Origin of the sequence: Pseudomonas sp. URMO17WK12:I6, assembly GCF_003253625.1 — a bacterium.
GTDB lineage: Bacteria > Pseudomonadota > Gammaproteobacteria > Pseudomonadales > Pseudomonadaceae > Aquipseudomonas.
Window position 1 is genome coordinate 1 of the sequence record NZ_QKYZ01000005.1, and the last position, 57,671, is coordinate 57,671.

A 57,671-nucleotide genomic window follows, 5' to 3' on the forward strand; every position below is an offset into this window, starting at 1 on the left:
TGCCCAGATGGTGAAATTGGTAGACACGCCAGCTTCAGGTGCTGGTGACCGCAAGGTCGTGGAAGTTCGAGTCTTCTTCTGGGCACCAATTCAAATTCAAGGTCACGATCTTGAATTTCACAAAAACCCGCGAAAGCGGGTTTTTGCATTTCTGGCCTTTGAAGCCATAGCCGCCCTTTGTGGCGAGGGAGCTTGCTCCCGCTGGGCTGCGAAGCGGCCCCCTCATTCTTTCAGTCAAACCTTATTGCCCGGTTTTGCGACTGCTCCGCAGCCGAACGGGAGCAAGCTCCCTCGCCACAAAGATCCGCACCAGCCCCTCTAGCAAAACCCTCACCCGCCCTGCAAGGCGCACTTGAGAAGCAATATCGTTTATCATTGCTTCAAGTTTTTGCAATGCGACAGTGAGGAACCCTGCGAATGATGCTTCGAAATACCCTGCGCCGCGGCCTGACCATCACCCTCCTCGGCCTGACACTCGCCACGCCCCTCACCCAAGCCGCCGATCCGGTTTCCCTGACACTCTATAACGGTCAACACAAGGAAGTCGGCGACGCCGTCGCCAAAGCCTTCGAAGCCAAGACCGGGATTCACGTCAATGTGCGCAAGGGCAGCAGCAACCAGCTCGCCAGCCAGATCGCCGAAGAAGGCGATCGCTCCCCCGCCGATGTGATCTACACCGAAGAATCGCCACCGCTGAACAAGCTCGGCGAACAAGGCCTGCTGGCGAAAGCCGATGCCGCCACACTTGAAGTTCTGCCCAAGGACTACGTTGCCGGCAACGGCACCTGGATCGGCATCACCGCGCGGGTCCGGGTCGTCGCCTTCAACCCTAAACTGATCGACGAAAAAGACCTGCCCAAGTCCGTGATGGAATTCTCCGATCCAAAATGGCAAGGCAAGGTCGGCTTCGTGCCTAGCAGCGGCGCCTTCCAGGAACAGGCCGTGGCGATTATCAAGGTCCACGGGATGGACGCCGCCGAAGAATGGCTGACCGGCCTGCGTGCGTTCGGCAAAACCTACAGCAACAACATGGTTGCACTGAAAGCCGTGGAAAATGGCGAAGTCGCCACCGTGCTGGTGAACAACTATTACTGGTTCGCCTTGCAGCGTGAAAAAGGCCAACTCGATTCGAAACTGCATTACTTCACCGGTGGCGACGTCGGCGGACTGATCACCGTTTCCAGCGCTGGCGTACTGAAATCCAGCAAACATCCAAAAGAAGCCCAGCAATTGCTCGCCTACATGGCCAGCGAAGAAGGTCAGCGCGTGATCACCCAGACCACCGCTGAATACCCACTGCACAAGGGCATGGAATCGGATCGCGGTCTCAAGCCGTTCAGCGAACTGCAAGCGCCGAACGTCACGCCAGCCGATCTCGGCAACGCCGAAGAAGCCCTGGACCTGGAACGTGACGTTGGCTTGAACTGATGAGCGCCTCGTTATCCGCCCCCGCTTCGCATGGGGGTTACATGCCAAGGCGCAAGCGGCCGTCGATCTGGCTACTGCTACCGGTTCTGCTGCTGGTGGTACTCAGCCTGTTGCCGCTGGCCTATGTCGGCCTCAAAACCTGGCAAGCCGGCTGGGCCGAGGCACTGCATCTGCTGTGGCGGCCCTACGTGTTTGGCCTGCTGCGCAATACCCTGGCGCTGATGCTGGGCGTCACATTGGCCTGCGGTGTGATTGGCTTGTCACTCGCCTGGCTGCTGGAGCGCAGCAATCTGCCGGGACGGCGGTTATGGGGCGTGATCCTGTGCCTGCCGTTCGCGGTGCCGGCATTTGTCAGCAGCTTCACCTGGGTTTCCCTGAGTGCTCACTTCGAAGGGCTGGGCGGGGCGATTCTGGTGATGACGCTGTCCAAGTACCCGCTGATCTTTCTGCCGGTCGCGGCAACGCTGCGCAATCTCGACCCCTCTCTTGAAGAGTCTGCCCGCACCCTGGGGCAGAATCGTTGGGGTGTATTCTTCAAAATCACCCTGCCCCTGCTCTGGCCATCACTGCTGGCCGGTTCACTGTTGATTGCGCTGCACATGCTGGTGGAGTTCGGCGCGCTGTCGATCATCGGCCTGCAAACCTTTACCACGGCGATCTATCAGCAGTTCGAACTGGAATTCAGCAACGCCAATGCAGCGATGCTTTCTGCGGTGTTGCTGGCGCTGTGCCTGGTGCTGCTATGGCTTGAGTTACGCGTGCGCGGCAAAGGCCGTCACGTACGCACCGGCCAGGGCGCTGCGCGGCATGCGGAGCAGGTTCGCCTCGGGCCGTGGACGGCTGTGGGACAACTTTACTGCTTGCTGCTGGCGATCATCGGCAGCGGCATTCCACTGGGAATGCTGGCGTACTGGTTGATGGTGGGTTCGTCGGCAGCGTTCCCGGTGGCCGCGATCAGCGAGGCATTGCTCTCGTCGCTGGCGCTGTCGCTCGGCGGCGCTGCGCTGTGCCTGGTGCTGGCGGTGCCGGTGGGGTTGCTGGTGGTGCGCCATAAAGGCCGACTGGCAATCTGGGCCGAGCGCTTGCCGTATCTGCTGCATGCACTGCCGGGATTGGTGATTGCGCTGACCCTGGTGTATTTCGCCCTGCATTATGTGCCAGTGCTGTACCAGACCTCGGCGTTGCTGCTGATTGCCTATGCGCTGTTGTTTCTGCCACTGGCGCAGGCACCGATTCGTACAGCCCTGAACAAGGCTGCGCCGCAACTGGAAGAGGCCGCACGCACGCTGGGGGCGTCGTCTTTCAGCGCGTTTTGTCGGGTGACCCTGCCCATCATCTTTCCCGCCCTGGGCGCAGCGTTTGCGCTGGTGTTTCTGGATGCGATGAAGGAACTGACGGCGACGCTGCTGCTGAGCCCGACCGGGCTCAATACGCTGGCGACGGAAGTCTGGGCGCATACCGCGAATGTGGAGTTCGCGGCGGCGGCGCCTTATGCGGCGTTGTTGATTGTGGTGTCGGGGTTGCCTGTGTATCTGCTGACGACGCGGATGTATTTGAGTCGTTGAAAAGCTTCGCGGGCAAGCCTCGCTCCTACAAGGATTACGTAGCCCTTGTAGGAGCGAGGCTTGCCCGCGAAGGCACCAGACCTGCGAACGAGAAACCTAAGCCCTGAACTGCCCCAGGCTCGCCTTCAGCTGCGCCGCCAACCCATCCAGCACCTTGCCGCTGGCCGTGGTCTCCACCACCGCCTGAGCTGCTTTCTCAGCTTGAGCATGGATGGTCTCAACCCGCCCACGCACAGCCTGCGCACCTTGCGCCTGATGCGCCGCGGCCTGGGTCGCCAGGCCGATCGCCGCATGCACCTGCTCGACCGACGCCTGCACCGACTGTTGCAACCGCGCGCTATCGCGCAACACCAGCAGACCTTCGCTGGCCTGACGCCCAGCCTGCCCGATTGCCGCGACGGCCTCACGCGCGCCCTGCTGCAGTGCAACGATGTGCGCCTGAATGTCACCGGTGGAGCTCTGGGTCTTGCTCGCCAGAGCCCGCACCTCGTCCGCCACCACAGCAAACCCGCGACCGGTCTCGCCGGCACGCGCCGCTTCAATCGCCGCATTCAGTGCCAGCAAGTTGGTTTGTTCGGCGATTCCGTGAATCACCGTCAGCACCACTTCAATCTGCTCACTCTGTTGCGCCAGGCGCTCGATGACTTTCGCGCCGGTGTCGACCTGTCCGGCCAATGCCTCGATGAGACTACCGACCTTCGCCGAAGTCCGGGTGTTCTCATCCGTGGCCTGACGAATGCCCACCACCTGCTGCAAAGCGGCCTGCATGGCGTGGCTTTCAGACTGGGCCTCGTCAGCCATTTGCGACAACGCGCGCAGGCTTTCGGCCACTTCATCGCGCTGCATGCCAGCCGCCGCATCGGCACCAGCATTACGCAAAGTCATGGCGCCGATTTCCACACCGGTACGCTGGGCCACATCACCCGCCTCACGCACGATCGGCTGTAATTTATCCACAAAGCGATTGACCGCCGAGGCCATGTCGCCGATCTCGTCCTGGCTGTTGATCTGCACGCGCTTGGTCAGGTCGCCCTCGCCTGCCGCCAAGTCATCCATCGCGACAATGAGCATTTTCAGGCGATTGACCACTCGACGCCCCAGCACCACCGCCAGTAACAGCAGCACACCGAAACCCACCACCGCCAGGCCCATGCCGATGCGCCAGCGCAAAGCCCCTGCGGCTTCCTGTACAGCGCCCGTGGTGTTGGCTTTCATTTCAGAAGCAGTGGACTGCGCCGATTGCAGACGTCCGCGCATCGCCGTTGCGCTGTCGGCCGCCGCACCTTTGAGGCTGTCACCCACCAATTGATCGCTGCTGGCGATCAGCGCCGAGAAGCGCTTATCCAGCGCCGCCAGATCGGTTTCCACAGAGGCAGTTGAGACCCCCATCAAGACTTTGCCGATTTCCACGCCATTGGGACTGATCGAGGCTTCGAGGTAGTAGACCGACGGATCGCTCTTCGCTGCGTCCAGCACCTTGTCCAACGCCCGCTCGCCCTGGCCTTTCTCCAGAAGCGCCTTGTTGATCGCGTTCTCCCGGTTGAGATAGCGCGTCAGGTGCTGGCCCGTGGCGTCGTCATAGACCACGAACAACACGTTGGGATTGCGCTGGGCGCGGCGAGCGAATTCGGACAGGGTGGGAATGTCGCTGTCCCACATGGCGCGGGGTGCGACCGACGCCAGAAGTTGCGCCATGTCATTGGCCGAGTCCTTCAGGTCCTTCTCCAGCGTCGTACGCAGTTGAGCCTGCTCGTCTTTCAAACGTGAAGACAGCCCAGCGGTCAGGCGCTGACGGGTATTGCTGGACAGGTTATCCAGGCTCGACGTGACTTCACGCCCCGCCTGCTCCAGCTCACCGGAGAGCTTTTGGCTATCGGAGCCCAAGCGCACGCCCAGATCGGTTTCCAGCGCAGTCACCGTGCTCCGGGTCAGAGCGACAGCCACCAGCACCTGCACCAAAAGGGCGATACCAAGGGTAACGAACACGGGCCGCAACAAACGGCTTTGTAACAGTGAGAGAACGGCCGACACAGGAAATCCCTCTACTCTAACGCCATTAAATTGATGGCATTCTGAAGGCAATATTCACAGCAAAGGTCATGCCGTCCAACAGGCATAAACGACAAAGGCCCCGATTAAGGGGCCTTTGTGTTTTACATCAACGACTTATTAAGCGAACGGGTGACGCAGAACGATAGTTTCGTTGCGGTCCGGGCCCGTCGAAATAATGTCGATCGGCGCGCCGACCAACTCTTCGATGCGCTTGATGTAGTTGCGCGCAGCCTGAGGCAGCTCCTCCAGGGTCTTGGCACCCAGGGTCGACTCGCTCCAGCCCGGCATCTGCTCGTACACCGGCTCCAGGCCGATGTAGCTGTCGGCGTCGGTCGGTGCGTCGATCACTGCACCATCTTCGTTCTTGTAGCCTACGCAGATGTTGATGGTTTCCAGGCCGTCCAGCACGTCCAGCTTGGTCAGGCACAGGCCCGAGATGCTGTTCACATCGATAGCGCGACGCAGGATCACGGCATCGAACCAGCCGCAACGACGGGCACGGCCAGTGGTGGCGCCGAACTCGTGGCCACGCTTGGCCAGGAACGCACCAACGTCGTCGAACAGCTCAGTCGGGAACGGACCGGAGCCGACGCGCGTGGTGTAAGCCTTGGTGATGCCGAGGATGTAGTCCAGGAACATCGGACCAACACCCGAACCGGTGGCGATGCCGCCAGCGGTGGTGTTGGAGCTGGTGACGTACGGGTAGGTGCCGTGGTCGATGTCCAGCAGTGAGCCCTGGGCGCCTTCGAACATGATGTCCTTGCCGGCACGACGCAGGTTGTGCAGCTCTGCGGTGACGTCGAGCATCATCGGCTTGAGCAGCTCGGCGTATTCCATGCACTCGTCGAGTGTCTTCTGGAAGTCGATCGCTGGCTCTTTGTAGTAATTGACCAGTACGAAGTTGTGGTAATCCAGCAACTCGCCCAGCTTGGCGGCGAAACGCTCACGATGGAACAGATCACCGATGCGCAGACCGCGACGGGCAACCTTGTCTTCGTAAGCCGGGCCGATGCCGCGACCGGTGGTGCCGATCTTCAGCTCGCCACGGGCCTTTTCACGGGCCTGGTCCAGTGCTACGTGGTAGGACAGGATCAGCGGGCAGGACGGGCTGATACGCAGGCGCTCGCGCACCGGTACGCCTTTCTCTTCCAGCTTGTTGATTTCCCGCAGCAGGGCGTCGGGTGCAACCACCACGCCGTTACCGATCAGGCACTGCACGCCTTCGCGCAGCACGCCAGACGGGATCAGGTGCAAGACGGTTTTTTCGCCGTCGATCACCAGAGTGTGACCAGCGTTGTGGCCACCTTGGTAGCGCACTACGGCGGCAGCATGTTCGGTCAGCAGATCAACGATCTTGCCTTTGCCCTCATCACCCCATTGGGTGCCCAGGACTACGACATTCTTACCCATAACACTTGTCCTCATTCGCGCAAACTTGGTGCCGGCGGCGGCCGGCAGGAAAACTCAAGAAGCCAGTGGCGATACTTGCCAAAGCCCGTTCTGCTGAATCAATTGCCGGTCGCAGTCCGCTTCACGGGCGGCGGCCAAAGGTTGCCCAGGCAATGCCTGAACGACACGCTGACCCTCACTGCGCAACTGGCAAACCTGCTGCCAGAGTGCTGCATCCGTACTGTCAGGCATCCAGATACCGCCAGACGGTAGCTCGATCTCAGCACGCCCCAGGGTCACCAGGGTTTTCAAATCGGTGGAGAAGCCTGTCGCCGGACGGGCGCGACCGAAGTCGGCACCGATATCGTCGTAACGACCGCCCTGAGCGATGGACTGGCCAACACCCGGCACGAACACGGCGAACACCACACCGGTGTGGTAGTGGTAGCCGCGCAATTCGCCCAGGTCGAAGTACAGCGGTAACTCCGGGAAACGCGTGGACAGACGCTCGGCAATCGCCAGCAAATCGTCCAGGGCCGCCAGAACAGGCGCCGGCGCATTGGCCAGACGCTCGCGGGCAGCGCTCAACACTTCACGACCGCCACACAGGTCGACCAGCGCTCGCAGCATGCCCGACAGATCGGCAGGCAGGCCTTCGGTCAAGGTAATGACCTCGTCGATGGCTTTACGTTGCAATGCATCGAACAACTGTTGCTCGACTTCGCCGGACAAACCGGCGGCGCGGGCCAGGCCGCGGTAGATGCCGACATGCCCGAGGTCCATGTGCACATCCGGCACATCGGCCAGTTGCAGCATGGCCAGCATCAGGCTGATGACTTCCACGTCGCTGCTCGGGCTGGCATCGCCGTACAACTCGGCGCCCAGTTGAATCGGGCTGCGCGAGGACGACAACGCACGTGGCTGAGCATGCAGCACGCTACCGGCATAGCACAGACGGCTCGGGCCTTCGCGACGCAGGGTGTGCGCATCGATGCGCGCCACTTGCGGCGTGATGTCGGCACGGAAACCCATCTGCCGGCCCGACTGCGGGTCGATGACCTTGAAGGTGCGCAGATCGAGGTCCTGGCCTGCGCCGGTCAGCAGGGATTCCAGGTACTCGATATGGGGAGTCACGACAAACTCGTAACCCCAGCTCTGGAACAGATCCAACACCTGGCGACGCGCAACTTCGATGCGCGCAGCCTCCGGTGGCAGTACTTCTTCGATGCCATCTGGCAGCAGCCAGCGGTCTACCGTTGCCATTACGCCATTCCCCTATGATCCGGGCAGCAAGCCTTTGGGCGAGCCTTGAGTGAAGCAGAAAATGATCGGCTCATGTGCATAAACCCCGCGCATGAACAACGTGGCGAAAAGCCTGGAATCGGCTTCGCCAACCACTTTCCTCGAAAAACCTGTCGAGTCATTCAACTCGGGCGCCTGCATAAAAACAGCAATCAAACGTGCAGACGCAAAAAAGCCGGGAATTTCCCGGCTGCCGCATCATACACACGTTTTCCCAAAGGATCACCCCGCCCGAGGCTTTAGCCGCCAGGCGGGGGGATGATTCAGGTCAACGTCGTATCAAGGCTTGGCTTTTTCCAGGTAACGGAAGAAGTCACTGCTCGGGTCCAGGACCATGACGTCGGATTTGTTCGCGAAGCTTTCACGGTAGGCACGCAGGCTACGGTAGAACGCGTAGAACTCCTGATCCTGGCCGTATGCCTTGGAGTAGATCGCAGCAGCCTGGGCATCACCATCACCGCGAACCTCTTCGGATTCACGATAGGCTTCAGCCAGCAGCACGCGGCGTTGACGGTCGGCGTCGGCACGGATGCCTTCGGCCAGCTCGTTACCCTTGGCGCGGTGCTCGCGAGCTTCACGCTCACGCTCGGTGCTCATACGCTCGAACACGCTGCGGTTCACTTCCTTCGGCAGGTCGATGGCCTTGACCCGGACATCGACAACTTCAATGCCCAGCTCTTTTTCCGCCATTTTGTTCAGCGAAGCGGTGATGTCTGCCATCAGCGCATCACGCTCACCGGATACCACTTCGTGCAGGGTGCGTTTACCGAACTGGTCACGCAGGCCCGACTCCAGACGACGGGACAGACGCTCGTCGGCAATCTGCTTGAGGCCGGAAGTCGCGGTGTAGAAGCGCTCGGCATCTTTCACGCGCCACTTGGCGTAGGCATCGACCATCACGGCTTTCTTTTCCAGCGTCAGGAAGCGCTGTGTCGGTGCATCCAGCGTCATCAGGCGCGCATCGAATATGCGCACCTTGTTAACGTAAGGCACTTTCACATGCAGGCCTGGCTGAACATCGGCCTGGACCACGCGACCGAACTGCAGCAACACCGCGCGCTCGGTCTGAGCCACGATGTAGAAGCAGTTCCAGGCAACGATCGCCACGACGACGCCGACAATAAGGGCGATCAGCGATTTATTGCTCATCAGCGACTCTCCCTGGTACGTGCCTGCTGTTGCTGCAGATCAGCCGCCGCACGCACATTCACTTCATTGCTGCTGGCTGCTGCGCCGGTCACCGGAGTGCTGGTGCGGCGGCCATCCTCGACCATCTTGTCCAGCGGCAGATACAGCAGATTGCTCTGGCCATTCTTGTTGCCGGTCACGAGAACCTTGCTGGTGTTGCTGAAGATTTCCTGCATGGTGTCCAGGTACAGACGCTGACGGGTAACTTCAGGCGCCTTGCGGTACTCGGCCACCAGTTTGGTGAAGCGGTCAGCCTCACCCTTGGCGCGGGAGACGGTCTCGTCGCGGTAACCGTTGGCATCCTCGAGGATGCGCTGGGCCTGACCACGGGCTTCCGGCACGACGCCGTTGGCGTAGGTTTCAGCCTGGTTACGCGAACGCTGCTCGTCTTCACGGGCGCGGATCACGTCATCGAAGGCTTCCTGGACTTCACGCGGTGCAGCAGCGCTCTGTACGTTGACCTGAGTGACGGTAATACCGGTGCGATAGGTATCGAGGAAACGTTGCAGACGCTCCTTGATTTCGCTGGCCATCAATTCACGACCTTCGGTCAGCACCTGGTCCATGGCGGTAGAACCCACCACGTGGCGCAAGGCACTGTCGGTCGCATGCTGCAGGCTGGTTTCCGGCTGATCGACGTTCAGCACGAAGTCCTGCAGGTTGCTGATCTTGTACTGCACGGTCAGCGGCACTTCGACGATGTTTTCGTCTTCAGTCAGCATTTGACCCTGCTTGGTATAGGCACGCTCACGCGTGACGTTTTCCAGGTACTTACGATCGATCGGCGGGAAATAGATGTTCAGGCCCGGGCCGACGGTTTCATAGTATTTGCCGAAGCGCAGCACCACGGCCTGCTCCTGCTCGTCGACCACGTAGACAGCGCTGTACAGCCACACGGCTGCGAGCACGGTCAGACCGATGCCGAGCAGGCCACCAAAGCCGCCACTCTTGCCCGGACCACCACCCTCATCACCGCGTTTCTTGCCACCACCGAACAACCCGTTCAGGCTTTCCTGCAGCTTTCGGAAGGCCTCGTCGAGATCCGGTGGTCCCTTGCGGTCGCCGTTATTGCGGCGCTTGCCACCCCAAGGATCCTGATTATTCGAGTTGCCACCCGGCTCATTCCAAGCCATAGCGCTCTCCATCTGATAAAGCAAAGACGCACCCACGGCGCGCCGACCAATGCTACAGAATGCCTGTCACCGCGGCACAACCGCTTTCTCAGGCTTTTATTGCAAAGTGTGTTGCTCGATGAATTCCATCGGTTGCAGACCTTCGCGGCTCACGAGTCGATTCAATTCGATCCGTGGCAAGCGAACGGCCAGCAGGCTGATGCCTTCTTCGTCGTGTTCTTCTTTTTGCACCGCACCGAGTTCGAAAAACTGCGCACGCAGTCGAGCAAAACGTTGCGGCAAGCGCAAGGTGCCAACAAACAAATCGCTGCCCAACAGTTCCGCCACTGCCTGCTTGAGCAAGTCCAGGCCGGTACCGTCCTTGGCCGACAACCAGACCCGCTGCGGCTTGCCATCGGCATCGCGCTGGATCTGCGGCTCAACCCCCTCGAGCAAATCGAGTTTGTTGTATACCTCAAGGATCGGCAAGTCTTGTGCCCCGATCTCCCCGAGCACCACCATGACCTGTTCGATCTGGGCCATACGATCAGGCTCGTGCGCATCGATCACGTGCAGCAGCAGGTCGGAGTTGCTCGACTCTTCGAGCGTAGCTCGAAATGCCTCGACCAGTTTGTGCGGCAGGTGACGAATGAAGCCCACGGTGTCGGCCAGCACGATCGGCCCGAGGTCCTCGAGCTCGAGTCGGCGCAAGGTCGGGTCGAGGGTCGCGAATAGCTGGTTGGCGGCAAAGACGTCGGAATCGGTGACCGAGTTGAACAGCGTCGATTTGCCGGCGTTGGTATAACCCACCAGTGAAACCGTCGGAATGTCAGCACGCTTGCGCCCGCGACGAGACTGCTCGCGCTGGCTGCGGACCTTTTCCAGGCGCCCCTTGATCTGACGCAGACGAATCCGCAACAGGCGCCGGTCGGTTTCCAGCTGGGTTTCACCCGGCCCGCGCAGGCCGATACCGCCCTTCTGCCGCTCAAGGTGAGTCCAGCCGCGAACCAGACGCGTACTCATGTACTCAAGCTGGGCCAGTTCGACCTGGAGCTTGCCTTCATGGGTGCGGGCGCGTTGGGCGAAGATATCGAGAATCAGACCCGTGCGATCGATCACGCGACACTCGAAAATACGTTCGAGGTTACGTTCCTGACTGGGCGTGAGGATGTGATTGAAAATCACCAGATCGACCTGTTCGGCTTTGACCAGGTCGCGTAACTCTTCGACCTTGCCGCTGCTGATCAGGGTTTTGGCGGTTGGCCGATGACGCGGCACGTTAAAAAACGCGACGGTCTCGGCACCAGCCGAAATTGCCAACTCCTGAAACTCCTGCGGATCTTCGCGCGCCTCAGGGTCCTGACCATCCAAGTGAACGAGAATTGCCCGCTCACCACCACCGTGGCGCTCAAAGAACAAAGGAGACTCCTATCAGGCGTTACCTGGCTCAGCGTCGCCTGCTTCGGATTCGGTTGCGCTAGGCAGACGAATTGGACGAACTGGCACCACTGTAGAGATAGCGTGTTTGTAAACCATCTGGCTGACGGTGTTTTTCAGCAGGATAACGAACTGGTCGAAAGACTCGATCGTGCCTTGCAGTTTGATCCCGTTGACCAGGTAGATGGAAACCCCCACTTTCTCTTTACGTAAAGTATTCAAGTAAGGGTCTTGTAGCGAATGCCCTTTTGACATGTGCCGCACTCCTTTAAGGATTCAATATAAAAAATAGGTAAACAGATGGCTTGGGGCCGTCACACCCCCAAGGATAGACGGCAATTGCAAGGACTCAGCTCAATATGGAGATGGTCCCGAGGTATTTCAAGGCGCGCGGCAGATTGTCGCAATCGAGGCTGTCCAACCAGTGTAAATCAGCCCAACTGCGCAGCCAGGTGAACTGGCGCTTCGCCAATTGGCGCGTGGCAATGATTCCACGCTCCTGCATCTCGGCTTGCGTCAGCTTGCCATCCAGGTAATCCCAGACTTGTCGATAACCTACTGCACGTATAGACGGCAACCCGGAATGCAAGTCACCTCTATCTCGCAGGGCTACGACCTCGTCGACGAATCCCTGTTCCAACATATTTGTGAATCTTTGTTTAATGCGCTCGTGCAGTACCTGGCGATTTGCCGGAGCGATGGCCAAGTTCGCGACAGTATAGGGCAATTGTTGCAGTCCCGAAGCGGCTGCTTCAGTACTTTGCGCAGATTGTCGCAAGCGTAGCTCAGTCATGCTCAGGCCGCTGACGCGATAAACTTCCAGTGCACGACTAAGGCGCTGCGGATCGTTCGGGTGAATTCGCGCCGCGGATTGCGGATCAATCACCGCCAATTGATCGTGCAGGGCTTGCCAGCCAAGGCGTGCAGCCTCTTCTTCGATTTGCGCACGAACGTCCGCATCGGCCGCCGGCATGTCGGCCAGACCTTCGAGCAAAGCCTTGTAATAGAGCATTGTGCCGCCCACCAGCAGCGGAATATTGCCCCGCGCGGTGATCTCGCCCATGGCTTGCAACGCATCGCGACGGAAATCCGCGGCGGAATAACTCTCGGCCGGGTCGAGAATGTCGATCAGACGATGCGGGAATTCGGCCAGGATCTCTTTGGAGGGTTTGGCGGTGCCGATGTCCATGCCGCGATAAACCAGCGCCGAATCGACACTGATCAGCTCGCAGGGCAGGACCTTGGTGAGTTCGATGGCCAGGTCGGTCTTGCCGGCGGCCGTCGGCCCCATCAGGAAAATCGCGGGAGGGAACTGGCTCATCAACGACCGCGCAAGAACAGTTTGTCCAGATCGTCCAGGCCCAGTTGGGTCCAGGTCGGTCGGCCATGGTTACATTGACCGCTGCGCTCGGTGTTTTCCATGTCCCGCAGCAGGCCGTTCATTTCCGGCAAGGCCAGGCGCCGATTCGCGCGAATCGCGCCGTGGCAGGCCATGGTGCCGAGCAGTTCGTTCAGGTGCGCCTGAATCCGGTCGCTGGTGCCGTATTCCATCAAATCCGCCAGCACATCGCTAACCAGTCGGTTGGCCTCGGCCTGTTTCAGCAACGCAGGGATTTGCCGGATGGCCAGGGTTTCCGGGCCAAGGCGCTGCAATTCAAAACCCAGACGCTGGAACCAGGCGACGGTTTCTTCGGCGCAGTCGGCTTCGCGCTGGCTGACCGCCAGGGATTCCGGCACCAGCAATGGCTGACCGCTCAACCCCTCGCTGGCCATGGCGACTTTCAGCCGTTCGTACATGATCCGCTCATGGGCGGCATGCATGTCTACCAGCACCAGGCCTTGGGCGTTTTCCGAAAGAATGTAGATGCCCTTGAGCTGCGCCAGTGCATAGCCCAGCGGCGGAATGTCATCTTGCCCGGCCGGCAGCGCGACCGCATTGGCCTCGGGCAACGGCGCGAAAAACTCGCGATAGGCCGCCTGGGCTTCGGCGACGGGCACGCCGGACTGAGGTCGCGGCGTGTATTGATACTGATAACCGGCACCGGCGCCAGAGCCCGCCGAAGTATTGAAGGACGGCTGGGCCTGAGGCTGCTCCAGCAGCGCATTGGCCGCCAGACGCATCTCGCCCTGCGGGCCGAACTCGCCGGCTTCGATACCGGTTGGCCGGACCATGGCTGTCGCGACAGGCGCGGCCAACTGGTCTTCCGGCCGCACATCACCCAAGGCGCGATGCAAAGTGCCGTAAAGGAAGTCGTGAACCATGCGCCCGTCACGGAAGCGTACTTCGTGCTTGGTCGGGTGCACGTTGACGTCGACGCCCGCCGGATCGACTTCGAAAAACAGCACGAATGTCGGGTGCCGACCGTTGAACAATACGTCGCGATAAGCCTGGCGCACTGCGTGCGCCACCAGTTTGTCGCGCACGGCACGGCCATTCACAAAGAAATACTGCAAATCCGCCTGGCTGCGGTTGAAGGTCGGCAACCCGACCCAACCCCACAAATGCAGGCCATTGCGTTCGATTTCGATCGGCAGCGCCTGCTCCAGAAAGCCCGCCCCGCAGATCGCCGCCACACGCCGGGCGCGGGCCGCGTCATCATGGGCCTCGTGCAGGCTGAGGATGGTTTTGCCGTTATGGCGCAGATGGAACGCCACATCGAACCGCGCCAGCGCCAGACGCTTGATCACTTCTTGCAGGTGATCGAATTCGGTTTTTTCGGTCTTCAGAAACTTGCGGCGCGCCGGGGTATTGAAGAACAAATCGCGCACTTCCACCGAAGTGCCCACCGGATGAGCCGCTGGTTGCACGCGAGCCGCCATGTCCCGGCCTTCGGTTTCCACCTGCCAGGCTTGATCGGCGTCGCGAGTGCGGGAAGTCAGGGTCAGACGCGCCACGGAACTGATGGAGGCCAGCGCCTCACCACGAAACCCCAGGCTCATGACCTGTTCGAGGTCTTCCAGGTTGCGAATCTTGCTGGTGGCGTGACGGGCCAGGGCCAAAGGCAGGTCATCGGCGGAAATGCCACTGCCATCGTCGCGCACCCGCAGCAGCTTGACACCGCCCTGCTCCACATCGACATCGATGCGTTTGGCGCCGGAGTCGAGGCTGTTTTCCAGCAACTCCTTGATCACCGAGGCCGGGCGCTCAACCACTTCACCAGCGGCAATCTGGTTCGCCAGCCGTGGACTGAGTAGCTCGATACGCGCCGTGTTGGTCAGCACCTGGTTCATTCTTTGGCCGCCAGTTCAGTGCCTGGAATGGTCAACGTCTGACCAATCTTCAGCTCGTCACTTTGCAAGTTGTTGGCACTGCGCAAGGTGGCCGCAGACACCTGATAACGCACGGCGATCATCGCCAGGGTTTCACCGGGGCTCACGCGATGGTCACGTGGGCCTTGGGCGATCTTGCCGGAATCGCGCAGCCAGGCAATGTAGGTGCCCGGCGGCGGGTTCTGCTGGAAGAATTGCCGCACGCCGCTGCTGATGGAGCGCGCCAGCGCCTGCTGGTGGCTCGATGCCGCGAGTTTCGAGGCTTCGTTGGCGTTGGAGATGAACCCGGTTTCCACCAGGATCGACGGGATGTCCGGCGACTTCAGCACCATGAACCCGGCTTGCTCGACACGTTGTTTGTGCAGCGGCGTGACGCGACCGATGTTGCTCAAGACTTTCTGGCCAACGTTCAGACTGGAAGTCAGGGAAGCGGTCATCGACAGGTCGAGCAGCACGCCGGCGAGCATCCGGTCCTTGTCGTCGAGGCTGACGTTGCCGGCACCGCCGATCAAGTCGGAACGGTTTTCGCTGTCGGCCAGCCAACGGGCGGTCTCCGACGTAGCGCCGCGGTCAGACAGGGCAAACACCGACGCACCGAACGCTGCGGCTGACGGCGCGGCGTCGGCGTGGATCGAAACGAACAGGTCGGCGCCCTTCTTGCGGGCGATTTCGGTACGGCCGCGCAATGGAATGAAGTAGTCGCCGGTACGGGTCAGTTCGGCGCGGAAACCTTTCATGCCATTGACCTGACGCTGCAGTTCACGGGCGATAGCCAGCACCACGTCTTTCTCACGCTGACCGCGAGAGCCCGAGGCGCCCGGGTCTTCGCCGCCGTGACCGGCATCGATCACCACGATAATATCGCGCTTGCCAGCCGGTGCGGGTGGCAGCTTGATCGAAGGCTCGGACGGCGTGACGGGTACGGCGGGTACCGTGGCCACAGACGGTGTTGGCGCAGGCGGTGGCGAGGCATCGGCCGCGTTGTCGAACAGGTCGACTACCAGGCGATTGCCGTACTGGGCGTTCGGCGCCAAGGTGAAGCTTTTCGGCGTGACGGCTTTTTTCAGGTCGATGACTACCCGCAAATCGGTCGGCGTACGCTGAGCCGAACGCATTGCCGTGATCGGCGTGTTGGCCGTGGAGACGTTCAGCGGCGAGCCGAGCGTCGCGCCATTGATGTCGATTACCAGCCGATCCGGTGCGGTCAGGGTAAAGACGCTGTGCTGGACAGGCCCCGTCAGGTCGAACACCAGTCGAGTGTTATCCGGCGCCCGCCAAAGGCGAACACTGTTGACCTTCGTCTCGGCCACAGCGTCGACGGTCACCGCCAAAAACAACACCCCTACGGCAGCAACCAACGCGCGAAAGCGCATACCTAACCCCATCATTTATTTGGATTCCAATGCCAAAACGGCACACCACGACTCGCCACGCGAGCCTTGGGGCAAAATTCTCAGCGAACGCCCGCTGTCTTGCGGGCTAATGGTAATGGTCAGGTCGGGCTTTGGCAAAAAGCCTGCACCCTTCTGGGGCCATTCAATAAGACATAATGCGTCGTCATCGAAATAGTCGCGGATGCCGAGGTACTCCAGCTCCTCGGGGTCGACCAATCGATATAAGTCGAAATGGAAGGCGCGGACGGCGCCGATCTCGTAAGGCTCGACCAGGGTAAAGGTCGGACTTTTTACCGCGCCGGTATGCCCCAGGCCACGGATGATGCCCCGGGACAGTGTGGTTTTCCCCGCGCCCAGATCCCCTTCAAGAAAGATCAGACCGTGCCCTCCGGTGGTTTTGGCGATACGTGCGCCAAAATCGCTCATGGCCTGCTCATCAGCCAGGTACAGGGTTACTTCAGACACGGTGCTTGCTCCTCCAACAACTGACGAATGGCTGGAATCAGATCACTGGCCGCCAGCCCGCGGCCTAATTTACCTTGTTGCGCACCGGCATTGGCGTGCAGCCAGACCGCCAGGCAGGCCGCGTCGTACGCGTCCAGGCCCTGAGCGAGCAAGGCGCCCACCAGACCGGCCAGCACATCACCCAACCCGGCCGACGCCATGGCCGGATGGCCCTGATGACACAGCGCCAGACGCCCATCGGGAGTGGCAATCAGACTGCCAGCGCCCTTGAGCACTACCACCGCTGTATATTTTTTGCTCAACGCATGGGCCGCGGCCGGGCGGTCAGTCAGTACGGCGGCTGTCGATATCCCCAGCAATCGTGCCGCTTCGCCCGGATGCGGCGTGATGACACTACCTGCGGGCAAGCTCACGCCACCTTCGGCCAACAGGTTCAATGCATCGGCATCCCAGACTTGTGGCTGCGACGCGTTGGCCGCAGCCGACAACAGGCTGCGCCCCCAGGCGGCCTGCCCCAGCCCCGGGCCGACGACCAGCACCGTGGCCTTCTCCAGCAAGCCCATCAATTGATTGGCCGACGACGTACCGAGCACCATGGCTTCCGGCAAACGCGCCAGGGCGGCCGGAACATGCTCGCTGCGGGTGGCCACGGACACCATGCCGGCACCGCTGCGCAGGGCACTTTGTGCACTAAGCAGGATGGCGCCGCCAAAACCGCGATCACCGCCAACGAGCAATACGTGACCGAATTTGCCTTTGTGGGCAGTTGGAGCGCGGCCGGTCAGACGCGGCACATTACCGGCCGTCAGGCGACGCGCACTGATCTCGGCCCCAATAAATGTCTCGGGGGCGACGTGCAGATCGTTGAATACCAAATCGCCCACCACATCCGCCGCGTCACCGGTGAACAGCCCCACCTTCAAACCGATGAACGTCACCGTCAGGTCTGCTCGAACCGCAATGCCGAGCTGGCGACCCGTATCGGCGCACAGCCCCGAGGGGATATCCACCGCCGCAACCGGGAGCCCACTGGCATTGATCGCGGCGATGACGCTGGCGAACGGCTCGCGCACTTCACCGGTCAGGCCGGTGCCGAACAAGGCATCCAGCACAATGCCGCGCAACTCGGAGTGCGGGGTCCAGCCTTGAATGGCCACGCCTTCGGCCACCGCCTCGGCATGCGCCGACGCGGCATCGCCCTGCAAACGCCCGGGGTCACCGGCGGCCAGCACCCGCACATGCCAGCCGGCACGTCGGGCCAGCACGGCCACCAGATAACCGTCGCCCGCGTTATTGCCATGGCCGGCCACCACACTCAATTCGTGCCCGGTCGGCCAATGGCGGACCAGCGCACGCCAGGTCGCCCGTGCCGCACGCTGCATCAATTCGAAGCCCGGTGTACCGGCCGCGATCACGCTCGCATCGAGCCCTCGGACTTGCGCGGCGCTATACAGCGCGTCGGGTAATTCATCTTTAGTGTGCGGCATGCGTCTTCAGGCTCCGATGTCTGGCAGAATTATACGCATCTCAGCTCCGGTTTCTCTCGCCTCATGCCCGCTATTACCACAGACCTGCCCGCCCTCGCCCAATCCATCAAGGACTGGGGCCGCGAGCTGGGCTTTCAGCAAGTCGGCATCAGCGGCCTCGATCTGGCCGAGCATGAGCAGCACCTGGAGCGCTGGCTCGCCGCTGGCTATCACGGCGAAATGGATTACATGGGCGCCCATGGCAGCAAACGCTCGCACCCGGAAGAACTGGTGCCGGGCACCCTGCGCGTGGTTTCCCTGCGCATGGACTACCTGCCGGGCGACACGCACATGGCGCAACGGCTGGCCCAACCGGAAAAAGCCTACGTTTCGCGTTATGCCTTGGGCCGCGATTACCACAAATTAATTCGTAAACGCGTGCAACAACTGGCGGAAAAAATCCAGGCAGTGATCGGCCCGTTCGGCTACCGCGCCTTCGTCGACAGCGCCCCAGTGCTGGAAAAGGCCATCGCCGAACAGGCTGGCCTGGGCTGGATCGGCAAAAACACGCTGGTCTTGAATCGCAAGGCCGGCAGTTACTTCTTCCTCAGCGAATTGTTCGTCGACCTGCCGCTGCCGGTGGACCCGCCCCACGCCACCGAGCACTGCGGTCGCTGCACGGCCTGCCTGGACATTTGCCCGACCAACGCCTTCGTCGGCCCCTATGTGCTGGACGCCCGTCGCTGCATTTCGTACCTGACCATCGAACTGAAAAGCGCGATTCCTGAAGATTTACGACCGCTGATCGGCAATCGGGTGTTCGGTTGCGATGACTGCCAGATTGTCTGCCCATGGAACCGCTTCGCCCGGCCTTCCGGGGAAAGCGACTTCAAACCCCGGCACAACCTGGACAACGCCGAACTGGCCGAACTGTTCATGTGGGACGAAGAAAAATTCCTCAGCAGCACCGAAGGTTCACCGTTGCGTCGGGCCGGTTACGAGCGTTGGTTGCGCAATCTGGCGGTCGGCCTGGGCAATGCGCCGTCGAGCATTCCGGTGCTGGAAGCGTTGAAGGCACGGCGGGACTATCCGTCGGAACTGGTGCGCGAGCATGTCGAATGGGCGCTAAAACAACACGGGCTTATGTAGTAGCTGCCGAAGACTGCGTTCGGCGCGACTGCGAAGCGAGCCCTTCGGCCTCGAACGCAGCCTTCGGCAGCTGCTACAGGGACTGCGTGTAAATCAGGCTTCGTCGTTATAAACGAACTTGGGCATTTCCCAGTGGAAACGGATCGCCAGCAAGCGCAGCAGGAAGCCGCCGAATAGCGTGATCAGGATCGCCTGTTCACCCGGCAATTGCAGATAGATACAGAATAAATAGCACCACGCCGCAGCAAACGAGACGCTGGCGTAGAGTTCGCGGCGGAAGATCAGCGGGATGTCGTTGCAGAAGATGTCCCGCAGAATGCCACCGAATACCCCGGTGATCACGCCGCTGACCGAGGCCACCAGCATGCCGTGGCCCATTTCCAGGGCGGTCATGCAGCCGATCAGGGTGAACGCGACCAGGCCCGCGGCGTCGAGCACCAGAAACAGCGAGCGCAGATGGCGCATCCAGCGCGCAGCGAAGACGGTGAACATCGCAGCGATTGACGTCAGCACCAGGTATTCCGGGTGTTTGACCCAGGTCAGCGGGTAATGGCCAAGCAACACGTCGCGCACCGAACCGCCGCCCAACGCCGTGACGCATGCAATCAATACCACGCCAAACCAGTCCATGCCGCGACGGCCTGCAGAAAGGGCGCCAGTCATGGCTTCGGCAGTAATGGCGATCAGGTAGAGCATCAGCAACATGGTGGCGGTCCTTACGAGAAGGCGCGCAGTCTACTCAGATCGTCAGGGCACCAAAAGGGGGCAAGGGTACCTGTGTCGAGGGAGCTTGCCCCGCTGCGCCGCAGAGCGGCCCTATTTGCTGAGAGAGCAATAGACCACGCCGGCTGACTATACGACTGCTACGCAGCCGAGCGGGACGGTGCGGCGTTCCGACAAGCCCCCTCGCCACAAAAACCCTCGTTGCCACCCAATCAGAACTTGATGAAATTCTTGCGGTAGTGCTGCAGCTCGGCGATCGATTCGCGGATGTCGTCCAGGGCCAGGTGGGTGCTGCCCTTTTTGAAGCTGTCGCGCACATCCGGTGCCCAACGCGCGGCCAACTCCTTGAGGGTCGACACGTCGAGGTTGCGGTAGTGGAAATAGCTTTCCAGCGACTTCATGTGGGTATAAAGGAAGCGACGGTCCTGGCAGATGCTGTTGCCACAGATCGGCGACTTGCCCTTCGGCACCCATTTCTCCAGGAAGGCGATGGTCTGGGCTTCCGCTTCGGCCATGCTGATGCGGCTGTCGCGAACCCGTTGGGTCAGTCCGGAGCCGCCGTGTTGACGGGTATTCCACTCGTCCATGCCGGCGAGGATCTCGTCGCTGTGATGAATGGCGATCACCGGACCTTCAGCCAAGGTGTTCAAATTACTGTCGGTGACGATGGTGGCCATCTCGATGATGACGTCGGTATCAGGGTTCAGCCCGGTCATTTCCAGGTCGATCCAGATCAGGTTCTGCGGGTTCTGCATATGTCGGCTCCTCGGCGTAGGTTCGCAGTTTAGCCTAGGGAGACGGCCGGGCGTGCTAAACTCGCGACCGTTTTACCTAATCGCTGCATTCTCGATACGGAACACCCATGGCCAAACGCCAACTCAATCGTCGTCAAAACTGGCGCATCGAAAAGATTCAGGGCGAGCGCGCTGCCCGCGCCGCCAAACGCGAGTCCTCGGCTGTCGAGGCACTTGAGGGTGGCGACCTGGGTCCGGAACAGACGGGCCTGGTGATCGCGCACTTCGGTGTACAGGTTGAAGTCGAAGCCCTCGATGGCGAGCTGGCCGGCCAGGTATTCCGCTGCCACTTGCGCGCCAACCTGCCGGCGCTGGTGACCGGTGATCAGGTCGTATGGCGTGCCGGCAATCAGGGCATCGGCGTGATCGTGGCGCAACTGCCGCGCAAAACCGAGCTCTGCCGCCCGGACAGTCGTGGACAGCTCAAGCCGGTGGCGGCCAACGTCGACATGATCGTCATCGTCTTCGCACCGCTGCCAGAGCCTCATGCCAACCTGATCGACCGCTACCTGGTTGCCGCGGAACATGCGGGTATCCGTCCGTTGTTGCTGCTGAACAAATTCGACCTGATCGACGAGCAGAACGCCCCGGCGCTGAATGCCTTGCTGGCGGTTTACCGCACGCTGGGCTACCCGGTGCTGGAAGTGTCGGCGCACCACGGCAACGGCATGGAACAACTTCAAAAACTGTTGGACGGGCACATCAGTGTGTTCGTCGGCCAGTCCGGTGTCGGCAAATCATCTTTGGTCAACAGCCTGTTGCCGGAAGTCGAAACCCGCGTCGGCCCGCTGTCCGAGCTGTCGGGCCAGGGCACCCACACCACCACCACCGCGCGGTTGTTCCACTTCCCCGGTGGCGGTGAGTTGATTGACTCCCCGGGTATCCGCGAGTTCGGCCTGGGTCACGTCAGCCGTGCCGACGTCGAAGCCGGCTTCATCGAGTTCAACGACCTGCTCGGCACGTGCCGCTTCCGCGACTGCAAACACGACCGCGAACCGGGCTGCGCCCTGCTCAAGGCCCTGGAAGATGGCCGCGTGCAGCAGCAACGGATGAACAGCTACCGGTCGATCATCGCCAGCTTGCCTGAAAACAGCTATTAAACAGACGCGCCAGCCGCCCCGACATCAATGGGACGGCTGGCTGCTCGCAGCAGCCTACAAAAACCACCCATCGACTTAAACATCAGATATTTCTGTAGGGCATCCGCACGCCTGTTTGAAGGGTACTTCTCTTTAGCCGTAAAGGCCTTGTTCCAGCCCTTCAACTGCATACATTCAAGCCCTCTTCGCATATTAGCGATACTGAGGGACAGCCATGCCAACCTATCACTTTTTCATCGTTCACTCGTGGAACCGTTCAGGCGCCCATTACCGCGAACTCGCCCTCAAGGGACACTTCTGATGCCTGTATTCATCAGCTATCGTCACGCGGATCGCCCCTACGCGATCGCCATCAGCAGCCGTCTGATACAGGCCAATATCAAGACCTACTTCGACGTGCTGGATCCGGAATCCCAGACCACTGACGACATCACCGGGGTCATCACCCGCTACATCAGCGCGAGCACGCATCTGATAGCCGTTGTCTCGGGCAAGACCGTGCCGCCATGGTGGGTACCGTTCGAAATCGGCGAAGCGACAATCAGCAACCGGCGGATTTGCTCATTCCAGACCGAACCGGCGGAACTGCCGCTGTACTTCGATAAATGGCCGAAGCTCAGCACTGACAAGGACCTGGATTTTTTCATTGAGGCCTACCGTGAAGAAGTGGCGACCAAGCGTTCAATGACACTGGATTCAATCAGCGAATCCCTTTGCGGCAGCTACAGACGCAATGCGGAACTGTTCCACGACCAGCTCAAGAGTCGCATCCGACGGGGTTTCTGAGAGGTGCAAAAAAGCCGCGATGATCGCGGCTTTCTTGTATTTCAATGCTGACCAATCAACGGCCGAACGGTTACTCGCGGCGCAGGTCAATCCTTTTTGGGTCGTGGCGGGTTGTCCTGACGATAGGTGTGCTGGGGATTGATGACCAATTGCCTGACCTGGCTGTCCAACTCTTTGCTGTGATACAGGTCCAGGCATTTCAGCAGCTCAAAACGAACACCTTTTCGCTCTGATTCGACCAGTGGATTGTGATAATCACGAACCAGAAACTGGTCAACCAGAGATTTACCGGCTTGAGGTGCTTGCTCCAGATCGAAATAGGTCCAGTCCATAAGCGGCACTGGCACTGCTTCCGGCATCCTGGGCGGCTTCAGGTTCGCTCTTGTAGGCTGTCGCGATGCAGTCTGCCAGCACCATATCCTTGTAATTCTGCGCGTAGGTGCGCCCGCCTGCCTGTGGGGAGCGGGTCGGATCATCCTTGGACCAACTGTTGGAAGGTACGACTGCCCAAGCCAGGACCAAAACCGCAGTCAAATATTTCATCACGACAAACTCCAGAAGTTCGCGCGATCGGTTTGATAATTCACACCTGGCTCATTGAAATAGCAGTGGCCATAACACATTCAGGTCTAGACCTCAGGAAACCGCTGCCGGCGGTTTCGGCTCGACGCTCTTCAGGCCAGGCTTCTGGAACGGGTACAAGTGCTGGCGCAGGATACCGCCCGGCAAGTCCTTGCCAAAAACCCCGTAGCGCGTCGGCCACTCCTTGGGTGGCAACTTGAAGGTGCCAAACAGCATATCCACCAGCGGCGTATGGATCGCATAGTTCTTGTAGATGTAATCCTTGTGCCGGGCATGATGCCAATGGTGATAGCGCGGCAGGACCAGCACATAATTCAGCCAGCCGCCGTTGATCCGTACATTGGCGTGGGCCAGCACTGCCTGCACCCCGACCAGAATCACGTAGGCGTTCAACGCCTGGGGCGCAAAACCCAGCAGCATCAAAGGCACCAGCACGCCGGTACGGGTGAGCAGAATCTCGATGAAGTGGACACGCGAACCGGCGAGCCAATCCATGTGCGTGCTTGAGTGATGTACGGCATGCATGCGCCATAACCATGGCACGACGTGATACAGCCGATGCAGCCAGTACTGACCGAGGTCAGCCACCAGTACCGCCAGCAAGAACTGCACAACGATCGGCAGGCTTTGTACGCTGGCCTGCAAATCCGCCGACACGGCCCAGCCAGCCATAAAGCTCGACGAGGCAGTGATGAAAATCAGGATGAACTGCACCAGCATATGACTGACAAAAAAGTAGGTCAGGTCAGTTCGCCAGTGCGGACGCAGAATGTTTTGCTCAGGGTCCTTGGAATAGAGTTTTTCCAGGGGGATAAAGACGATGGCCGACACCAGCAGAGCCAGGACGAACCAGTCCAGCCCCAGCGAGTACGGTGTCTGCCCAATCGAGCTGATCTGCACATTGGTGCCGCCGAGAAACACCGCCAGCCCCGAGGCGACAAGTCCGGTAATCCCCAAGCGCTTTCGCTTGTTGAGCAGGATATTCAGGGTGCCCAGGCTGAAAGACAGTACCAGCCCAAGCAATAGCGTGGTGCGCGCAAACTGTTCGTCGTACACCTTGCGCAGTTCGGCGGTGGTCAGCCATTCGGGAAAGAGAAAGCACAATACCGCCAGCAGGCTCAATAGCCCGAGCGTGGCAGAGATGTAGCCACTGACCCGCCCTTCACCAAACTTGAAGGGTGCATTGCCATGCTGCTGAAAATAGGACTTGAGTCTTTCCATTACTGATCTTCCATGATTCCGAAAACAAACTTGCAGTGAGTCGAGTCAGTGCGACGCTGCAGTGACGCAGCCAGAAACAGAAAAGCCACTCATGGTGGCTTTTCTGCAGGTTATTGCTTGGGCGGTACAGCGGGTTTGGGCGGTTCGCCCGGCTTCGGCGCCGGATTATCAAACAGATTCAAACGCTCACGAAGTTCGTGTGCCGGCAGCGGTTCCTTATCCGCCGGCAATGCGTTCGGATCGGCTGGCGGCGCATGCACTTCGCCCGGGCCACCCTGCCCTTGCGTCGGCGCTGGCGCCGGTTCGGCACCTTGTTCACCTTCGATGGCGCGCTGGGCTTTCTTGGTCAGCACCACGATGTCGATCCGGCGGTTGACCGGATTGAACGGGTTCTCCCTGTCGAACAGCGCCGACGAGGCATAACCGACGACTCGCGCGACCTGGGCATCCGGATAACTGCCGGCGACCAACGCACGACGAGCCGCGTTGGCGCGATTGGCCGAGAGTTCCCAGTTACCGAAATCGCCGGTGCCCGAGTACGGCTTGGCATCGGTGTGGCCGCTGATGCTGATCTTGTTCGGCACCGCTTTGATAGTGTCGGCCATGGCCAGCAGAATGTCTTCGAAGTACGGCTTCAGACGCGCACTGCCAGAGTCGAACATCGGGCGGTTTTCGGCGTCCATGATCTGGATGCGCAAACCGTCCTGGGTGATCTCGAAGAGGATCTGGTCCTTGAATTTCTGCAATTGCGGGTTTTCATTGACCTTGTTCTGCAACTCTTGCAGCAACAACTCCAGGCGTTCCTTCTCGACCTGCTCGGCCATGCCTTCAACTTGCTCGGCGTCGATGGTCACCTTGTCTGGCTGCGGCTGAGATTTCACCTCCGGGTTGAGGGTGTTCTCCGGCGCCAGGGTCGGCGTGCCGCCCAGGTCGATGATGTACGGTGTACCGCTTTCGGAAAACCCGACCGGGTCCTTGAAGTAACCGGCGATGGCGATCTTCTGTTCAGGCGTCGCGGTGGACAGCAGCCACAACACCAGGAAGAACGCCATCATCGCCGTCGCGAAGTCCGCGAAGGCGATTTTCCAGGCGCCCCCGTGATGTCCCCCGGCGATGCGCTTGACGCGCTTGATGATTATTGGCTGGTTATTTTCCATGACTTAACGACCGCGAACCGCTTGTTCCAGCTCAGCGAAGCTAGGACGGTGCGCCGGGTACAGAACCTTGCGACCGAACTCCACCGCCAGCGACGGCGGCATCCCGGAAGCCGAAGCCACCAGCGAAGCCTTTATGGCTTCGTAGGTGTTCAGTTCTTCCTTGGCATCGTGAGCCAGGGAATGGGCCAGCGGGCCAAAGAAACCGTAGGCCGCGAGAATACCGAAGAAGGTACCGACCAGTGCCGCCCCCACGTGCAGACCGATGGACTTCTGGTCGCCTTCGCCCAGGGATGCCATGGTCACCACGATCCCCAATACCGCCGCGACGATACCGAAACCGGGCATGGCGTCGGCGATGCCGTTCACCGCGTGGGATGGGTGCTCGAGGTCTTCCTTGAGGCTGTAGAGTTCCATGTCGAACAGGCCTTCCAGCTCATGGGGAGCCATGTTGCCGGAGGACATGATGCGCAGGTAATCGCAGATGAACGCGGTCATGCGTTCGTCTTTGAGCACCGCCGGGTACTTGGCGAAGATCGGGCTCGCGGAGGCATCTTCGATGTCGCCTTCGATCGCCATCATGCCTTCGCGACGGCTCTTGTTGAGGATCTCGTAAATCAGCCCCAGCACTTCCAGGTAGAAGGTGTGGTTGAAACGCGAGCTGAACATGCCCAAGGACTTCTTGAGCACGTGCATTGTCATGTGGCCGGGGTTGGCCTGCAGGAAGGCGCCAAGGGCCGCGCCACCGATAATCATCACCTCGAAAGGCTGGATGAGAGCGGCAATCTTGCCGTGGGAAAGCACGTATCCGCCGAGCACGCTCGCGAATACGACGATGATGCCGATAATTTTAGCCATAGGTAGGAGAGCACTTACTGAGTCGGGTTCAAGGTCATATTCGGAAGTTAAAAAATCTCTTCTTCTACTTATCGGCAAAACTGCGCCAGACTATAGCCAGTTAAGGCGAAAAGCTAATTTGACCCGTTCAGGGCATAGGTAAAGCAGACGATGATCGCGTCCAGACATGGCTAACGAAACGAACGTCCCAACGCCAAAACCAACCACGCTTGAAGGCTGGGTCAAGCTTCTCGATGGCGTGCGCCTGCCGGTTCCGCAAGCCAGCCACGACCGGGTCTGCAAAGCCATCCGCGATAACCGCAGTTCCCTGCGCGACATCGCCGAACTGATGCAGGAAAGCCCGGCCCTGGCCTTGAGCGTGATTCGCGAAGCCAACCGTCACACCCATGGCAGCATGACCGAGCCTGCTGAAAACCTTGAGGTGGCGATCAATCGCCTCGGTTTGAAACGCACCGAAGAACTGCTCGACCGCCTGCCCGCCGAACCCCAATTGCAAATCCCCGTCGCCCTGCGCCAGCTTCAACTGATCAGCCAGCACGCCACTCAACAGGCCAACGGTTTTTTCGCCAGTCGCCTGGCGCGACTGTGGCAGGACATCCACTGGGGCAGCCTGCTGTTTCTCTCGCCACTCTGGCCCATGGCGCTGACCCATCCGCAGCTGCTTGAAGAGTGGGAGTTGCGGGTCATCCATAAAGGCGAGTCGGCACGCAAAGTCGAAAAGCAATTGTTCGGCGTGCGCCTGCTGGACATCTGTCTGGCACTGGTGGACGTCTGGCGCCTGCCGATCTGGGTGCAGCAAGGTTATCGGCTGCTGCGCAGCGAACAACGTGAGCTGGTGAAAGTTCTGCGCATCGCGCGCGACAGCGACCACCCATTGCGCCAACAGAACCGCCTCGATGACGACCCGACGTTGCGCCGCTGGCTCAATCAGCCTGCCAATACCGTGCTGCTGGCCAACGGTCTGGCGTTGGCGGCACAACAGGCCTGGGACAGCCCCCACTGCGAGCGCTGGCAGTACCTGACCAGTCTTTACCTGCAAATGCCGATGGATGAGGTGCAACAACAATTGCACCAGCAGGCCGCCAACAGCGCTCGCCAACACGCCATGCCAGACCTCTGGCACCCGGCCGAATCGCTGATCTGGCCACCGGGTGCGCACCGCGTTCATGCCGGTTTGTTGCCCGCACCGGCACCGACCACCGAAGACCTGGCGAAGTGGCGCAAGCAATGCGCCGAATTGCTGGTGGAGCCGAGCCGCTTTACCAATGCCATGCACTTGACCACATCGGCCCGGGACGCCCTGGTGGCGTGTGGCATGCGCCGGGTGATGATTCTGATGGCCGATCGCACGCACGCCAATTTGCGTGTGCACCAGACCGCCGGGCTGCCCAAGGAAGTGGCCGGCCTGAACCTGGTGGTCAGTCAGAGCACCGTGCTGCAACGCCTGCTCGCGCAACAGGCCCAGGTGCGCCTGACGCCGGCCAACAACGCACAATTCTCGGCCCTGCTGCCAGCCAGCCTGCGCTCACAGTTCAGCGGCGAACACCTGCTGCTGCGCTCACTGGTCAACAACGGCCGGGTGATCATGATCGTGGTAGCGGATCAGGGCGGCGGACCGTTCTCGGAAATCACCGTGCAAGCGTTCGGCAAAACCGCTCAATGCATCGAAAAGGCCCTGCACAGCTTTAGCCACCGCTAGGGCCTGTTATCAGTTATTTCCTGCCCCAAAATAACTGATAACAGGCCCTCATGACGCTGCGCTACAATCCTCCCCTTTGTGCTCTGGAGACCTCACATGTCTGACTTCTCTGGCTTGGCGCTGGTGATCGAACCGAGCGACCTGCTCCCGCGTCTCGACTCCCGCGAACTGATTCTGGTGGACCTGACCAGCAGCGCCCGCTATGCCGAAGGGCATATCCCCGGTGCACGCTTTGTCGATCCAAAACGCACTCAGCTGGGGCAGGCACCTGCGCCTGGTCTGTTGCCGACCCACGCCGCGCTTGAAGCATTGTTCGGCGAACTGGGGCACAACCCCGATGCAGTCTATGTCGTCTATGACGACGAAGGCGGCGGTTGGGCCGGGCGCTTTATCTGGCTGCTGGATGTCATCGGCCACAGCAAATATCACTATGTCGACGGCGGCCTGCCGGCCTGGCTGGCGGAAGGCTTGCCCATGTCGATCCAGATCCCGCCGGCAGTCGGCGGCCCGGTCGCCCTGACCCTGCACGACGAACCTGTCGCCACCCGCGAATACCTGCAAAGCCGCCTCGGTGCTGCTGACCTGGCGATCTGGGACGCACGCGGCCCGCTGGAATACTCCGGCGAGAAAGTGTTGGCGGCCAAGGGCGGGCACATCCCCGGCGCGGTCAATTTCGAATGGACCGCCGGCATGGATCAGGCGCGCAACCTGCGCATCCGCACCGACATGCCGAAAATCCTGGAACAACTCGGCATTACCAAAGACAAAGAAGTCATTACCCACTGCCAGACACACCATCGTTCTGGCTTCACCTATCTGGTGGCCAAGTCGCTCGGTTATCCGCGGGTCAAAGGCTACGCCGGCTCCTGGGGCGAATGGGGCAACCACCCTGACACGCCCGTAGAGATTTAAGTTTTTCAAGGACAGTTAATGAATAAGCGTTTGTTTATCCTCAGCCAATACCTGCTGCCCCATCACTTGCTCTCGCGACTGGCCGGCTGCATTGCCGAATGCCGTGTGCGCTGGTTCAAGAACGCCTTTACCGCCTGGTTCGCCAAGCGTTATCAAGTGGACATGTCCCAGGCGCTGGTCGAAGACCTGACCGCTTACGAGCACTTCAATGCGTTCTTCACCCGCGCCTTGAAAGACGGCGCTCGCCCGCTGGATCAAACCCCGGGCGCGATCCTCAGCCCGGCCGACGGTGCCGTCAGCCAGCTCGGCCCGATCGAACACGGTCGCGTTTTCCAGGCCAAGGGCCACAGCTTCAGCGTGCTGGAACTGCTGGGTGGCGACGCAGCCAACGCAGCGCCCTTCATGGGCGGCGATTTCGCCACCATTTACCTGTCGCCGAAAGACTACCACCGTGTGCACATGCCGCTGGCCGGCACCCTGCGCGAGATGGTCTACATCCCCGGCCGCATCTTCTCGGTCAACCAGACCACCGCTGAAAACGTTCCGGAACTGTTCGCCCGCAACGAGCGTGTAGCGTGCATTTTCGACACTGAACGCGGCCCGATGGCCGTGGTACTGGTGGGCGCGATGATTGTGGCGTCGATCGAAACCGTTTGGGCTGGCTTGGTCACACCGCCAAAACGCGAGCTGAAAACCTTCCGCTACGACGAAGCGGCCCGTGCGCCGATTCACTTGGAAAAAGGTGCGGAACTGGGTCGTTTCAAGCTCGGTTCTACGGCGGTCGTGCTGTTCGGGCCGGATCAAGTGAAATGGGCTGAAGGGCTGGGCGCCCTTTCGCCAGTGCAGATGGGCCAGGGCATCGGCCTGCCAACCGCCTGATCCCTCGATCCGATCCCACGAACGCCTTTCGTGGGATCGGGCATTTCCTCCCGCTGCGCCCCCTCCTCCAGCGTTCATAGCTGCTACAGTCAAAGTCATTCGTTGCCCATTTCACGGTCGGAGTTTGTCCACGGCATGAATGAGACCAATCCTGCCCTGCTGCTACGCGCACCGATCCCGACGCAGTCGCGCCTGTCTTTCTGCGAAGCCACGCCACGCGACCTCAAGCGCTGGATCGCCAACCTGCCCAAAGCCAACATCGGTGAAACCGCTCGCCAGTTGTATCAAGGCCTGAGCGAACTCAACCAGTTGCTCACACCCAGCGACAATCGCCTGCAATTGCTCGAATTGCTGCGGCCCGAGGTGTATTACGTCTGCAAGCACCTGGAGCGGCATTTCCTGCATCAGGCCATTGTGCTCGACGAGCGTTCGCGCAAAATCGCCAACCTTTGCCAGGCGCTGCAGAGCCACTTGGCGATCGGCTACAAGCAGATCGTCGTCCGCATCGCACCGCGCTTCAGTAAAGACCGTGCGCCGCTGCTGACCCAGTCATTGCAACGTGCCGTCCATTGCTTGAACGGTACTTTGATCCGCGCAACTGAGCTCTATTGCCCGGCGCCCGAAGGGCTGTGGCTGGAACTGCATCAGCTGTACCGGATCGGCTGCGAACATCAGCTGCAACGTCAGAGCGTGCGCGATGAACTGGCCAGCCAGACGCAAAGCCTGAGTATCGAGCAGACCTACGTTGTCGCCCTCCTGCTGGGTGCTTCACGCTGCAATCAACTGCGCCAGAACCAGATCGCCCGGCTCGCCGAGGTGCTGGAACCCTGGAGCCAATGGATCAAGCTGCAACCCTTTAAACCGGACAACGGGCTGTTTGCCATCGTCCCGGATCTCGACAGCGGCCCGCGTTATCGCACCAAGTTCCCGGCCGAACACCAGGAGCGCTTGTTGGGGATCGACCCGCAGCCCCTGGTCGCCGCCATCGAAACCCATCTGCAACAATCGGCCGACAAGGCATCGCCGCTGCCGGTTCCGATGGGCCTCAATCTGGATACGCTGCAACACCTGCATGCCGCCTGGGGGCAGGCCTCCGAGCGCGGCTTCCAGCGCACCGTCGGCCACGGCACGTTGACCCTGTGCGTGGGCATGAGCGCCCTGCACTTTTATCTCGGTGGCAAACGCCCGTTCAACGACATCCTGAAAAAACCCGGCGCCCGTCCCGCGCAGTTCTCGGCAACCGAGCCGACAGGACGCGCCAAGGACCAATGGAAACAGGCCTTCGACGCCGCCCCCCATGGCACGGCAGACACGCTGCTGCCCTACGAAGAGATCGAATATCCACACCTTCAGAAACATGACAACCACGAGGCGTCCGGCCAACAGCATTTCCCGACCTACGCGCTACCGGTGATCAATCACAGTCCTGGCGGTTATTGCCTGGCCTGGCCCGGCGCAGTGCCTGCCGAACTGCAGGCTGGCGAAATGGTCGGTATCGAGGATACGGCCGGTCAAGGCTGGAGCGTTGCCGTGGTGCGCTGGATCCGCCAGGTACGGGGCGGTGGCACGCAGATGGGTATCGAGCAGGTTGCGCCTTACGCCGAGCCCTGCGGCCTGCAACTGATTCGCTCCGACGACGAACACAGCCAGTACTTGCGCGGGCTGTTACTGCCCGCCATCAGCGCCATCGACCTGCCGGCCACCCTGCTCACCCCGCGCCTGCCGTTCCAGGAAGGGAATAAGGTGCTGATCAACACCAATGGCCAGGAACGCCCGGCCGAGCTGGAGCGACGGATGACGAGCACCAACAGCTTCAATCAGTTTGCCTACCGTTCGCTGGAGGTAGCCAGAAACGAAAACGCCGCGGAAGGCGGCGTGGTCGGGGTCGCGCAAGAATTTGATTCGTTGTGGAAGTCGCTATAACGGCGAGTCCCAGAGGGTGCCCCTATCGCGAGCAGGCTCGTGATGGGGCTCGCCCGGACGGTCGAAAACTCAGAGCTGCCCGTCGCGATCCCGGAAACCCAGCAGATACAGCACGCCATCCAGCCCAAGGGTGGAAATCGCCTGCTTCGCCGATTGTTTGACCAATGGTTTGGCGCGGAACGCTACGCCCAGCCCGGCAATCGCCAGCATCGGCAGGTCGTTGGCACCGTCACCGACGGCAATCGTCTGCTCCAGACGCAAACCTTCTTTATGCGCCAGCTCACGCAGCAAATCCGCCTTGCGCTGTGCATCGACAATCGGCTCGACCGCCACGCCGGTGACCTTGCCATCGACCACTTCCAGTTCGTTGGCGAACACATAGTCGATGCCCAGCTTGGCCTGCAGTTGCTTGGCGAAGTAAGTGAAGCCGCCCGACAGAATCGCGGTCTTGTAGCCCAGGCGCTTGAGTTCGGCGAACAGGGTTTCGGCGCCCTCGGTCAGGCGCAGGGAAGCACCGATGGAGTCCAGCACGCTGACGTCCAGCCCTTGCAGCAAGGCCAGGCGCTCCTTGAAGCTGGCGCGGAAGTCCAGCTCGCCGGCCATCGCCCGCTCAGTAATCGCGGACACCTGGTCGCCAACGCCGGCGGCCTTGGCCAGTTCGTCGATGACCTCGGCTTCAATCAGCGTCGAGTCCATGTCGAACACCGCCAGACGACGGTTACGGCGGAACAGCGAATCTTCCTGGAAGGCGATGTCGACGTTCAGCTCTTGCGCAACGCTGAGGAATTCAGCCCGCAGCGCTTGCGGGTCAGCCGCTTCGCCACGCACGGAAAACTCGATGCAACCCTTGCCCTTGTCGGCCGGGGTGTCCAGCGGCATGCGGCCGGACAGACGGTCGATATGGTCGATGTTCAGACCGTATTTGGCGGTGATCGAACTCACACGCTGCAATTGCTCGGCGGTCACTTTGCGGGTCAACAGGGTGACGATGTGGCGTTTCTTGCCCTGGTTGCCGACCCACTGCTGGTAATCCTCTTCGGACACCGGCGTGAAACGCACTTGTTGCTCAAGCTCATAGCCTTTGAACAGGATGTCTTTGAGCACCGAGTTGCCTTGCTCGGTGTCAGGAATTTCAACCAGGATGCCGAACGACAGGGTGTCGTGGATCACCGCCTGACCGATGTCGAGAATGTTCACACCACCCTGGGCCAGAACGCCGGTTATGGCCGCAGTCAGACCCGGACGGTCGACTCCCGTGATGTTTATCAGGACGATTTCGCGCAAGGCGCACCCCCGCAGGTGGAAAAAAACCGCATTCTACCCATTTTCAGTGACCATCGGGCACCGCGAGCGCTTTGACGGCCTAGGGCCTGTCGCTATACTGCGCGTCAACTTCACGGACAAAGAGCCGAGCTCAAGTGAACCGGCCCACGCCAGTAAAAACCGATAACTTCTTTCTGCTGATCTTCCGGGCACTGCGTCATCGCCGTGTACCGATCGCATTACGCATTGCCAGCCATAACGTGATCCTGGTCGCTCTGGCCCTGGTGATCTATGCCTGCGTGATGGGTTTGCAGTTCAAGCAGGCCATGCACGAGCAGGCGGATGCCCTGGGCGAAAGCCTGACTACCCAGACGGCTACGTCGGCCACGGAGCTGTTGGTGTCCAACGACATCCTCAGCCTGAATGTGCTGCTCAACAACCTGACCAAGAACAAGCTGGTGGCCCACGCTGCCATCTACAGCGTGGATAACCGCATCCTCGCCGAAGCCGGTCAGCGTCCCAAGCACGGCCTGCTGGGCGAAGCCGAAGGCATGTACCAGAGCAAGATCACCTTCCAGGACGTGACCGCCGGGCAACTGCGCATCAGCCTGGACATGGATCAGTTCCAGCAGCCGATGACCATCAGCCTGCAAAGCATGGGCATTCTGAGCGCGATTCTGCTGGCGCTGTCCCTGGCCTTGAGCCTGCGCCTGGGCCGCAATATCTCCACGCCGCTGCTGCAATTGCGCGTGTGGCTGCGCAATATCGACGAATACACCCCGGCCACCGAGCGTCAGGATGAAGTCGGCGATCTGGCTCGTCAGCTGCACGCCAATTTCGCGCCGGAGCCGGCCGAACCCGAGCCCGTTCCAGAGCCCGAGTTCGACGACAGCGATGACGACGAAGAGGCCGATCCGGCCTTCGAAGTACGCAACCTGCGTGATCCTAGCTTCGATGAAACCCGACCGGTGGCAGGTCTCAAGCCTGCGCCGCGGCGCATTGTCAGCACGGTCGAAGACGACGAGGATGACGAAGACCCGTTTGCCGATCTGCGTGACGACTCGACAGACAGTGCGCCGAAATCCGTCGCAAAACCGCAGGTATCGAACGTACCTCAACACAGCGCGGTACTGGCGGTACAACTGGGCGCACAGGATCAACTGCGCCGCCTGCCCCGCGCACGCCTGGAAGAGCTGCTCAAACGCTACCGCGATTGCCTCGATCAGGCGGCGTCGCTCTACCAGAGCGAACTGCACACCCTGAACGATGGCAGCACGCTGATGCTGTTCCATACCGAAGACAGCGGCGATGACTACCTGACCAACGCCATCTGCTGCGGTGAGTTGCTGCGCGCCCTGGGTCATCAGTTGCAGATCGAAGTCGCCGACAGCGGCATCACCCTGCAATTGCAGTTGGGCCTGACCTTGGGCGACGAACTGTTCGGCTTGAGCCAGATCGACCTGCTACTGACCGAAACCGCTCAGGATGCCCTGGCCCTGTCGCAACACAGCCGCAACCTGCTGCTGGTGGAGCGCAAGATCAGCGACGACGCGCTGATTCGCCAGCGTGCGCGGATCCGCCCGATTGCAAGCCCTGAGGGTGCGTGCTGCGTAGAACGCCTGATGGAGCCTTATCCATCGATGCTGGAGCGGCAACTGGCGCGGATGCACGAACGCCGGGCATAACCCGTAACCTTGTGCCCGCTATAGAGAAGCCCGCAGATGAGTGATCGTCTGCGGGCTTTTTGTTGTCCCTTAACTCTTGTAGCAGCTGCCGAGCTGCTACAACCAACCCGCAAAAACAACAAAGCCCGCACAAGGCGGGCTTTGTTCTGGACTCAATCCAGGCTCAGAACCTGAACACTTCCATATCCGTACGAATCGGCGAGGCCATCGGGATCTTTGGCTGTTTCTCCGGCTCTGCTGCCGGTGCTGCCGGTTTGGCAGCCGGTTTACGCGGTGCTTCAGCGATCGGTGGCTGGTTGGCCAGTGGCTTGAGCGCTGTGGACAGTTGCTCGGCCAGACGCTGCAGCAACACACCCTGGGCCTGAACCTGAGACGCCGTGCCGCCGGAGTGCTGCTCCTGCAGATGAACGATACGGTTATCACGCACCTGACCACGACGATCGATCAGGCGCCATTGCGCGTCCAGGATCGCCGGTTGCGACACACCCGAGTCCAGACGGGTGATGGTCAGCAGAACCTGAACATCCGGCGTGAAGCCCACTGTCGCAGGTGCCAGGACAACGCGTTGGCTGTCCAGATGACCAGCGACCTGACGCAGCAACAGCTGATCGATGTCCGACGACAGGCTGCCGGCCCAACGACCGTCGGCCGACGCTTGAAGGCTGCCATCCGGCTGACGTTGCAACAAGGTTTCGCGTTGCAGGTAATCAGCAACCGTTACCGGGCCCAACAATACCGCCATGCCCGCGCTTTGCGCAGGCTGAGCCGGACTTCCGCTGTCCAGCTGATACAGCGACACCGGCTGGTGCACGCTGCAACCCGCCAGGCCAAGAACGCCAGCGAGCATCAAAATAAAAGGAAGGCGCAGAGCAGTCATCGTCCCATCCAGGTGGCTGCCACAAGGCTCACCACAGTGAAAATACTCAAAAAATATGAAGAACACTCGGCTACGCCGGCGCTTGAAAGGCCATATCATCCGTGAATATGCGTTCCGACTCCAGCGCCAAAGCGTCGATCTACGCGTTAAATCGTAGATCGAGCGCTCTAGGACGCTTAATTGAGGTTTTCGACGAACAGCGCATCCACTCTCTGAAAACCGCGTGGCAGCTTATTACCGCGACGCCCACGCTCACCTTTGTAGTGTTCAAGGTCGTCCGCCTTCAGCGACAAGGTACGTTTGCCGGCCTGCAGCACCAAAGTGGCGCCCTCCGGCAAAACAGCGATGTCCGTGACATATTCTTCGCGACTGGCAACACGCTCACCGGGAATCCCGATGATCTTATTCCCTTTACCTTTACCTAATTGTGGCAGATCGCTGATTTTGAAGATCAGCAGGCGACCCTCGGTGGTCACCGAGGCCAGCCAGTTGTGTTCACGGTCGGCCACCGGACGCGGCAGGATGACCTTGGCGTTGTTCGGCAGGCTCAACAGGGCCTTGCCCGCCTTGTTCTTGGCTTGCAGGTCTTCGCCCTTGACCACGAAACCGTAACCGGCGTCGGATGCGATCACGTACAGCGCATCGTCTTCAGGCATCAGCACGCATTCGAAGCTCGCCCCTGGTGGCGGCGTCAGACGGCCGGTCAGCGGTTCACCCTGGCCACGGGCCGACGGCAGTGTGTGGGTTGCAACCGAATAACTGCGGCCGGTGGAGTCGATAAACACCGCAAACTGGTTGGAACGCCCGGCCGCCGAGGTCTTGAAGCCATCCCCGGCCTTGTAGGACAGCCCGGTAGCATCGATGTCGTGACCTTTGGCGGAGCGAACCCAGCCTTTTTCCGACAACACGACCGTCACTTTCTCGTTCGGCAGCAGATCGTGCTCGGTCATCGCTTTGGCTTCGGCGCGCTCGACGATTGGCGAACGACGGTCGTCGCCATAGGTTTCGGCGTCTTTGATCAGCTCGCTGCGTACCAGTTTCTTCAGCTTGGCTTCGCTGCCCAGCAGGGCTTGCAGCTTGGCCTGCTCCTTGAGCAGTTCGTCCTGCTCGGCACGCAGCTTCATTTCTTCCAGTCGCGCCAACTGACGCAAACGGGTGTCGAGAATGTAATCGGCCTGGATCTCGCTCAGGGCGAAACGCTCGATCAGACTGGCCTTCGGATGCTCCTCGGTACGGATGATGTGGATCACTTCATCCAGGTTGAGGTAGGCAATCAGCAAGCCGTCCAACAGGTGCAGGCGACGCTCGACCTTGTCCAGACGGAATTGCAGGCGTCGACGCACGGTCCGCACGCGGAATTCCAGCCATTCCACCAGCAGTGCACGCAGGTTCTTGAGCTGCGGCTTGCCGTCGAGGCCAATGATATTGATGTTGACCCGGTAGCTGGATTCCAGCTCGGTGGTCGCGAACAGGTGCTGCATCAGCGCTTCGTGATCGACCCGGCTGTTCACCGGAATAATCACGATGCGGCAAGGGTTCTCGTGGTCCGACTCGTCGCGCAAGTCCGCGATCTGCGGGGCTTTCGACGGTTTGGCCTGCATCATCGCGGCAATCTGCTCCAGCACTTTGGCACCAGAGACCTGGTGCGGCAGCGCCGTCACGACGATGTCGCCGTCTTCGACGTGGTAAACAGCGCGCATGCGCACCGAACCGCGACCGGTTTCGTAGATTTTCAGCAGGTCGGCGCGCGGCGTGATGATTTCCGCTTCGGTCGGATAATCCGGCCCCTGAATGTGTTCGCAGAGCTGCTCGACCGTGGCTTTCGGTTCATCCAGCAAGCGCACGCAAGCGGTCGCGACTTCGCGCAGGTTATGCGGCGGGACGTCGGTGGCCATGCCCACGGCGATACCGGTGGTGCCGTTGAGCAGGATGTTCGGCAAACGGGCCGGCAACACCAGAGGTTCTTCCAGGGTGCCGTCGAAGTTCGGGCCCCAGTCCGCCGTGCCCTGGCCCAGTTCGCTGAGCAGCACTTCGGAATAACGCGACAGCCGCGCTTCGGTGTAACGCATGGCCGCGAAGGACTTGGGATCATCCGGCGCACCCCAGTTACCCTGGCCGTCGACCAGCGTGTAGCGGTAGCTGAACGGCTGGGCCATCAGCACCATGGCTTCGTAGCACGCCGAGTCGCCGTGGGGGTGGAATTTACCGAGCACGTCACCGACGGTACGCGCCGACTTCTTGTGCTTGGAATCGGCGTCCAGCCCCAACTCGCTCATCGCATAGACGATGCGTCGCTGTACCGGTTTCAGGCCGTCGCCGATATGCGGCAAGGCACGGTCCATGATCACGTACATGGAGTAGTTGAGGTAGGCATTTTCGGTGAAGTCAGCCAGTGACCGGCGTTCTACACCGTCCAGGCTGAGATCAAGGGAGTCGCTCATGCGGGCCTCATTATTTCGTGGTCTGGCGCAGCAGCATGGTGCCACCGCGCTGGGTAAATTCAAGTTTGTTCAGTGCGCTCATGCCGAGCAGCACTTGATTGCCGTGCAAACCGGGCGCCACCAGCGCGCGAACGTCACGCAGCACGATGGCGCCCAGTTGCAGCCGGTCGAGGCGGGTCCGATAACCCTCACTCAAGCCATTGGCCGTGCTCAGGGTCACCCCGAAGCCTTTTTCCAGTTTCAATCGTTCAGCCATTTCGGCCGGGATCGACACATCGGTTGCGCCGGTATCGAGCATGAACTCCACGGGCTGGCCGTTGATCTGGCCGGTGGCGACAAAATGCCCCTGGCTGTTACCGATCAGCTTCACCTCGATAAAACCCTGGCCCTGCTCAGAGCTGACGACGGTGTTGGGATTCTGTTGACGCTCCTCCCATTGACCGAAGAACCGCGTTGCCAGAAACAGCGCGGCGCCCCAGGCCAGCACCATCAACACCCGACCGGCGCGTTTGCCCGGCGGTTGCTGACTCATGGCTTGGCACTCCAGCCACCTTCAGGCGCGGCAAAGCGCCACACAATCGGCCGTACTTCACCGTCGGCGCGCGCACCGTAGTTGTTGTCGATACCGATCCAGGCACCGTCGACGTCCACGATCAACGCTTCCGCCAGCCCAAAGGGCTGTGAATAACGACGGTTTTCCTGCAAGGCCTCGGCAGCAAACGACCAGCAGCGCTCGACCTTGGTCGTCACCGCATCACGGCGACAGATCTGAAAGGCGTTGCGCTCAAGGGTAAACAGCTTGCCGTCGAACAATGACAGATCAGAAAAATCCCGAGGGCGCGCTCTGGCGTGGGGAAATTGCGCTGGCTGCATTTCCACCCCGCCTTCACTCAGCAGCACACAGCTACCGTCGCAGTCCCACACTGTTTGCTGGCGCTTGATCAGCAACAAACCGCGGCGCTCACGTTCGGCGGCCAGCCACAGCGTGTCACCGGCCGGATTGATCGCCAGGCCTTCGAACAACGCATTGAAGTGCAACAACATGCCGCTCGCCCGCGCTTCGCGCACCAGCATCGGCGAGATTTTCAGCCAGGACGCAGGCCCGGTTGGCGGTACTTGCAACACCGCGGCGTGGCCTTCGCTGACGATATAACGATTGCCCGCGCTGTCACAGGTGATGCCTTCGAAATCCAGATCCCCGCCCCGCACGAACGATGCCGCCCAAGTCCGCGCACGCAAGCCCCAAGGCAAACCGGTGTCGGGCACCAGGGGTACGTCAATGTGCACGGTTTCGGCTTGCCAGGTGGGGTTGCGGGTGTCGAGGCGATAGATTTGATCATCGTCGCGATCCGAAACGGTCCACAGCTCCTTGCCACACTGGGCCAGCCCCGACAGATTGCCGCCGCGCATGCCGTCGACGGCATGTTCGGACAACAGGCGCAGCTCTGGCGCGGGTTCCGCGCAAATCGTCACCGAAGTCAGCAGCAACGCACACGCCAGGGCCCAGCCAAAGCGCATCAGCCCAGAACCTCGGCCAAGTTGCCTTTGGATTCCAGCCAGGTCTTGCGATCGCCCGCGCGTTTTTTCGCCAGCAGCATGTCCATCATTTCCGAGGTCTCGGCGAAATCTTCACCCAGCGTCAGTTGCACCAGACGCCGCGTGTTAGGGTCCATGGTGGTTTCGCGCAACTGTGGCGGGTTCATTTCACCCAGGCCCTTGAATCGGGTGACCTGCGGCTTGCCGCGTTTCTTCTCGGCCACCAGGCGATCGAGGATGCCGTCGCGCTCGGCCTCGTCGAGGGCATAGTAGATTTCTTTGCCCAGGTCGATACGGTACAGCGGCGGCATGGCGACGTAGACGTGACCAGCCTCCACCAGTGGGCGGAAATGCTGGACGAACAAGGCGCAGAGCAAGGTGGCGATGTGCAGACCGTCGGAGTCGGCGTCGGCGAGGATGCAGATCTTGCCGTAACGCAACTGGCTCATGTCCGCCGCGCCCGGGTCGACACCAATCGCCACGGCGATGTTGTGCACTTCCTGGCTGGCCAGTACTTCGCTGCCGTCGACTTCCCAGGTGTTCAGGATCTTGCCGCGCAACGGCAGGATCGCCTGAAATTCTTTGTCCCGCGCTTGCTTGGCCGAACCGCCTGCGGAGTCACCTTCCACCAGGAACAGCTCGGAACGCATCGGGTCCTGCCCGGCGCAGTCGGCGAGCTTGCCCGGCAATGCCGGCCCTTGGGTAATGCGTTTGCGCTCGACCTTCTTGCTGGCCTTCAGACGACGGCCGGCGTTGTTGATCGCCAGCTCGGCCAGCAACATGCCGGTTTCCGGGTTGGCGTTGAGCCACAGGCTGAAAGCATCCTTGACCACGCCGGAAACGAAGGCGGCCGCTTCACGGGAGGACAGGCGCTCCTTGGTCTGGCCGGAGAATTGCGGTTCCTGCATCTTCATCGACAGGACGAAAGCGATACGCTCCCAGACGTCTTCCGGCGCCAGCTTCACACCACGCGGCAACAGGCTGCGGAACTCGCAGAACTCGCGCATGGCGTCGAGCAAGCCCTGACGCAGACCGTTGACGTGGGTACCGCCCTGGGCTGTCGGGATCAGGTTGACGTAGCTTTCCTGAACGCTGTCGCCACCCTCGGGCAACCACAGCAACGCCCAATCGACGGCTTCCTTGTTACCGGCCAGGCTGCCGCAGAACGGCTCGTCCGGCAGGCGTTCGAATTCGCTGACGGCGTCTACCAGGTAGGAGCGCAGGCCGTCTTCGTAATGCCATTCGACTTTCTCGCCGGTGGCCTTGTCTTCAAAACTGACCAGCAACCCCGGGCACAGAACGGCCTTGGCCTTGAGCACGTGCTTGAGGCGGCTGATGGAGAATTTCGGTGAATCGAAATACTTCGGGTCTGGTGCGAAAAACACGCTGGTGCCGGTATTGCGCTTGCCGACGGTGCCGACTACTTCCAGCTCGGTTTTCTTGTAACCGTCGGCGAAGGTCATCTGGTATTCGTTGCCGTCGCGTTTTACACGCACCCGGACTTCGGTCGACAAGGCATTGACCACGGAAATACCCACCCCGTGCAAACCGCCGGAGAACTGGTAGTTCTTGTTGGAAAACTTGCCGCCCGCATGGAGTTTGGTGAGGATCAGCTCGACGCCCGACACACCCTCTTCCGGGTGGATGTCCACCGGCATGCCACGGCCGTCATCGCTGACTTCCAGGGAGTGATCGGCGTGCAGGATGACCTGCACCGACGTCGCGTGCCCGGCCAAGGCTTCGTCGACGCTGTTGTCGATGACTTCCTGGGCGAGGTGGTTCGGCCGACTGGTGTCGGTGTACATGCCGGGGCGTTTGCGCACCGGGTCGAGGCCCGAGAGGACTTCGATGGCGTCTGCGTTATAAGAGCTAGCGCTGGGAGTGGCCATGGGGTCTCGTCGTCAGTGTTCAGTGAAAATAGGGGGCAATGATCACAGTGCTGTGAAATCGATCGCCTGATACAAATCTGCGCCGATGCCGGCAAAACTCAATATTGCCGGCAGTTGCGCGGCAAAACCCTGGAAACTATGGTCGCCGCCGGCCTGAATGCGCAAGGCACAGGCCCGGTAATATTGCTGGGCGAGGCGATAGTCCAGTGTTTCATCGCCAGTTTGCAACCATACCTGAAACCGCTGCGGATCCTGGGGCGCCGGCACTTCCAGCTCGGCCAGGGCCGTCACGTGGTCGTGGGTCATTTCCCAGGTCTCATCGGTATACAGGTTTTTCTGCGTCCCCAGAAACCCGTCGAACATCCGGTGCGGGCTGACGGCCGGGTTGATCAACAGGGCTTTCAAGCCATGGCGCTCGGCCAAGTGAGTCGCATAGTAGCCGCCGAGTGAGCTGCCGACCAGCAGTGGCCGCCCCAGCTCCACAATCGCCTGTTCCAGCTGAGCGATGGCCTCGCGGGGATGGTGATGCAGGGCCGGTACACGCAACTGATCGCTCAAGCCCAGCCGTTCCATCACATTCATCAACTGACAGGCCTTTTTCGACGCCGGCGCGCTGTTGAAACCATGGATATAAAGGATCGAACCAGACATTTGAGCTCCCTGTGCGTCGGGTAAAGAAGGCGGAGTTTACAGGGACTCGGGGGGAATCGGGGACATGCGTGGGATTCATGTCGCCTGAGCGAATGCCATCGCGGGCAAGCTCGCGATGGCCACGCCTCGGCCTTTGAAAATGACAAAGAAATCAGTAGCCGTTGGAGCCGTAATCAATCTGGAAATCGAACCCGGTCACGCGCTCAACGCCAGTTTCAAGCTGACCATCGGGCAACAGCCGCAACCACCGATACCCCGGCGCCTGCTCACTCACCTTGAAATCGTCGCTGCCCGGCTCGAACTGGATGCAGGTCGAGGGCGATGCGATCAGGCGAACACCGTTGCGCACTTGATCAATCTCCTGATGAACATGCCCCCAAAGCACCGCACGCACCTGCGCAAATCGATCCAGCACCGCGAACAACGCCTCTGGATTGCGCAATCCAATGGGCTCCATCCACGCACACCCGATCGACACCGGATGATGATGGAAACACACCAGATGATGCCGCTGCGGCGCCTCGCTCAACGAGCGCACGAGCAATTGCAACTGCTCATCCTGCAAATACCCCGGTACTGAACCCGGCACCGCCGAATCGAGCAACGTCACCCGCCAGTTGCCGATGTCCACCACCGACTCCAGCAATGCACTGTGCACCGCCGCCTCGGCCATGATCCGCGGCTCGTCGTGATTACCGGGGATCCAGCGCGCCGGGGCATCGATCTGCCGGGTCAGGTCGCGAAACAGCTGGTACGACTCCAGCGTCCCGTCCTGGGACAGATCGCCAGTGGCAATCATCAGATCGATCTGCGGTTGCTGCTTCAATACCAACTCAATCACCTGTTGCAGGCTGTCGCGGGTATTCATGCCCAGCAACGTCGCGTCCGCCTCGGCAAACAGATGACTGTCGGAGAGTTGCACCAGCAACGCCGGATCGGCGGTGGTCAAAGTGGATACGCTCGGCAAGGCGTTCTCCCAGGGCGTGATCACGGGATTGGAAAGTGCCGCAATTATGCTGGGGGACGATCAAAAGAGGAAACCTGTGAACCGGAAGCAGTTCACAACTACACAGCACTCTTAGCGCACAACGGCGTACTCGTGTCCGCAAGCCAGGCAATGACTCAGCCATTCCCCCAGGAACAGATTGAGTTGAGCCTTTTCGTCCGGCTGATGCATCGCGGCGTTCGGGTAAGGATAGATGCCGCGAAAGCGTCGTGCATGTTCGGCACTGATAACTTCAGCCATGCGCGCGTCGTGATACACCTGCACTTCCAGTTGCGGCACCGGCAACCAGGGCAGGCTGTGTTCCTGACGCACTTGCAGGGTGGTGGTGTATGGACAGGCTTGCAGCACTTCCAGGGCCAGCACGCCCAGCATCTGGTCACCCTGGGTCACGGCAATTCGCCGGGCCGCCGGATCGTTGCGCATGTCCGGCAACAGTCGCATCAGGCGCGCGTAGTTGGCCTCGCAGGAAGCTTGCAGCCCCACGAGATCAACCCGATAGCGATCGCGCAGCTTGTTTACGACCATAACCCCCTCACTTCCACGCGGTTCAAAGCCAACCACTGCAAGGCAATGATGCTCGCTGCGTTGGCAATACGTCCGTCACGCACGGCTTGCAGGGCATCTTCGAAAGCCCAGACCGTGACGCGAATATCTTCAGCCTCTTCCTCCAGCCCATGCAGGCCGCCAACCCCGGCACTGTCACAACGCCCCAGGTACAAGTGCACAAACTCGTTACTGCCACCCGGCGATGGAAAATATTTGGTCATCGGCCAGAGCGCCCCGAATACAAGTCCAGCTTCCTCCTGCGCTTCGCGGTGAGCAACTTCTTCCGGTATTTCATCCTTGTCGATCAGACCGGCGACCAGTTCGATCAGCCACGGATTGTCGGTCTTGCCCATGGCGCCGACGCGAAACTGCTCGATCAGCACCACTTCGTCGCGCTGTGGATCATAAGGCAGCACACACACCGCATCGTGGCGCAAGAACACTTCACGATTGATCTCGCGACTCATGCCGCCGTCGAACAATTCGTGGCGCAAGTGCACGCGGTCGAGCTTGTAGAAGCCCTCGTAGCACTTTTCACGCCGAACGATATCAACGGCGGTCGGAATGGCGTTGGCAAAATCAGTCATGACAATCCTCGTTTACTGCAAATCCGTTACGAGGCTCCTTTTGGTTACTTGCAACCTCGACTTCGCGCCATCCTAACGCGCCCGCGATGTTTGATGCAGCCCCTTTACAGTCAGCGGGATAGACGGTGAGGGCGAAACCAACTCTAATTAGCTTAGTGGCGAACTGACTGCCTCGTTGAGAGTCGAAGCGGGTAACTTTTCGCCTTCCCCTGTTTCATTAAGGACGCCCATGTCGCTTTTCAAGATCGCCTCCGTGGCCGCCATCGCCCTGACCTTGGGTGCGTGCCAGAGTCTTTTCCAGCCCAATTACCGGGCGCCGCTGGAAACCACCCGCGACGCTTCCGAACAGCTGAAACCGGGTTGCGCCAACCCTGACTGCCCGCTGGTGAACATCGATACGCTGCACTTCCCGGCTGAGCCTGCGCTTGACGGCATCATCGAAAAACGTTTGCTGCAAATGACCCGCACCTCACCCGACGCCCCTGTAGCGCCGACGCTGGCAGCGTATCGCGAGCAATTTCTGAACAGCGCCGAGCCGCGCTACAGCAGCTACTTGCAAGCCAAGGTACGTGAGCAGCATGACGGCTTGGTGATCATTGAATTGTCCAGCTATCTGGACAGCGGCGGTGCCCATGGCACGCCGGGCCGCGGTTTCATCAACTACTCGCGTCAGCAGCATAAAGTGCTGACGCTGTCGGATATGGTGATCCCGGGGCAGGAAGAAGCGTTCTGGAAAGCGGCCCAAGTGGCGCACAACAGCTGGTTGATCAGCACCAAACTCGATCAGGAGCCAGAGTTCGTCAAGAGCTGGCCGTTCGTGAAAACCCAGAACGTAGCGTTGACGTACGGCGGGGTGATCCTCAAGTACGAGGTGAGCACCCTTGCGCCTTACGCATTGGGCCACGTCGAACTGAAGATCCCCTACCCACGCCTGAACGGCATTCTCAAGCCTGAGCTGTTTCCCGGCCGTAGCTGAAGGCTCGACCAAGCACCAGTTGCAGCAGCCCTGCCAGTACCAGCGACGGCAGGGTTGCGCCGATGTCCGGATAGAGATTGGCCAGCAAGTGATAGGTGCTCACCCCGCCCAGCCAGGCGAGCAACGCCGGCCAGCGCAAGGCAGCCGATGCCACACGGGCACTGCGTTTGCGCAGGATGAAGTGATCCACCAGCACCACGCCAAACAGCGGCGCAAACACCGAACCGATCAACAGCAGGAAATTCTGGTACTGGGCCAATGGCGCCAGGCAAGCGATCAGTGTGCAGATCACGCCGATGGCCAAGGCCAGATGCTCGACTTTCAAGCGCAACAGAATCCCGCTGGACACCGCCGCCGAATGAATATCGGCAAAGGCATTTTCTGATTCATCCAACAGAATCAGCAGCAACGGAATCCCCAGGCCCGCACCGGCCAGCGCCAGCAGCAAGGCATTCACTTCACCGCTCGGCGCGAACGCCAGGGTGTACGCCACGCCCAGGCTCATCAGCCAGAAGTTACCGATAAAGAAACCCAGCGCCGTACCGCCGAACACATTCTTCGCACGCTTGCCGAAGCGCGAGTAGTCGGCAATCAGCGGCAGCCAGGACAGCGGCATCGCGATCGCAATGTCGAAGCCCACGGCGAACGGCATCGAACCATCACCGGCCTGCGCCCACAACGCCGCCAGGTCGGCCTTGGCGAACAGGTTCCAGGTCAGCCAGATGCACGCGGCCAGCAACAGCCAGATGCCCCACTTGCGCAGGATCTTGCGCACGAAGGTCAGCGGACCGCTGACCGCCAGCAAGGTGGCCAGTGCACCGAAGAACAGCGTCCATAGCAGCGGGTTCGACCACAGGCTGCCTTCGCTGAATGCACGGGCGCCGAGCAGGCTGGCGGCGTCGCGCATCACGATGATTTCGAACGAACCCCAACCAATCAGTTGCAGCAGGTTCAGCACCGCCGGAAGGCTTGCGCCTTTTTTACCAAGGCTGAGTTTGAGCGCGGCCATCGATGACAGGCCGGTGTCACTGCCGATCACGCCGACAGCGGCCAGCAACAGCACGCCGACCAGCGTGCCGAGAAAAATCGCCAGCAATGAACCGGACAGGCCCAGACCCGGCGCGAGCAACGCGCCGGTCTGCAATACCATCAGGCCGATGCCGAGGGAGAACCACAGGGAAAACAGATCCCGACCGCCGAAGACGCGCTTGTCGGTCGGCACGGCGATGTCCGGGGAGTAAGTGCTGGGTTGAATGCTCAAAGGGTGTTATCTCAGAGGAACATGTGTTGTGGTGTTGACCACCCTTTGTGGCGAGGGAGCTTGCTCCCGCTGGTCTGCGAAGCAGACCCAAAACAAGTCACCGCGGTCTGACAGTCAGATTGCGATTACCGATTTTACGACTGCTTCACAGCCGAGCGGGAGCAAGCTCCCTCGCCACAAGGGTAAGCGGCGCACCGGAGTGCGCCGGTCAGATCAAACCTTCTTGTACAGCTGACTGCCTTCCTGCTTGAACCGCTCAGCCTGTTCCGCCAGTCCCTTGGCGACTTCGGCATCGACGGTTTCGATCCGCTGGTTGGCCGCATATTCACGGACTTCCTGGGTGATTTTCATCGAGCAGAATTTCGGCCCGCACATGGAGCAGAAGTGCGCGACCTTGGCCGAATCCTTCGGCAGGGTTTCATCGTGGTACGAGCGCGCGGTGTCTGGATCGAGGCCCAGGTTGAACTGGTCTTCCCAGCGGAATTCGAAACGTGCCTTGCTCAAGGCGTTGTCGCGAATCTGTGCCCCCGGATGCCCTTTGGCCAGGTCGGCGGCGTGAGCGGCGATCTTGTAGGTGATGATCCCGGTCTTCACGTCATCCTTGTTCGGCAGGCCCAAGTGCTCCTTCGGCGTCACGTAGCAGAGCATGGCGCAACCGAACCAGCCGATCATCGCCGCACCGATACCGGAAGTGATGTGGTCGTAGCCTGGGGCGATGTCGGTGGTCAGTGGGCCGAGGGTGTAGAACGGCGCCTCGTCGCAGCACTCCAGCTGCTTGTCCATGTTCTCTTTGATCAACTGCATCGGCACGTGGCCCGGGCCTTCGATCATGCACTGCACGTCATGCTTCCAGGCGATTTTGGTCAGCTCGCCGAGGGTTTCCAGTTCACCGAATTGCGCTTCGTCGTTGGCGTCGGCAATCGAGCCCGGACGCAGGCCATCGCCCAGCGAGAAGCTGACGTCGTAGGCCTTCATGATTTCGCAGATGTCTTCGAAATGGGTGTAGAGGAAGTTTTCCTTGTGGTGCGCCAGGCACCACTTGGCCATGATCGAACCGCCACGGGAGACGATGCCGGTCACGCGCTTGGCAGTCAGCGGCACGTAGCGCAGCAACACGCCGGCGTGGATGGTGAAGTAGTCGACGCCCTGCTCGGCCTGTTCGATCAGTGTGTCGCGGAACAACTCCCAGGTCAGGTCTTCGGCGACGCCATTGACCTTCTCCAGTGCCTGATAGATCGGCACGGTACCGATCGGCACCGGCGAGTTACGGATAATCCATTCGCGGGTTTCGTGGATGTGCTTGCCGGTGGACAGGTCCATGACCGTGTCCGAACCCCAGCGAATGCCCCAGGTCAGCTTCGCCACTTCTTCTTCGATGGACGAACCCAAGGCACTGTTGCCGATGTTGCCGTTGATCTTCACCAGGAAGTTGCGGCCGATGATCATCGGTTCCAGTTCGGTGTGGTTGATGTTGGCCGGAATGATCGCGCGACCGCGGGCGATCTCTTCACGGACGAATTCCGGGGTGATGATTTTCGGCACGCTGGCGCCAAAGCTGTGGCCGGCGTGTTGCTGGTCCAGCAGGCCGGCGGCGCGGGCCACTTCGAGCTTCATGTTTTCGCGGATGGCGACGTATTCCATCTCGGCGGTGATGATGCCTTTACGGGCGTAGTGCATCTGGCTGACGTTGGCACCCGGCTTGGCGCGGCGCGGGTTGTTGACGTGGGCGAAACGCAGCTTGGTCAGTTCCGGATCGGCGAGGCGTTCCTGGCCGAAGTTGGAGCTCAGGCCGGACAGGCGCTCGGTGTCGCCACGGGATTCGATCCACGGCGACCGCACATCACCCAGGCCTTTGCGCACATCGATGGTGACATTGGGGTCGGTGTACGGGCCCGAGGTGTCATATACCACCACTGGCGCGTTGATTTCGCCGCCGAAGTCGGTCGGGGTCACATCCAGGCTGATTTCGCGCATCGGCACGAGGATGTCGGGGCGTGTGCCCTGAACATAGATTTTTTGCGAGCGGGTAAACGGCTGAACCGATTGCTGATCGACCTTGGCCGAGTCACTCAGGTTGGTTGCGCTTTTTGATTTTGTAGTCATCACGGGCTCTCCAGACACACATCCAGGCGGTGGATTTTTGTCGGAGCGAACCTGTAAACGAATGGACGCACGGGCGCTGGAAATTCCAGCAGGTGCTGTGCTCGATGCTCGAGGGGTGTTCGATTGTCGAACAACATCCCGGACGAAGCACAAGAGGACTCGCCGGGTGACGAGAAATCTTGTTCCCTACGCAGGCGCTAACCTGATCAGGTTCAACGGGATCCGAAATTATTCGATCTCAGCCTCATAGCAAGGCACCCCGACAAGAACCCGGCCAGTCTAGACATAACCGGCAAAGAACGCCAACACCACGGTAAACACCATGATGAATGGCGCAATCAGCGGATTGTTGCCGTGCCTGCGTGCAACTACACTCGCTACGCCGTGCCGCGCCTTGACGCTCTGCCTTGACGCTGCAGTGCGCCGCGCCGTAGCCTTGGCGTTCAAATTATCAGCGTAATTTTTTAGGGATGGCCTCATGCTGCGCAAACTCTCACTGGCCCTTGCCGTGTCTTGTGCGTCCAATGGAATGGCCTGGGCAGCAGAAGCGCCCTTATCGACCAAGACCGACCTGGTCAGCGTCTATCAAGAAGCGGTGGACAACAACGCCGATATCGCCGCCGCCCGCGCCCAGTACGGCGCCCAGAAGGAAGTCGTGCCCCAGGCCCGCGCCGGGTTGCTGCCCAACCTGTCGGCCGGTGCCAACATGAACGACACCCGCACCGCGCTCGATCAACCATCGGTGACCTCGAACCGCAGCGGCACGGTGTATCAGGCGACCTTGTCGCAACCGATTTTCCGCGCCGACCGCTGGTTCCAGTTCCAGGCCGCCAAGGACGTCAACGAACAGGCCGCCTTGCAACTCTCGGCCACTGAACAAAACTTGATCCTGCAAAGCGCCGAAAGCTACTTCAACGTACTGCGCAGCCAGGACAACCTGGCCTCGACCAAGGCCGAAGAAGCAGCCTTCAAACGCCAGCTCGACCAGTCCAACGAGCGCTTCGACGTCGGCCTGTCGGACAAGACCGATGTGCTGCAATCCCAGGCCAGTTACGACACCGCGCGGGCCAACCGGATTGTCGCCCAGCGTCAGGTGGATGACGCGTTCGAAGCGCTGATCACCCTGACCAACCGCCAGTACAACTCGATCCAGGGCATCGTCCACACCTTGCCGATCCTGCCGCCGGCACCGAACGACGCCAAGGCTTGGGTCGACACCGCCGCCAAGCAGAACCTCAATCTGCTGGCCAGCAACTACGCGGTGAGCGCCGCCGAAGAAACCCTCAAGCAGCGCAAGGCCGGGCATGCCCCCACCCTGGATGCGGTCGCGCAATACAGGAAAGGTGACAACGACGCCCTCGGTTTTACCAACCCGAGCGCGACCGGCGTGCATTACGGCGGCGATGTCGAGCAGCGCACTGTCGGCCTGCAATTGAGCATTCCGATCTACAGCGGCGGGCTCACCAGTTCCCAGGTGCGTGAGTCTTACTCACGGCTGGATCAGACCGAGCAACAACGCGAAGCGCTGCGTCGCCAGGTCGTGGAAAACACCCGTAACCTGCACCGCGCCGTCAACACCGACGTCGAGCAGGTGCAGGCACGTCGACAGTCGATCATTTCCAACCAGAGCGCGGTGGAAGCGACCGAAATCGGTTATCAGGTGGGGACGCGCAACATCGTCGACGTGCTCGATGCCCAGCGTCAGCTGTACACCTCGGTGCGCAACTACAACAACACGCGCTACGACTACATCCTCGACAACCTGCGCCTGAAGCAGGCCGCCGGCACCTTGAACCCGGGGGACTTGCAGGACCTGACCCGTTATCTCAAAGCCGACTACAACCCGGACAAGGACTTCTTGCCACCAGATCTGGCGAAGGCTGCGGCGGAGCAGTTGAAAGCGAGGCCTTAAACAGCAAAAGATCGTCCGAAGGCTCGGGCCGCGTTCGGACGATCTTTTTTGTTCGCGCGACTCGGTCTACCGCTCGATCAACCTGCCCAACCCGTCCAGCAACCGCTGCAACGCACCCTGATTGGTGCGCATTACCTTCAGCCCCGCCTCCGCCATCCGCTGTGCATCGCGCGGCAGTTCGAACAGCCGCTGCACCGCCAGTGCCAGGCCTTCAGCATCGTCGACCTCGGCCAGCGCCCCGGCGCTGCGCAACTGCGCGGCGATTTCGAGGAAGTTGAACAGGTGCGGCCCACTGAGCACCGGTTTGGCCAAGGCCGCCGGTTCCAGCAGGTTATGGCCACCATTGGGCACCAGGCTGCCGCCGACGAAAGCGCTGTCGGCCAAGGCGTAGAGAAACAGCAACTCGCCCATGGTGTCGCCCAGCAACACCGAAGTATCTGCGGTCACCGGCTCGCCCGTCGAACGCCGCACCGTGGTGAAACCTTTTTGCCGGCACAACTCAAACACCGGGTTGAAGCGCTCCGGATGACGCGGTACCAGAATCAACAAGGCATCGGGATGATTGGCCAACAGCCGACGATGGGCATCGAGCACCACTTCGTCTTCACCTTCATGGGTGCTCGCGGCGATCCACACCGGGCGATCCTGCGCCTGCCATTGCCCGCGCAGCTCGGCAGCACGCTGCAGCAGTTGCGGATCGATAGTCAGGTCGAACTTGATCGAACCGGTCACTTCAACCGTTTCCGGGCGCGCGCCCAAATCGCGGAAACGCTGCGCCTCGGCTTCGGTCTGCACTGCGAACAGGCTCATCTCGGCGAGCATCGGCCGGGTCAGGTTATGGAAGCGGCCATAACCTTTGGCCGAGCGCTCAGACAGTCGCGCATTAGCCAGGGCCACGGGAATTCCACGCTTGGCGCACTGATGGATATGGTTGGGCCAGAGTTCGGTTTCCATGATCACTGCCAGTTTCGGCCGGGCCCGATCAAGGAATCGCGCCGCAGCGCAAGGCAAGTCATAAGGCAAATAGCAGTGCTGGATGCGCGGCTCGTTGGCAAACAGCGCCTGGATGCGCTCAGACCCGGTCGGGGTCATGCAGGTGACGGTGATCGGCAGCGTCGGATATCGCTGCAGCAAGGCACGGATCATCGGCGCCGCGGCGATGCTTTCGCCTACCGACACCGCGTGCACCCAAAGGCCGTCCGGCTTCATCGCCGGTAGCGCGAGGGAGAAACGCTCGCCAATGCGTTTGGCGTACGCCGGCGCCTTGCGCGCCCGCAGCCAAAGCCGAATCGCTACCAATGGCAGCCCCAGGTAAAACAGCGCGGTGTAGAGGGTTCTATTCATGGCGGCGGAGTTTATCGGTTTTTTAGCCAATCGCCTGCAAGTGCACGGCAAAACGTTCCGCCAGCCAACGGGCTGCCGGGCCGAGGGGCTCGTCGCGGCGCCAGACCAGCTCCACAATCAATGCCGGCGGCGTCCATTCGCTGGTCAGTTCGACCATCAGATTCTGATACGCCGGGTACTGCACCACGTGGCGCGGCAACCAGGCCCAGCCGAGGCCGCGCATCACCCATTCGGCCATCACATAAAAACTGTCGGCCCGCCAGACCTGCGGGCTGGCCGGCTCACTGCCGGGATAGACGCTGGACTGCGTGGACATCAGCAGCTGTCGATGCTGCGCCAGTTGCTGGCAATTGACCTGCGTCTGCTGCGCCAATGGATGCCCCACGCCGCACACCGTGACCATTTCAACGCTGCCCAGCACTCGGCGCTCAAGGGCTTCGGGAATCTGCTCGTGATAAAACAGCAAGCCCAGGTCGGCCCGACGCTCCACCAGTTTGCGCGCGACATCACCCTGGGCAGCGCTGGTCAGTTGCACTTCGAGGCTGGGAAATTGTTCGGCCAGGGCTTCGAAGCTTTCAACCACTGCCTGATAAGGCATTGCCTCGTCCTGAGCCACCCGCAAACTCGCTTCCTGACCGCGCATCATCGCCAGTGCCCGGCCATTGAGGCGCTCACATTGGCGCAGCACTTCCCGCGCCTCTTCAAGCAGCGCGGTGCCGGCTTCGGTGAGTTTCGGCTGGCGACCACTGCTGCGATCGAACAGGCTGACGCCCAGGTCTTCTTCCAGCAGCGCAATCGAACTGCTGACCGCCGACTGCGCCTTGCGCTGATCCCGCGCCACCGCGGAAAAGGAACGTTGTTCCGCGACACTGACAAACAAGTGCAGCTGTTCCAGACTCCATTGCATATTCATGGCTCAACCCATCTCCAGAACAGATAGGTAATGACTTTACCGCATCTGGCGGATCTCTAGAATGCCGACCTCAGAAAGCAACACTTCATACGAGGATTGACCCATGACCGCTTACTACTACCTCGCCATTGCCATCTGCGCCGAAGTGATCGCCACCGTTTCGATGAAAGCGGTCAAGGGTATCAGCACGCCACTGCCGCTGCTGCTGGTCATCGTCGGTTACGGCATTGCTTTCGGGATGCTGACCCTGGTGGTGCGCAGCGTTCCGGTCGGCGTGGCCTACGCGGTGTGGGCCGGCATGGGCATCGTGATGGTCAGCGTCGCGGCGCTGTTTATCTACGGGCAGAAACTGGATGTGCCGGCAATGCTGGGGATGGCGTTGATTGTGCTGGGCGTCGTGGTTATTCAGCTGTTCTCGAAAACCGCGGGGCATTAACTGCCGACATCAACCTCCCTGTGGCGAGGGAGCTTGCTCCCTCGCCACAGGTTTTGCATCCGCTCTATTGATCACCAACAAATCTCCTGCGCATCGAGTCTGTATACTGCGCCCTCGTCTTGAACACTGAGGTCGCTGCATGCCATCCGTTATTTCCACCGACGTTCTGATTGTCGGCGCTGGTGTCGCCGGCCTCTGGCTGAATGCACGCCTGCGCCGCCAGGGTTTTTCGACCGTGCTGGTGGAAAGCGCCAGTCTCGGTGGCGGGCAGAGCCTGAAGTCTCAGGGCATCATCCACGGCGGTGCCAAATACGCGTTGCACGGCGCCCTGACCGGAGCCTCGGAAGCCATTGCCGACATGCCGCGTCGCTGGCGTGAGGCGCTGGCCGGCGACGGTGAACTGGACCTGTCCGGCGTGCGCGTATTGTCCGATGCCCATTACCTCTGGTCCCCCGGCACCCTCGCTGGCAACCTCACCAGCTTTTTCGCCAGCAAAGCCGTGCGCGGGCGGGTCGATCAAGTCAAAGGTGATCAATTGCCGCCAGCGCTGCAAGACAAGCGCTTCAAGGGCAAGGTCTATCGCCTGACGGAACTGGTGGTCGACGTGCCAAGCCTGATCCAGCGCCTGGCCGACCTGGCTGGCGACGGCCTGCTGGCCGGTCAGCACATCGAACCGCTGCTGGAGAATGGTGAACTGGTCGGTTTGAAAGTCGACGAACGCGAAATCCGCGCCCAGCGCATCGTTCTCAGTGCCGGTGCCGGCACCGCTGACCTGCTGACCGCGCTGGGCCTGAACCAACCGGCCATGCAGCGCCGCCCCCTGCACATGATCATCGTCAAAGGCCCGAGCCTCAAACCGCTGTACGCCCACTGTCTGGGCGGCGGGCCGAAGCCACGCGTCACCGTGACCACTCACCCGGCCGCCGATGGCCAGTGGGTCTGGTACGTGGGCGGCGACATCGCCGAAGCCGAAGGCGTGGCCCGCGAGCCAGCCGCGCAAATTGCCGCCGCCCAGAAAGAACTTGGCCAACTTCTGCCGTGGATCGACCTGAGCACCGCACAGTGGGCGACCTTGCGGGTCGAACGCGCCGAGCCGCTGCAATCGGGCTTGACCCGCCCGGACAACGCCTTCCTCGCCGAGCAGAATCGTCTGCTGGTGGGCTGGCCGACCAAACTGGCCCTGGCACCGGACTTCGCCGACCGCGTCTTCGCCACACTGCAACGCGACGGTATTCAGCCGAGCCATCCGGCCCCGCTGCCGGAACTGCCGAAACCGCCGATAGGCACCCCTGCCTGGGAGCAACTGCTGCCATGAGCCAACCGACCCTGCATGACCTGCATCGTCCGCTGGGCAGCACCGGCCTGCTGGTATCGCCCCTGGGCCTGGGCACAGTGAAACTTGGCCGCGATCAAGGGGTGAAATACCCCAACGGCTTTCAGATCCCCGGCGACGACGAAGCCCGCATGCTGCTCAAACTCGCGCGCGACCTGGGCATCAACCTGATCGACACCGCCCCGGCCTATGGCCGCAGCGAAGAGCGTCTCGGCCCGTTGCTGCGTGGTCAGCGTCAGGACTGGGTAATCGTCAGCAAGGTCGGTGAAGAGTTCGCCGACGGTCAGTCCCGCCATGATTTCAGCGCCGCGCATACCCGGCTCTCAGTGGAGCGCAGCCTGCAACGCCTGGAAACGGACTTTATCGATCTGGTGCTGGTGCATTCCGACGGCAACGACCTGGCGATCCTCAACGACAGTGAGGTCTATGCGACCCTTGCCGAGCTCAAGCGCGAAGGCAAGATTCGCGGTTTCGGTTTTTCCGGTAAAACCGTCGAAGGCGGCTTGAAGGCTCTGGAACAAGGTGATTGCGCAATGGTCACCTACAATCTGAACGAACAGAACGAGAAGCCAGTCATTGACTATGCTGCTGCTCACGGCAAAGCGATCCTGGTCAAAAAGGCCCTGGCCAGCGGCCATGTGTGCCTGAGCCCGGGCGTTGATCCGGTGCGTGCCAGCTTCGAATTGTTGTTTGAACACCCGGGGGTGGCCAGTGCTATTGTCGGGACCATCAATCCGCTGCACCTCGCCCATAACGTCGCGACCGTTGCCCAGGTCCTTCGTAGCCATTGATGCCGCCCACGCGGCCTTAAGCAGGAGCCGACATGCCGCGTACGCTGATCAGAAAGAACCCGAGCAACTTCAAGACCCTGCCGCTGTTCGTCGAAGCCACACCCGAAGGTTTGAGTTATCAGAGCGTCGGGATGCCGTTGAATTTTTCCCAGACCCTGCAACGCCGCCGTCCGGTGACGGTGGCCGACAGCGAGCGGTTTGCCCTGGAGCTGGCGAACCTTGGGGTCTCGGTGCGCCTGACCCTGCATTGGCAGAATCGCGATTACTGGGTGTTGGTGCGTCAGCGTCGGCAGGATCGCGGCGACGTGGTGCTCAAGCTGATCTCCGGCTACGTGCCGGCCCATGAGCTGAACCTGCCGCTGCACACGGCGACCCAGGAAATTGCCGAAGAGTGCCTGCTGGAAACCCCGGAGGGCTGGCTCAGCGGGCGCTTCAACGAAACCTGGCTGCCAGCGCCCTACTCGGCAGCCCTGCATTACCGCGAAGCCCTGCCGTTTCGCCTGACACCACTCTCCGGCTCGGCGCGGCCGGTGCGCTGCGCGAACATGCCGCTGATCGAACGTCCCCGGGCCTACGTGCACTTGCCGACAGCCTCGCTGCAATTGATCTACGATTTGCGCCTGGACGTGCCCAAGGAAGCCAAATCCCTGAGCCTGTTCCATGTCGACGAGCGGCTGGAGGGCGATCAACTGGTGGCCCGGCTCGATCGCAAACGTCCCGATTTGTACCTGATGCCACTGCAGGACGGTCAGCCGATGGCCGAGCTCTATACCCTGAAAAAGGATCACCTGTACCCGGCAAGTACCCGCGGGTTGTATCTGGCGGAGAGTTTTGCCCGGCAGGAAGGCTGGCTGGTGAGGGATGAGCGGATTCGCTGGAAGGATTGGGTGCGGCAGCAGGGTTTGACCCCACCGGGGAAGGATTCGGGCCTGGCCCGGTTACGCGGGAAGGCGAAGCAACTGCTGAAAAGAATCGTGCCGCGCAAGAAAGTCAGCTCCTGAAGCATCACAAAAGCAAAAGATCGCAGCCTTCGGCGGCCCCTACAGGGTCATGTGTATACCTGTAGGGGCCACCGATGGCTGCGATCTTTTTTATGGCTTTACTCCGGCTCTGATTGGCGAATCTTCTCGACAATCGCCGTGGTCGAGCTGTTTTCCACCAGCCCCAGCACTTTCACGGTCCCGCCGTAAGCGCTGACGATGTCCGCGCCAACCACTTGGTCGATCCCGTAATCACCGCCCTTGACCAGTACATCCGGCTTGACCGCACGCAGCAGGTTTTCCGGGGTGCCTTCAGAGAAGCTGATCACCCAATCCACGGCGCCCAAACCTGCCAGTACCGCCATGCGACGGTCGACGCTGTTGATCGGCCGACCCGGCCCTTTCAAGCGACTCACCGACGCATCGTCATTGACCGCCACGATAAGGCGATCACCTTGGGCGCGCGCCTGTTCGAGGTAAGTCACGTGGCCGGCATGCAGGATGTCGAAGCAACCGTTGGTGAACACGATCTTCTCTTTGTGCGCTCGCGCGTCATCGACCGCCAGCAGCAACTGCTCGAGGCCCAGCACACCGCGCTCGGAGCCTTCCTCGCGCTGAATCGCACGACGCAGTTCCGGTGCGCTGATGGCCGCGGTACCGAGCTTGCCGACCACGATGCCCGCCGCCAGGTTGGCCAGGGCCACCGCATGGGGCAGCTCTTCGCCAGCGGCGATCGCCGCCGCCAGGGTAGAAATCACCGTGTCGCCGGCGCCGGTCACGTCGAACACTTCACGGGCACGGGCCGGCAGGTGCAGCGCCGGATGATCCGGGCGCAGCAAGGTCATGCCGTGCTCGCCACGGGTTACCAGCAATGCACCGAGGTCGAGGTCGTGCATCAGCTGCGCGCCCTTGCTCACCAGTTCGTGCTCATCGGCGCAACCGCCGACGATGGTTTCGAACTCGCTGAGGTTCGGGGTGATCAGGCTCGCGCCACGGTAGATCGAGAAATCCTTGCCCTTGGGATCGGCCAGCACCGGAATGCCACGGGCACGGGCGGCCTGGATCAGCACCTGATGGTTTTTCAGCGCGCCTTTGCCATAGTCGGACAGCACCAACACCTTGATGCCTTCGAGCAATTCGTCGACTTGCTCGCCCAGCGCCAGGGCGTCAGTTGCGAAAGGCTCTTCGAAGTCGATACGCAGCAATTGCTGGTGACGGCTCATGACCCGCAGCTTGACGATGGTCGGCTGGTGCGCAATGCGCTGGAACAATGCCCGCACGCCGGCACCCTTG

Annotated in this window: 48 protein-coding genes, 1 tRNA gene, 1 pseudogene and 1 riboswitch (1 of these 51 running past the window's edge); of the genes and pseudogenes, 17 read left to right on the top strand and 33 right to left on the bottom strand. The window is 60.9% G+C overall.

Annotated elements, in window-relative coordinates; all coding sequences use genetic code 11:
- Position 1: 1 nt before the first annotated feature.
- The 3 genes from F475_RS10555 to F475_RS10565 all read left to right on the top strand — a co-directional run bounded on the left by F475_RS10555 (position 2) and on the right by F475_RS10565 (position 2,993).
- Positions 2 to 88 (top strand) — tRNA-Leu (locus F475_RS10555).
- A 329-nt stretch (positions 89 to 417) separates the two neighbouring features.
- Entirely contained in the window at positions 418 to 1,428 is a 1,011-nt protein-coding gene (locus F475_RS10560; RefSeq protein ID WP_111453885.1) for an extracellular solute-binding protein, read from the top strand.
- Entirely contained in the window at positions 1,428 to 2,993 is a 1,566-nt protein-coding gene (locus tag F475_RS10565) for an iron ABC transporter permease (RefSeq protein WP_111453886.1), read from the top strand. The genes F475_RS10560 and F475_RS10565 overlap by 1 nt, the downstream gene beginning before the upstream one ends.
- A 96-nt stretch (positions 2,994 to 3,089) precedes the next feature.
- On the opposite strand, the gene F475_RS10570 is transcribed toward F475_RS10565, so the two are convergent.
- From F475_RS10570 to F475_RS10625, 12 genes are all read right to left on the bottom strand, one after another.
- Entirely contained in the window at positions 3,090 to 5,024 is a 1,935-nt protein-coding gene (locus F475_RS10570) for a methyl-accepting chemotaxis protein (RefSeq protein WP_064616021.1), read from the bottom strand.
- Positions 5,025 to 5,162: 138 nt separating this feature from the next.
- Positions 5,163 to 6,455, bottom strand: a complete 1,293-nt coding sequence (locus F475_RS10575) for an adenylosuccinate synthase (RefSeq protein ID WP_018928499.1) — start codon at positions 6,453 to 6,455, stop codon at positions 5,163 to 5,165.
- A 54-nt stretch (positions 6,456 to 6,509) separates the two neighbouring features.
- Complete coding sequence (locus tag F475_RS10580) at positions 6,510 to 7,697, bottom strand: ATP phosphoribosyltransferase regulatory subunit (protein ID WP_007939588.1); 1,188 nt, start codon at positions 7,695 to 7,697, stop codon at positions 6,510 to 6,512.
- Positions 7,698 to 8,015: 318 nt separating this feature from the next.
- Complete coding sequence (gene hflC, locus F475_RS10585; RefSeq protein ID WP_007939589.1) at positions 8,016 to 8,885, bottom strand: protease modulator HflC; 870 nt, start codon at positions 8,883 to 8,885, stop codon at positions 8,016 to 8,018.
- Positions 8,885 to 10,057, bottom strand: a complete 1,173-nt coding sequence (gene hflK, locus F475_RS10590; RefSeq protein ID WP_018928501.1) for an FtsH protease activity modulator HflK — start codon at positions 10,055 to 10,057, stop codon at positions 8,885 to 8,887. The genes hflC and hflK overlap by 1 nt, the downstream gene beginning before the upstream one ends.
- A 96-nt stretch (positions 10,058 to 10,153) precedes the next feature.
- Positions 10,154 to 11,455 carry a ribosome rescue GTPase HflX gene (gene hflX / locus F475_RS10595; protein ID WP_007939591.1) on the bottom strand — a complete coding sequence of 434 codons (1,302 nt, stop codon included), beginning with the start codon at positions 11,453 to 11,455 and terminating at the stop codon, positions 10,154 to 10,156.
- A gap of 12 nt (positions 11,456 to 11,467) precedes the next feature.
- The gene (hfq, locus tag F475_RS10600) at positions 11,468 to 11,728 is read right to left on the bottom strand and encodes an RNA chaperone Hfq (protein ID WP_007902656.1); all 261 of its coding nucleotides are present in this window, start codon (positions 11,726 to 11,728) and stop codon (positions 11,468 to 11,470) included.
- Positions 11,729 to 11,822: 94 nt separating this feature from the next.
- Positions 11,823 to 12,794, bottom strand: coding sequence for a tRNA (adenosine(37)-N6)-dimethylallyltransferase MiaA (gene miaA / locus F475_RS10605; protein WP_111453887.1), 972 nt, complete (start codon positions 12,792 to 12,794; stop codon positions 11,823 to 11,825).
- A complete protein-coding gene (gene mutL / locus F475_RS10610; protein WP_111453888.1) occupies positions 12,794 to 14,704 on the bottom strand; it encodes a DNA mismatch repair endonuclease MutL in 1,911 nt (636 codons plus the stop codon). Before mutL ends, miaA begins: the two co-directional genes overlap by 1 nt.
- Positions 14,701 to 16,131, bottom strand: coding sequence for an N-acetylmuramoyl-L-alanine amidase (locus F475_RS10615; RefSeq protein WP_064616019.1), 1,431 nt, complete (start codon positions 16,129 to 16,131; stop codon positions 14,701 to 14,703). The genes mutL and F475_RS10615 overlap by 4 nt, the downstream gene beginning before the upstream one ends.
- Entirely contained in the window at positions 16,132 to 16,602 is a 471-nt protein-coding gene (tsaE, locus tag F475_RS10620; protein ID WP_018928505.1) for a tRNA (adenosine(37)-N6)-threonylcarbamoyltransferase complex ATPase subunit type 1 TsaE, read from the bottom strand.
- Positions 16,590 to 18,089: an NAD(P)H-hydrate dehydratase gene (locus F475_RS10625; RefSeq protein ID WP_111453889.1), complete on the bottom strand. Its 1,500-nt coding sequence runs from the start codon at positions 18,087 to 18,089 to the stop codon at positions 16,590 to 16,592. Before F475_RS10625 ends, tsaE begins: the two co-directional genes overlap by 13 nt.
- A gap of 63 nt (positions 18,090 to 18,152) precedes the next feature.
- On the opposite strand from F475_RS10625, the gene queG reads away from it, so the two are divergent.
- The gene (queG, locus tag F475_RS10630; protein ID WP_086944082.1) at positions 18,153 to 19,217 is read left to right on the top strand and encodes a tRNA epoxyqueuosine(34) reductase QueG; all 1,065 of its coding nucleotides are present in this window, start codon (positions 18,153 to 18,155) and stop codon (positions 19,215 to 19,217) included.
- A 93-nt stretch (positions 19,218 to 19,310) separates the two neighbouring features.
- Here the strand turns inward: queG and F475_RS10635 are convergent, their stop codons facing one another.
- Positions 19,311 to 19,922: a trimeric intracellular cation channel family protein gene (locus F475_RS10635; protein ID WP_086944083.1), complete on the bottom strand. Its 612-nt coding sequence runs from the start codon at positions 19,920 to 19,922 to the stop codon at positions 19,311 to 19,313.
- Between the two features lie 230 nt (positions 19,923 to 20,152).
- Positions 20,153 to 20,695, bottom strand: a complete 543-nt coding sequence (gene orn / locus F475_RS10645; RefSeq protein ID WP_018928509.1) for an oligoribonuclease — start codon at positions 20,693 to 20,695, stop codon at positions 20,153 to 20,155.
- Between the two features lie 107 nt (positions 20,696 to 20,802).
- Between orn and rsgA the strand changes: the two genes are divergently transcribed.
- Together rsgA and F475_RS10655 are read left to right on the top strand one after the other, a co-directional pair.
- On the top strand, positions 20,803 to 21,834 hold the full coding sequence (rsgA, locus tag F475_RS10650; RefSeq protein ID WP_018928510.1) for a small ribosomal subunit biogenesis GTPase RsgA: 1,032 nt from the start codon (positions 20,803 to 20,805) through the stop codon (positions 21,832 to 21,834).
- Between the two features lie 300 nt (positions 21,835 to 22,134).
- Positions 22,135 to 22,620 (top strand): toll/interleukin-1 receptor domain-containing protein, encoded by a 486-nt coding sequence (locus F475_RS10655; protein ID WP_086944084.1) that lies wholly within the window; start codon positions 22,135 to 22,137, stop codon positions 22,618 to 22,620.
- Between the two features lie 86 nt (positions 22,621 to 22,706).
- Here the strand turns inward: F475_RS10655 and F475_RS10660 are convergent.
- The 4 genes and pseudogenes from F475_RS10660 to motA all read right to left on the bottom strand — a co-directional run bounded on the left by F475_RS10660 (position 22,707) and on the right by motA (position 26,435).
- Positions 22,707 to 23,163: pseudogene (locus F475_RS10660) on the bottom strand (type VI secretion system amidase immunity protein Tai4).
- A gap of 93 nt (positions 23,164 to 23,256) precedes the next feature.
- A complete protein-coding gene (locus F475_RS10670; protein ID WP_064616010.1) occupies positions 23,257 to 24,423 on the bottom strand; it encodes a sterol desaturase family protein in 1,167 nt (388 codons plus the stop codon).
- Positions 24,424 to 24,533: 110 nt separating this feature from the next.
- The gene (motB, locus tag F475_RS10675) at positions 24,534 to 25,580 is read right to left on the bottom strand and encodes a flagellar motor protein MotB (RefSeq protein WP_018928514.1); all 1,047 of its coding nucleotides are present in this window, start codon (positions 25,578 to 25,580) and stop codon (positions 24,534 to 24,536) included.
- Positions 25,581 to 25,583: 3 nt separating this feature from the next.
- Positions 25,584 to 26,435, bottom strand: a complete 852-nt coding sequence (gene motA, locus F475_RS10680; protein ID WP_111453890.1) for a flagellar motor stator protein MotA — start codon at positions 26,433 to 26,435, stop codon at positions 25,584 to 25,586.
- A 166-nt stretch (positions 26,436 to 26,601) separates the two neighbouring features.
- Between motA and F475_RS10685 the strand changes: the two genes are divergently transcribed.
- From F475_RS10685 to F475_RS10700, 4 genes are all read left to right on the top strand, one after another.
- Positions 26,602 to 28,134: an HDOD domain-containing protein gene (locus tag F475_RS10685; RefSeq protein WP_111453891.1), complete on the top strand. Its 1,533-nt coding sequence runs from the start codon at positions 26,602 to 26,604 to the stop codon at positions 28,132 to 28,134.
- 96 nt (positions 28,135 to 28,230) lie between these two features.
- The gene (locus F475_RS10690; RefSeq protein ID WP_111453892.1) at positions 28,231 to 29,046 is read left to right on the top strand and encodes a rhodanese-like domain-containing protein; all 816 of its coding nucleotides are present in this window, start codon (positions 28,231 to 28,233) and stop codon (positions 29,044 to 29,046) included.
- A gap of 18 nt (positions 29,047 to 29,064) precedes the next feature.
- Complete coding sequence (gene asd / locus F475_RS10695) at positions 29,065 to 29,925, top strand: archaetidylserine decarboxylase (RefSeq protein WP_007939614.1); 861 nt, start codon at positions 29,065 to 29,067, stop codon at positions 29,923 to 29,925.
- A 135-nt stretch (positions 29,926 to 30,060) separates the two neighbouring features.
- Complete coding sequence (locus F475_RS10700) at positions 30,061 to 31,848, top strand: molecular chaperone (RefSeq protein ID WP_111453893.1); 1,788 nt, start codon at positions 30,061 to 30,063, stop codon at positions 31,846 to 31,848.
- A gap of 69 nt (positions 31,849 to 31,917) precedes the next feature.
- On the opposite strand, the gene serB is transcribed toward F475_RS10700, so the two are convergent.
- A complete protein-coding gene (gene serB / locus F475_RS10705; RefSeq protein WP_007939616.1) occupies positions 31,918 to 33,132 on the bottom strand; it encodes a phosphoserine phosphatase SerB in 1,215 nt (404 codons plus the stop codon).
- A gap of 134 nt (positions 33,133 to 33,266) precedes the next feature.
- Here serB and F475_RS10710 point away from each other — a divergent pair, with 134 nt between their 5' ends.
- Positions 33,267 to 34,796, top strand: a complete 1,530-nt coding sequence (locus F475_RS10710) for an AhpA/YtjB family protein (protein WP_111453894.1) — start codon at positions 33,267 to 33,269, stop codon at positions 34,794 to 34,796.
- 163 nt (positions 34,797 to 34,959) lie between these two features.
- Here F475_RS10710 and F475_RS10715 read toward each other — a convergent pair whose 3' ends face one another.
- From F475_RS10715 to F475_RS10755, 9 genes are all read right to left on the bottom strand, one after another.
- A complete protein-coding gene (locus F475_RS10715; protein ID WP_018928520.1) occupies positions 34,960 to 35,673 on the bottom strand; it encodes a membrane integrity-associated transporter subunit PqiC in 714 nt (237 codons plus the stop codon).
- A gap of 176 nt (positions 35,674 to 35,849) precedes the next feature.
- A complete protein-coding gene (gene parC / locus F475_RS10720; protein ID WP_018928521.1) occupies positions 35,850 to 38,114 on the bottom strand; it encodes a DNA topoisomerase IV subunit A in 2,265 nt (754 codons plus the stop codon).
- Positions 38,115 to 38,124: 10 nt separating this feature from the next.
- Positions 38,125 to 38,646, bottom strand: a complete 522-nt coding sequence (locus F475_RS10725) for a TIGR02281 family clan AA aspartic protease (protein ID WP_018928522.1) — start codon at positions 38,644 to 38,646, stop codon at positions 38,125 to 38,127.
- Positions 38,643 to 39,632: an esterase-like activity of phytase family protein gene (locus F475_RS10730; RefSeq protein ID WP_064616003.1), complete on the bottom strand. Its 990-nt coding sequence runs from the start codon at positions 39,630 to 39,632 to the stop codon at positions 38,643 to 38,645. Before F475_RS10730 ends, F475_RS10725 begins: the two co-directional genes overlap by 4 nt.
- Positions 39,632 to 41,539, bottom strand: a complete 1,908-nt coding sequence (gene parE / locus F475_RS10735) for a DNA topoisomerase IV subunit B (RefSeq protein WP_018928524.1) — start codon at positions 41,537 to 41,539, stop codon at positions 39,632 to 39,634. The genes F475_RS10730 and parE overlap by 1 nt, the downstream gene beginning before the upstream one ends.
- A gap of 42 nt (positions 41,540 to 41,581) precedes the next feature.
- The gene (locus F475_RS10740; RefSeq protein ID WP_018928525.1) at positions 41,582 to 42,190 is read right to left on the bottom strand and encodes a YqiA/YcfP family alpha/beta fold hydrolase; all 609 of its coding nucleotides are present in this window, start codon (positions 42,188 to 42,190) and stop codon (positions 41,582 to 41,584) included.
- Between the two features lie 151 nt (positions 42,191 to 42,341).
- Positions 42,342 to 43,157, bottom strand: coding sequence for a 3',5'-cyclic-AMP phosphodiesterase (cpdA, locus tag F475_RS10745; protein WP_026286607.1), 816 nt, complete (start codon positions 43,155 to 43,157; stop codon positions 42,342 to 42,344).
- A gap of 111 nt (positions 43,158 to 43,268) precedes the next feature.
- On the bottom strand, positions 43,269 to 43,721 hold the full coding sequence (locus tag F475_RS10750) for a DUF1249 domain-containing protein (protein ID WP_007939629.1): 453 nt from the start codon (positions 43,719 to 43,721) through the stop codon (positions 43,269 to 43,271).
- The gene (locus F475_RS10755; RefSeq protein WP_007939630.1) at positions 43,712 to 44,329 is read right to left on the bottom strand and encodes an NUDIX domain-containing protein; all 618 of its coding nucleotides are present in this window, start codon (positions 44,327 to 44,329) and stop codon (positions 43,712 to 43,714) included. The genes F475_RS10750 and F475_RS10755 overlap by 10 nt, the downstream gene beginning before the upstream one ends.
- A gap of 229 nt (positions 44,330 to 44,558) precedes the next feature.
- Between F475_RS10755 and F475_RS10760 the strand changes: the two genes are divergently transcribed.
- A complete protein-coding gene (locus F475_RS10760; protein ID WP_019582183.1) occupies positions 44,559 to 45,305 on the top strand; it encodes an RsiV family protein in 747 nt (248 codons plus the stop codon).
- Here the strand turns inward: F475_RS10760 and cytX are convergent.
- Positions 45,274 to 46,566, bottom strand: coding sequence for a putative hydroxymethylpyrimidine transporter CytX (gene cytX / locus F475_RS10765; RefSeq protein ID WP_019650713.1), 1,293 nt, complete (start codon positions 46,564 to 46,566; stop codon positions 45,274 to 45,276). The genes F475_RS10760 and cytX overlap by 32 nt on opposite strands.
- 213 nt (positions 46,567 to 46,779) lie before the next feature.
- Positions 46,780 to 48,669 carry a phosphomethylpyrimidine synthase ThiC gene (thiC, locus tag F475_RS10775; protein ID WP_018928531.1) on the bottom strand — a complete coding sequence of 630 codons (1,890 nt, stop codon included), beginning with the start codon at positions 48,667 to 48,669 and terminating at the stop codon, positions 46,780 to 46,782.
- Between the two features lie 166 nt (positions 48,670 to 48,835).
- Positions 48,836 to 48,941: riboswitch (TPP riboswitch) on the bottom strand.
- A 206-nt stretch (positions 48,942 to 49,147) separates the two neighbouring features.
- On the opposite strand from thiC, the gene F475_RS10780 reads away from it, so the two are divergent.
- Positions 49,148 to 50,581, top strand: coding sequence for a TolC family outer membrane protein (locus F475_RS10780; RefSeq protein ID WP_064615998.1), 1,434 nt, complete (start codon positions 49,148 to 49,150; stop codon positions 50,579 to 50,581).
- A gap of 66 nt (positions 50,582 to 50,647) precedes the next feature.
- On the opposite strand, the gene waaA is transcribed toward F475_RS10780, so the two are convergent.
- Both waaA and F475_RS10790 read right to left on the bottom strand, forming a co-directional pair.
- On the bottom strand, positions 50,648 to 51,925 hold the full coding sequence (waaA, locus tag F475_RS10785; protein ID WP_064615997.1) for a lipid IV(A) 3-deoxy-D-manno-octulosonic acid transferase: 1,278 nt from the start codon (positions 51,923 to 51,925) through the stop codon (positions 50,648 to 50,650).
- Between the two features lie 22 nt (positions 51,926 to 51,947).
- Complete coding sequence (locus tag F475_RS10790; protein WP_018928534.1) at positions 51,948 to 52,838, bottom strand: LysR family transcriptional regulator; 891 nt, start codon at positions 52,836 to 52,838, stop codon at positions 51,948 to 51,950.
- Positions 52,839 to 52,941: 103 nt separating this feature from the next.
- On the opposite strand from F475_RS10790, the gene F475_RS10795 reads away from it, so the two are divergent.
- The 4 genes from F475_RS10795 (at position 52,942) to F475_RS10810 (ending at position 56,399) form a co-directional block, all read left to right on the top strand.
- Positions 52,942 to 53,274, top strand: a complete 333-nt coding sequence (locus F475_RS10795) for a multidrug efflux SMR transporter (RefSeq protein WP_007939639.1) — start codon at positions 52,942 to 52,944, stop codon at positions 53,272 to 53,274.
- A 139-nt stretch (positions 53,275 to 53,413) separates the two neighbouring features.
- Entirely contained in the window at positions 53,414 to 54,589 is a 1,176-nt protein-coding gene (locus F475_RS10800; protein ID WP_111453895.1) for an FAD-binding oxidoreductase, read from the top strand.
- Positions 54,586 to 55,398 (top strand): aldo/keto reductase, encoded by an 813-nt coding sequence (locus F475_RS10805; protein WP_086944090.1) that lies wholly within the window; start codon positions 54,586 to 54,588, stop codon positions 55,396 to 55,398. Before F475_RS10800 ends, F475_RS10805 begins: the two co-directional genes overlap by 4 nt.
- A gap of 32 nt (positions 55,399 to 55,430) precedes the next feature.
- Complete coding sequence (locus F475_RS10810; RefSeq protein WP_086944091.1) at positions 55,431 to 56,399, top strand: metal ABC transporter ATPase; 969 nt, start codon at positions 55,431 to 55,433, stop codon at positions 56,397 to 56,399.
- 98 nt (positions 56,400 to 56,497) lie between these two features.
- Here F475_RS10810 and hldE read toward each other — a convergent pair whose 3' ends face one another.
- Positions 56,498 to 57,671, bottom strand: partial view of a bifunctional D-glycero-beta-D-manno-heptose-7-phosphate kinase/D-glycero-beta-D-manno-heptose 1-phosphate adenylyltransferase HldE gene (hldE, locus tag F475_RS10815; RefSeq protein WP_086944092.1) — the 3' portion only. It continues 257 nt past the right edge of the window; the window shows 1,174 of its 1,431 coding nt (coding positions 258-1,431); its start codon lies beyond the right edge, outside the window; the stop codon is at positions 56,498 to 56,500.

Coding starts and splice junctions, on each gene's coding strand:
- F475_RS10560 (WP_111453885.1), top strand. CDS start 418: ATGATGCTTCGAAATACCCTGCGCCGCGGCCTGACCATCACCCTCCTC.
- F475_RS10565 (WP_111453886.1), top strand. CDS start 1,428: ATGAGCGCCTCGTTATCCGCCCCCGCTTCGCATGGGGGTTACATGCCA.
- F475_RS10575 (WP_018928499.1), bottom strand. CDS start 6,455: ATGGGTAAGAATGTCGTAGTCCTGGGCACCCAATGGGGTGATGAGGGC.
- F475_RS10580 (WP_007939588.1), bottom strand. CDS start 7,697: ATGGCAACGGTAGACCGCTGGCTGCTGCCAGATGGCATCGAAGAAGTA.
- hflC (WP_007939589.1), bottom strand. CDS start 8,885: ATGAGCAATAAATCGCTGATCGCCCTTATTGTCGGCGTCGTCGTGGCG.
- hflK (WP_018928501.1), bottom strand. CDS start 10,057: ATGGCTTGGAATGAGCCGGGTGGCAACTCGAATAATCAGGATCCTTGG.
- hfq (WP_007902656.1), bottom strand. CDS start 11,728: ATGTCAAAAGGGCATTCGCTACAAGACCCTTACTTGAATACTTTACGT.
- miaA (WP_111453887.1), bottom strand. CDS start 12,794: ATGAGCCAGTTCCCTCCCGCGATTTTCCTGATGGGGCCGACGGCCGCC.
- mutL (WP_111453888.1), bottom strand. CDS start 14,704: ATGAACCAGGTGCTGACCAACACGGCGCGTATCGAGCTACTCAGTCCA.
- F475_RS10615 (WP_064616019.1), bottom strand. CDS start 16,131: ATGATGGGGTTAGGTATGCGCTTTCGCGCGTTGGTTGCTGCCGTAGGG.
- F475_RS10625 (WP_111453889.1), bottom strand. CDS start 18,089: ATGCCGCACACTAAAGATGAATTACCCGACGCGCTGTATAGCGCCGCG.
- queG (WP_086944082.1), top strand. CDS start 18,153: ATGCCCGCTATTACCACAGACCTGCCCGCCCTCGCCCAATCCATCAAG.
- F475_RS10635 (WP_086944083.1), bottom strand. CDS start 19,922: ATGTTGCTGATGCTCTACCTGATCGCCATTACTGCCGAAGCCATGACT.
- orn (WP_018928509.1), bottom strand. CDS start 20,695: ATGCAGAACCCGCAGAACCTGATCTGGATCGACCTGGAAATGACCGGG.
- rsgA (WP_018928510.1), top strand. CDS start 20,803: ATGGCCAAACGCCAACTCAATCGTCGTCAAAACTGGCGCATCGAAAAG.
- F475_RS10655 (WP_086944084.1), top strand. CDS start 22,135: ATGCCTGTATTCATCAGCTATCGTCACGCGGATCGCCCCTACGCGATC.
- F475_RS10670 (WP_064616010.1), bottom strand. CDS start 24,423: ATGGAAAGACTCAAGTCCTATTTTCAGCAGCATGGCAATGCACCCTTC.
- motB (WP_018928514.1), bottom strand. CDS start 25,580: ATGGAAAATAACCAGCCAATAATCATCAAGCGCGTCAAGCGCATCGCC.
- motA (WP_111453890.1), bottom strand. CDS start 26,435: ATGGCTAAAATTATCGGCATCATCGTCGTATTCGCGAGCGTGCTCGGC.
- F475_RS10685 (WP_111453891.1), top strand. CDS start 26,602: ATGGCTAACGAAACGAACGTCCCAACGCCAAAACCAACCACGCTTGAA.
- F475_RS10690 (WP_111453892.1), top strand. CDS start 28,231: ATGTCTGACTTCTCTGGCTTGGCGCTGGTGATCGAACCGAGCGACCTG.
- asd (WP_007939614.1), top strand. CDS start 29,065: ATGAATAAGCGTTTGTTTATCCTCAGCCAATACCTGCTGCCCCATCAC.
- F475_RS10700 (WP_111453893.1), top strand. CDS start 30,061: ATGAATGAGACCAATCCTGCCCTGCTGCTACGCGCACCGATCCCGACG.
- F475_RS10715 (WP_018928520.1), bottom strand. CDS start 35,673: ATGACTGCTCTGCGCCTTCCTTTTATTTTGATGCTCGCTGGCGTTCTT.
- parC (WP_018928521.1), bottom strand. CDS start 38,114: ATGAGCGACTCCCTTGATCTCAGCCTGGACGGTGTAGAACGCCGGTCA.
- F475_RS10725 (WP_018928522.1), bottom strand. CDS start 38,646: ATGAGTCAGCAACCGCCGGGCAAACGCGCCGGTCGGGTGTTGATGGTG.
- F475_RS10730 (WP_064616003.1), bottom strand. CDS start 39,632: ATGCGCTTTGGCTGGGCCCTGGCGTGTGCGTTGCTGCTGACTTCGGTG.
- parE (WP_018928524.1), bottom strand. CDS start 41,539: ATGGCCACTCCCAGCGCTAGCTCTTATAACGCAGACGCCATCGAAGTC.
- F475_RS10740 (WP_018928525.1), bottom strand. CDS start 42,190: ATGTCTGGTTCGATCCTTTATATCCATGGTTTCAACAGCGCGCCGGCG.
- F475_RS10750 (WP_007939629.1), bottom strand. CDS start 43,721: ATGGTCGTAAACAAGCTGCGCGATCGCTATCGGGTTGATCTCGTGGGG.
- F475_RS10755 (WP_007939630.1), bottom strand. CDS start 44,329: ATGACTGATTTTGCCAACGCCATTCCGACCGCCGTTGATATCGTTCGG.
- F475_RS10760 (WP_019582183.1), top strand. CDS start 44,559: ATGTCGCTTTTCAAGATCGCCTCCGTGGCCGCCATCGCCCTGACCTTG.
- thiC (WP_018928531.1), bottom strand. CDS start 48,669: ATGACTACAAAATCAAAAAGCGCAACCAACCTGAGTGACTCGGCCAAG.
- F475_RS10780 (WP_064615998.1), top strand. CDS start 49,148: ATGCTGCGCAAACTCTCACTGGCCCTTGCCGTGTCTTGTGCGTCCAAT.
- waaA (WP_064615997.1), bottom strand. CDS start 51,925: ATGAATAGAACCCTCTACACCGCGCTGTTTTACCTGGGGCTGCCATTG.
- F475_RS10790 (WP_018928534.1), bottom strand. CDS start 52,838: ATGAATATGCAATGGAGTCTGGAACAGCTGCACTTGTTTGTCAGTGTC.
- F475_RS10795 (WP_007939639.1), top strand. CDS start 52,942: ATGACCGCTTACTACTACCTCGCCATTGCCATCTGCGCCGAAGTGATC.
- F475_RS10800 (WP_111453895.1), top strand. CDS start 53,414: ATGCCATCCGTTATTTCCACCGACGTTCTGATTGTCGGCGCTGGTGTC.
- F475_RS10805 (WP_086944090.1), top strand. CDS start 54,586: ATGAGCCAACCGACCCTGCATGACCTGCATCGTCCGCTGGGCAGCACC.
- F475_RS10810 (WP_086944091.1), top strand. CDS start 55,431: ATGCCGCGTACGCTGATCAGAAAGAACCCGAGCAACTTCAAGACCCTG.